This is a genomic window from Streptomyces sp. NPDC055103, from assembly GCF_053607625.1.
The window spans coordinates 312,539-367,365 of sequence record NZ_JBSGTX010000001.1 but is presented as its reverse complement, the minus strand read 5'-3'; the positions used below and the strand labels follow the sequence as shown (position 1 = coordinate 367,365).

Here is a 54,827-nt window from a genome sequence, read left to right as displayed (position 1 = left end):
TCCAGGACCGCTGCATGTGGCCGCGGGCTTCGAGGGCGGCCTTCTTGCCCGCGAACTCCTCGAAGTCCTCGCGGGCGTGCCGCCTGGCCCTGTCCCGCTCCTCCAGGTACGCGTCGTAACCGCCGCCGTACAGGGTGATCTGCTGCTGGGCGAGATCGAGTTCGAGGACCTTGGTGACGGTCCGCGTGAGGAACTCGCGGTCGTGGCTGATGACGACCGTCCCGGCGCGCAGCCCCTTCACGAAGGACTCCAGGCGCTCCAGACCGTCGAGGTCCAGGTCGTTGGTGGGCTCGTCGAGGAGGAAGACGTCGTAGCGGGAGAGGAGGAGCGAGGCGAGCCCGGCGCGGGCGGCCTGGCCGCCGGAGAGCGAGGTCATCGGCTGGTCGAGGCCGACGGTGAGCCCGAGGGAGCCGGCGACCTCCTCGGCGCGCTCGTCGAGGTCGGCGCCGCCGAGGTTCAGCCAGCGGTCCAGCGTCTCGGCGTAGGCGTCGTCGGCGCCGGGCGTGCCGTCGACGAGCCCCTGGGTGGCCTCGTCCATGGCGGTCTGGGCGGCGGTGACGCCGGTGCGCCGGGCGAGGAACTCGCGCACGGTCTCCCCGGCGCGCCGCTCGGGCTCCTGCGGGAGGTGGCCGACGCTCGCGGTGGGCGGGGAGAGCCGCAGCTCGCCCTCCTCCGGGGCGTCGAGCCCGGCGAGCAGCCGGAGCAGCGTGGACTTCCCGGCGCCGTTGACGCCGACGAGGCCGATGACGTCACCGGGGGCGACGACGAGGTCGAGCCCGGCGAAGAGGGTGCGTTCGCCGTGGCCGGCGGCGAGGTCCTTGGCGACGAGGGTTGCAGTCATGAGGGTACGAATCCTAGGCGACGGCGGGGGCGCTCCGATCGGCGCGCCCTCACCGCGACGGCCTGGGCACGGCCGACCGGGCGTGCCCGGGTCAGGCGGCGGCGAGCCGTACGGCGTGGGGCCCTGCCGTCGCGTCGGCGAGGAGGCGGAGCAGGACGGCCCGGTAGGCGTCGCCGCGGAAGCGGTACGGACCGACGCCCGGGTAGCCGTCGCGCTCCAGGTCCACGGGGTCGCCGGGCGCGGGGTAGGTGGTCTGCGTCGGGTCGCCGGGCGCGGGGTCGCCGGTCTGCGCCGGGTCGGTGGTCTGCCAGGCGAAGTCGCGCCAGACGACGTCCTGGCCGTCGCGCTCGACGACGGCGGTGACGGCGCCGCAGCCGGGCTCGTCGCAGTCGGGGCAGGAGTAGACGATCCGGCGGCCGGCGGAGTCCGCGGAGTCGAGGAGCAGCAGGCGGACGTGCTCGGCGCGGATGGCGGGCGGGAGGTCCGAGGCCAGGGGCGGGACGGCGTCGACACCCTCGGCCTCGTCGAGCCGGTGGAGCAGGGGCCTGCCGTCGACCACGAGATCGGGGGTGTCGCGGTGAGGGCCGGTGAGGTCGAGGGGCGTGTACGCGGACGGCATACAGGAAGTATTTCCCCGGGCCCGGTCCCGTTCCATGGCTGCGGAGTCCCGGAAATGTCCCGGTCCGGGTACGGTCCCCGCCATGGACAGCGACGTGATCGTGGTGGGTGGCGGAGTCGTCGGGCTGACGACGGCGGTGACCCTGGCGGAGCGCGGACTGCGCGTACGGGTCTGGTCACGGGACGACGTGACGGCGACGACCTCGGCCGTGGCGGGTGCCCTGTGGTGGCCGTACCGGATCGAGCCGGCGGCGGAGGTCGGGGCCTGGGCGCTCGCCTCCCTCCGGGTGTACGGGGAGCTGGCCGCCGATCCGGAGCGGACGGGGGTGCGGTGGGTGGCCGGGGTCCACGCGGATGTGGTCCTGGCCGGGCTCGGCCCATGGGCGAAGGAGGTGCCGGGCATGCGGCAGCTGTCTCCTGAGGAGGTGCCGGGGCGGTACGGCACGGGTCTCGCCGCGCGGCTGCCGCTGATCGACATGCCGGTCCATCTGGCGTGGCTGCGGGGCCGGTTCGAGGCGGCGGGCGGAGTCTTCGAGCGGCGCGCGGTCACCGGCTTCGGAGAGGCGGCGGCGCGGGCGCGGGTGGTCGTCGACTGCTCGGGGCTCGGCGCGCGGGAGCTCGCACCGGATGCCGGACTGCGGCCGGTTCGGGGGCAGTTGGTGCTGGTGGAGAACCCGGGTGTCGAGGAGTGGTTCACGGCGGCGGACGACGGGGCGGGCGAGACGACGTACTTCTTCCCGCAGCCGGGGCGGCTGGTGCTCGGCGGGACGGCCGAGGAGGGCTCGGAGCGGCTCGACGCCGATCCGGCGACGGCGGCGGCGATCGTCGCGCGGTGCGCGCGGGTGCGGCCGGAGATCGCGGGGGCGCGGGTCCTCGGGCACCGGGTGGGGCTGCGGCCCGCGCGGGTGGGCGGCGTACGGATCGAGGCGGTGCCGCTGCCGGGCGGCGGGCGGCTGGTGCACCACTACGGGCACGGGGGCGCGGGGGTGACGGTGGCCTGGGGGTGCGCGGAACGGGCGGCCGAGCTGGTGTGTGCCTGACGCGCGACGGACCCCACGACTGACCGACGACGGACGGGGGCGGCGGAGACGGCCGGCCGGGGACCGACCGCGGGGCGGGCGCGGCCCCTTTTCGGCCGCTCCCGCCCCGCTCCTCGTTGCTCCTGCTACCGCTGCTTCCAGAGCGGCGGACGGTTGTTGTTCTCGGCGTCGTGGCACTGCTGGGCGCGGCTCTCCAGGGCGTCGGCACGGGCGGCGGCCTTGCGGGCCTCCGTCGTGGCACCGAGGCGCCGGAGCTTGGCGGCCCGGTCGCGCTCCTTGTGGGCGTCGGCCCGCAGCTTGTCGATGTTGCAGCTGATCGTGGCGGCGGCCGCGGGTTCGGCGGTGGCCGTCTGGCCGAGCAGCACGCCCCCGGCGAGCAGCGTCGTGGTGAACACGGCCGTCAGGGTGCGGCGCAGGGGCATCGCGTGGCGCATGGTGGTTCTCCAACTTCCCGGCGATCACCGCCGGTATGAGGCATGGTCAGTACCGGTCGGTAACTTTACCTCTGCGAAAGCCGGCTTCCCGCCATCGCGCGCCCGTGGCCCGGGACCGTCAACATTCCTTCACAGGACTCCCACTGACGAGGTGATAGGTCGCCCGCTCGTCCAGGAGGAGCGGGACGAGCGCACGCTGCGACTGGCGCAGCGGCACGAACGCGCCGGCTCCGTCCGGCCGGACGGTGACGCCGTGGAGGTCGAGCTCGTCGCCCACCTCGGCGTACTGCGTGGCGTCGAGGCGGTAGCCGCAGGGCGGGTCGGCGAGGATCTCGCCGGGCTCCGGCGGGTCGTTGTCGGCGCCGCCGAGGAAGACCGGGCCGCGGTCCGCGAATCCCCGGTGCCGGGCGGCCGCGGTGGCCGCCGTGAGCGGCCCGCGCCGCTCGTCGACATAGGCGAACGCCCCTTCCAGAGCGGCCCGTTGGGTGGCGAATCGGCGCCGGTGGTTGCGCGCCGGGTCGTCCTTCTCGACCTCGTCGAGCGCGTCGACGCGGGTCTCGACGAGCAGGCCCGCCGAGTGTTTGATGCCCGCGGTGTTGCGCAGGATCCGCTCCTGGCCGTCCCCCGCGACCTGCTTGACCGGCTTGCCGGTGAGGGGGTCGGTCCAGATGCCGTAGATGCCGGTGCTGTAGCCGGCGAGCCCGGCGGCGGGCCGGACGTAGGACTCCGAGAGCGCCCGGGACTCGTCGTGGACGTGCGGGTCCGCGTCGAGGCTGCGGGGCCAGAGGGCGAGCAGGTCCTTGTCGTAGTAGCGGGGAGTGGCCCCGTACTCATGGAGGTCGTAGACGAGTTCGGGGTGCCGGTCGCGGATGACGGCGGCCACGGCCCGTGCCTCGGCGGTGCGCAGGGCGAGGTGGTCGCGGTTGACGTCGATGCCGTCGCCGTTGCCCCGGGTGTCGGCCTCCCGTCCGTCGGGGTTGGCGGTGGGGACGACGAGGAGGGTGGTCCGGGCGAGGAGGCGCAGGGTGTCCCGGTCCTGGGCGTGGGCGAGGTCGCGGAGCGTGCTCAGGCAGGCCTCGCGACCCGCCGGCTCGTCGCCGTGCTGGCTGCAGACGAGCAGCACGGTGGTGCTGCCCGTTCCGAGGGTGGCGAGCCGCAGTGGTCTGCCCTGCGACGTGGTGCCGATCGTGCGCAGCGCCACCCGCTCGCTCCCCCGGTCGACGGCCGCGAGGAACTCCCGCTCCTCGGCCTCCGTCGTCCACCGGGCCCCGTGGCTCGTCTCGAACCCGGTGCGCGGGAGGGGGTGCGGCGGCGCGCTGTCCGCCGCTTCGGCCCGCACGGTGACGAGCGGCAGGGCGAGGACGGCGGCGCCCACCGCGAAGGCGAGCCCCCGGCGCGAACTCCGGTGCGCGGTACGAGGTCTCATCGGGCGGCTCCGGGCGAGGGAAGGCGCGGTCCGGTGACGGCGGCCGGCGGTACGGGGCCGGTCAGGGACGGCCTGGCGGCGGGTGAGGGCAGGGCCGGCGCCGCCCCCGTCGTCGCCGCGGCGAACGCGTCGGGGCCGCCGACCAGGGGCAGCCTCGCCGACGTACGGCTGAGGTCGAGGGTCAGGGTCGGCGTGGTCGACGGAGGGTCGATCAGGTCCTTGTCGGTGCCGCCGACGATCAGGGCGAGGCGGTGGCCCGCCGGGACGACGTGGTCGGTGGCGGCGAGGTTCAGGGTGAGGGTGTACGCCCTGCCGGGGGTCAGCGGCCGCTCCCGGCCGGGGTCCGCCCAGGTGCCGAGGTCGGCCCAGCCGCGGCTGACGACCGTGTACCCGACGTCCGTCGTGCGGGCCCGGGTCTCCTTGAAGCAGGCGCTGTCGCCGAGGGTGCTCGCGCCCCAGCAGGTGCGGTCGGTGAGGGTGGTGATGCCCTCCCCCGCCGCCCCGTAGTCGCGGATCGTGTCGGGGCCGAGGTCGACGAGGACGGCGGAGAGGTGCGCCGTGGAGGTGGTCGGGGTGGCGGTGACCGTCACCTTCGACGAGCCGGAGATCCGCAGCTCCCGGGAGAGCGGGCGGGTGACGAAACCGGCCTTCTCGGGGGTCGCTGAGTCGACGCGGGCGGCCCAGTCGAGCTCGCCGAGCCCGGGGTCGTCGGTGAAGGTCGCGGTGGAGCCGGCGGCGGCGGGGGTCCGGCCGAGGGAGCCGGCACCGGAGCCGGTGGCCGGGGCGGGGCGCAGGGTGGTGGCCTCGGTGCCGCGCGGCGGCCAGTGCCGGTCGGTGGTCCAGCGGTCCGGGGCGCGCTCGATGTCGGCGACCGGTTCGCGGTCGATGCCGTTGTCGTATCCGAGCAGGTAGTGGTCGAACCAGCGGTGCAGGGTGCGGACCCAGTCGGCGCGCCGGAAGTCGAAGGGGTCGACGTGGCCGGTCTGGGAGAGCCAGATCTTCCGCTCGACGCCGTGGGCGGCGAGCGCGTCCCACCACTGGCCGAACTGGTTGGCGCGGACGTTCAGGTCCTGCTGTCCGTGGACGACGAAGACGCTGGCCTTCACCTTCGAGGCGTCCGGCACGTGGTTCCGCTCGCTCCAGGCGGGGGTCCAGTCGCCGCTGTACGGGGTGGCGGCGGTGATCCGGTCCTGGACGGCGCCGCAGCGGGCCTTCGCGTCGGGGCTGTTCACGTAGTCGGAGAGCCAGCTCGGGTTGGCGTCGTAGAGCGGGGCGCCCTGGGAGTGGAAGTAGTCGTACCAGGAGGAGATGGCACCGATCGGAACGATCGTTTTCAGCCCTTCCACCCCGGTGGCGGCCACGCCGTTGGCGACGGTGCCGTCCCAGCTCTTGCCGATCATGCCGACGTTGCCGGTGGTCCAGCCGGTGGCCCCGGCGCGGGTCGTGCCGGTGCGGGTGGTGTAGCCGCGGGCGCGGCCGTTCAGCCAGTCGACGACGGCCTTGGCGGACCGGACGTCGGAGCGTCCGCCGACGTCGTCGCAGCCGTCGGAGCGGTTGGTGCCGGCGAGGTCGACGGCGACGAAGGCGTACCCGCGCGGGACGAAGTAGTTGTCGTAGAAGAGCGGGAACTGGACGGGGTTCCCGTCGGCGTCGTACGTCTTCTTCTGGCCCTCGTTGCCGCGTCCGCAACAGGCGTAGTAGGGGCTGGCGTCCATGATGACCGGGATCTTCCGGCCCGCCGCGGCGGGCTCGCGGGGCCGGACGATGTCGACGGCGACCCGGTCGTCGCGTCCGTCGCCGTCGCCGTCGAGCCCGGTGTCGACCCAGACGGACTCGCGGAGGGCGTCGGCGTAGGAGTGGACGGGGCGGGACTCGCGTACGGAACTCGTAGAAGGCGCGACAGGCACGGCAGGCGCGGCGGCCACCGAGGGCTCCGGCTGCGCGCCCGCCGGGGTGACCAGGGTCGCGACGAGGGCTGCCGTGGCCGCGGCCACGAGCGTTCCGTACGGCAGTCGGGCTCCGCGGGTTCTCCGCTTTCGCTTCGGCATGGGCGGGAACGTACCCCGGTCAACTCCCGCGCAAAAGAGTGCCGGAGGGAATCAGGGGTGATTCAGGGGCGTCCGGTGGCGGAGGGGTTCATGTCGGCCGAATGGCGATCGTGTGACAGGGGATCCTCTGGACGTGACGGTACGTCGGGGCACTGAATAGTGTCCGAACTAAGGACCGACGACCACCCGCGCGTCTTACGTTTCTTATGACTTGGGGAGCACCTGTGCACCGCAGAATCATCGTTCCGAGCGCCCTCGCGGCCTCCCTGCTGCTGGCGATCCCGGCATCGGCTGCCGACTTCGCTCCCGGGGCCCCGGGCATCGGCGACTCCTACTACCCCGCCAGCGGCAACGGCGGCTACGACGTCTCCCACTACGACCTGCGGCTGAAGTACCAGCCCGCGACCGATCTGCTCGAAGGTACGGCGACGATCCTCGCCACGACGAAGCAGAACCTGTCGCGGTTCAACCTGGACCTCGGTCTGAAGGTCAGCGAGGTCCGGGTCAACGGTCGCGTCGCGAAGTTCACGACCTCGGGCGACCACGAGCTGGAGGTGACCCCGGCCGTCCCCCTGGAGAAGGACAAGGCGATCTCGGTCGTCGTCCGCTACGCGGGCAAGCCCTCCGAGTTCAAGGTCGACGGCTGGTCGGCCTGGGCCCGCACCCCGGACGGCGCCGTCGCCGCTCAGGAGCCGGATTCGGCCGTCTGGTGGTTCCCGTCCAACGACCACCCGCTGGACAAGGCCACCTTCGACGTCTCCGTCTCCGTGCCGGACGGTACTCAGGCCATCAGTAACGGTGTGCTCCAGTCGCAGTCCTCGCGGCTCGGCTGGACCCGCTTCAACTGGCGCTCGAACAAGCCGCAGGCGACCTATCTGGCCACGCTCGCCGTCGGCAAGTTCGACATCACGACGGACAGGACGGCGAACGGGCTGCCGGTCCTCAACGCGTACAGCAAGGACCTCGGCGACAACGCGGGCGCGGCGCGCGCCTCGATCGAGCGCACGACGGAGGTCGCGGAGTGGCTGGAGGGGGTCTTCGGGCCGTACCCGTTCAACTCCCTGGGCGGCTACGTGCCGAACGTGACCAGCGGCTTCGCCCTGGAGACGCAGACCCGGCCGTTCTACAGCCCGCGGCAGTTCGCGAACGGGGCGAACGTGTCGGTGGTCGTCCACGAGCTGGCGCACCAGTGGTACGGCGACAGCGTGTCCGTGCGGGACTGGAAGGACATCTGGGTCAACGAGGGCTTCGCCCGCTACAGCCAGTGGCTGTGGTCGGAGAAGGAGGGCGAGGGCACGGCCCAGGAGCTGGCGGACTACGTGTACGCCACGCGCACGGCCGAGGACCCGTTCTGGACGGTCAAGCCGGGTGACCCGGGCGCGGAGAACCAGTTCCACATCGCCGTGTACGACCGGGGCGCGCTGGCGCTCCAGGCCCTGCGCAACGAGATCGGCGACGAGGACTTCTTCGCGATCCTGAAGGGCTGGCCGCAGGAGTTCGCCTACGGCAACGCGCGGGTCGGTGACTTCGTGCGGTACGCGGAGCGGGTCTCCGGCAAGCCGCTGGCCGGTCTCTTCGACACCTGGCTGTACCAGCCGTCGAAGCCGGCCGAGTCGACGGCGGCCGCGGCCGGTCTGTCCGCCCCCGCCGCGGCGGCGCCGGCGACCGGTCCGGCCGCGCGGTCCGCGGCACGGTCCGCGGCGCCCGAGCCCGTGCAGCCGAAGTCGTGGAAGAAGATCGCGGCGACGAACACGGTCCACGATCACGACGAGCGCTGACCTCGCGGTCGTCGCACGGTGAGCGGGCCGTCCGTCAGCGCTTCGCGCGGCGGGCGGCCCCGCGCGCCTTCCTGGCCAGGGGCAGATAGCGCAGCCGCTCGGGCAGGACGGGGACGACGGCCCGGACGACCCGGGCGAACCGGCGCAGCGCGCGCTCCTGCGCGTCCGTCCACTCCAGGCCGATGGCCTCGCGGGCGTCCGGGGGCATCAGGCCCACGGTGAGGAAGGCCCGCAGCCGCAGGAACGGGCGGCGGAGGACGGGCCAGAGCAGTCGGAGCGCGAGCCGGAGGGGCGCTGGGCCCCGGTCCGGGGCGGGTACGGGCAGGTCGGGGTCGAGCAGCTCCCGGACGACGACGGTCGCCTCCAGCTCGTCGGCCAGGACCTTCCGGTAGTACGGCCAGAACTCCTCGACCGTCTGCGGCATGTCCCGGTCGTGGATGCCGAGGACGCGGCCGACCCGGAGCCACTCGGCGTACAGCTGCCGTTCCTGGGCGTCGGTGAGGGGGCGGGCGAGGAGGCCGAGACCGTACCGGTAGACGGGGAAGCCGGTGGCGTGCACCCACGCGTAGTAGGCGGGGGTGAGGGCGTGGTACCTGCGGCCGTGGGCGTCGGTGCCCTGGATGTCGCGGTGCAGCCGGCGGAGGCGGCGGCCCTCCTCGGCCGCCTCCTCGCCTCCGTACACCCAGAGCTGGACCGAGCGCAGGGAGCGCTCGCCGCGGCCCCAGGGGTCGGTGCGGAAGACGGAGTGCTCGTCGACCCCGGCACCGATCGCGGGGTGGGCGACCTGCATGGCGAGGGCGGCGGGCAGCATCAGGAGCGCCCGGACGTCACCGGCGACGCTCCACAGCACGCCGCCGACGGGCGGGGGTACGGGCTCGCCGGCCGGGGTCCGGGCGGCGGCTTCCTGCGGGCGGCTCACGCGATCGCTCTCCTCACACGTCCGGCCGTACGCGGCCGGTCTCACACGTCCAGCGTGCACCCATGACGAAGGGGCCGTACCCCGGGCGTTGCGCGGCCCGGGGTACGGCCCCTTCAGGGATCCGGGGTCAGGAGCGGTCGGCTCCGACCGGCTCGCCGACGATACGGGCGGCGAGGGCGTGGGCCCAGGCGTCGACGTCCGCGGCGAGCTCGCGCTCGGCGGCGGCGCGCTCGGCGGCGATCTTCTCGGCACCGGCGGCGAGGATGACCTCGCGCTCGGCGTTGCCCTCGGCACGGGCGGCGGCGATGGCGGCCGAGCCCTCCTCGGTGGCCTGGGAGCGGATGCGCGCGGCCTCGTGGCGGGCCTCGGCGAGCTCCGCCTCGTACTGCTCGCGGATCTGCGTGGCCTCGGAGCGCAGGTCGTCGGCGCGCTCGGTGCCGCCGTCGATGGCGTCCTCACGCTCGTCGAGCGTGCGGCGGATCTTCGGGAGGATCCCCTTCGCCAGGATGAGGAAGGTGAGTGCAAACAACACCACGCCGAGGATGAGCTCGGCCCAGACGGGGTTGAGCGGACCGAGGTCCATCTTGAAGACTGTGGAGTTCGCGAGGGTCATGCGCGCATTCTACCTGGTCCAAATAAGGACAATTCCGACACCGGGATGAGAGTTGGCTCGGTTGTGCGAGTTCGGCAAGATTCCCGGCATCCAAAGGCTACCGGAAGGTAACCACGGCTGATTGTATGTGCGGCGCCAGGCCAACCCCCCACGCCTCCTTGGGAGTTCCCTTGTCCTTCGCCGTGCTCCGCCGTGCCCCCGGCGCCGCCCTCTCCCTCGCGCTCGCCGCCGCCACCCTGGCGGCGACCGCCCCCGGCGCGGGCGCCGCCTCCACCGCGACCGCCGAGGCCCCGCGCCTGAAGGTGCTCACGTACAACGCGTTCCTCTTCTCCAAGACGCTGTACCCGAACTGGGGCCAGGACCACCGGGCCAAGGCGATCCCCGCCGCCTCCTTCTTCCAGGGGCAGGACGTCGTCGTGATCCAGGAGGCCTTCGACAACTCCTCCTCCGACGCGCTCAAGGCGAACGCCGCCGCGCAGTACCCGCACCAGACGCCCGTCATGGGCCGCAGCAGGACCGGCTGGGACGCCACGAGCGGGGCCTACTCCGCGACCACGCCCGAGGACGGCGGGGTGACGATCTTCAGCAAGTGGCCGATCGTCCGCAAGGAGCAGTACGTCTACAAGGACGCCTGCGGCGCCGACTGGTACTCGAACAAGGGCTTCGTCTACACCGTCCTGGACGTGAACGGGAGCCGGGTCCACGTCGTCGGCACCCACGCGCAGTCCACCGACCCCGGCTGCTCGACGGGCGAGGCGGCGCAGATGCGCAGCCGCCAGTTCAAGGCGATGGACGCCTTCCTCGACGCCAAGAACATCCCGGCGAACGAGCAGGTCGTCGTGGCCGGCGACATGAACGTCGACTCGCGCACCTCCGAGTACGGCACGATGCTCGCCGACGCGGGCCTGGCGGGGGCCGACGCCCGCACCGGCCACCCGTACTCCTTCGACACCGAGCTGAACTCGATCGCCTCCGAGCGCTACCCGGACGACCCGCGCGAGGACCTCGACTACGTCCTCTACCGGGCCGGGAACGCCCGCCCCGCCGGCTGGACCAACCACGTGGTCCTGGAGCAGAGCGCCCCGTGGACGGTCTCCAGCTGGGGCACGCGGTACACGTACACCAACCTCTCCGACCACTACCCCGTCACCGGCTTCTGACCGGACCCGGCTGACGGACGGGGCTCAGTACCCCGACCCGCCGAAAAGGCTGTAGAGCCAGGCACCGAGCACGCCGGCCACACACAGCAGGACGAACCACGAGCCCGCGCCCGTGTGCCGCTCCTTGCGGGGGCGGCGGCCGGGGCCGGCGGCGCGAGCCGCCCGCCCCGGCTTCTCGCGCTTCCCCTCGGGCCATCCCGCGCGGGACGGCCCCTCGTCCGGTGCCATGTCCGCGCCGGCGGCGACATCGGCGAGCAGCCGTCGGCAGATCGTCGCCAGTTCGGCCGTCCCTGCCGTCAGGTCGACGACCACCTCGCTCCGGGCCGGCGCCGTGGTCCCCCCGTCGAGGAGCCGCCCGGCGCGCAGCAGCGCCCGGTCCTTGCCCCCGGTCGGAGCGAGACTGATCCAGCGGCGGACGTGCTCGCCCCGGATCACCACCCCGCCGCCCCGCTCCCGGTAGACGGTGTGCTCCCGCCACAGGATTCCGGCCAATTCGTCGGCCGTCTCCCTGAGTTGCGCGTACATCTCACTCCCCTGTTGCCGTGCCCCCCGATGCGAACAGCGGCCGACTCTAGCCCCCGCCACCGACAGCGCTCGCTCTACCCCGCCTCCGCGTCCCTTACGCGCCGAAGTCGTCCACGGTGACCGCAATCCTCCGGTCCACCACACGGTCGGCGGTCTTCTACACAGCTGGTGAGACAGCAATACTGTCCAAGTGAGTGACGAGGAGCATGAGCGGAGCGAGCCGCGCTATACGGTCGACGAGCTGGCCGCGCGGGCCGGGGTCACGGTGCGGACCGTGCGGTTCTACGGGACGCGGGGGCTGCTGCCGCCCCCGGTCATCGGGGCGCGGCGGGTCGGACACTACGGGCCCGGGCATCTGGCGCGGCTCGCGCTCATCGAGGAGTTGCAGCGGCAGGGCATGACGCTGGCCGCCATCGAGCGGTATCTGGAGCAGTTGCCGGCCGATCTCAGCGAGCAGGACCTGGCCATCCACCGGGCCCTGGTGGCCTCCTGGGCGCCCGAGTCCGCCGAGGAGATCACCCCGCGCGAGCTGGAGCGGCGTGCCGGGCGGCCGCTCGGCGAGCGGGACGTGGAGCGGCTCGCCGCGATGGGGGTCCTGGAGCGGATCCCCGGGAGCGACGCCTTCCGGCTCGACGGAGCGCTGCTGCGGCTCGGGGTCGAGCTGCTCGACGTGCCGATCGAGCACGAGACCATCCTCGCCTCCCGGACCGTCCTCGTGGAGCACGCGCGCGCAGCCGCCCAGGAGCTCTCGCGGCTCTTCCGGGACGAGGTGTGGAACCCGTACCGGGAGAGCGCCGCGGACCCGGACCACCTGAACGCCATGCGGTCGCTCTCGGCCCATATGCAGCCGATGGTGGTCCAGGCCCTGGTCACGGCCTTCCAGCGCGAGCTCCGGGAGGAGCTGCGCGCCGCGTTCAGGAGTCGGTGAAGACCTCGCCCCGTTCGGCCTTCGCCACCAGGAGCGCCGGGGGTTCGAAGCGCTCGCCGTACGTCGCCGCCAGCTCGCGCGCGCGGGCCGTGAAGCCGGCGACACCGGCCCCTCCCCCGGCGCCGCCGTCGTAGCCGTTGATGTACTGGAGCACTCCGCCGGTCCAGGCCGGGAAGCCGATGCCCATGATGGAGCCGATGTTGGCGTCGGCGACCGAGGTCAGGACGCCCTCCTCCAGGAGCCGGACGGTGTCGAGCGCCTCGGAGAACAGCATCCGCTCCTGCATGTCGCGGAAGGGGATCTCGTATCCGGGCTTGGCGAAGTGCTCGCGCAGTCCGGGCCAGAGCTTGGCGCGCTTGCCGGACTCGTCGTACGTGTAGAAGCCGGCGCCGCCGCTGCGGCCCGGGCGGCCGAACTCGTCGACCATGCGGTCGATCACGGCCTCGCCCGGGTGGGTGACCCAGGTGCCGCCGGCCTCCTCGATCGCGCGCCGGGTCTCGTTGCGGATCTTGCGGGGCAGGGTCAGGGTCAGCTCGTCCATGAGGGAGAGGACCTTCGCCGGGTAGCCGGCCTGGGCGGCGGCCTGCTCGATCGACGCGGGCTCGATGCCCTCGCCGACCATGGCGACGCCCTCGTTGATGAAGTGGCCGATCACGCGGGAGGTGAAGAAGCCGCGGGAGTCGTTGACGACGATCGGCGTCTTGTTGATCTGCCGGACGAGGTCGAAGGCGCGGGCGAGGGCCTCGTCGCCGGTCCGCTCGCCCTTGATGATCTCGACGAGCGGCATCTTGTCGACGGGCGAGAAGAAGTGCAGACCGATGAAGTCGGTCTGCCGCTCGACGCCCTCGGCGAGGACGGAGATCGGCAGGGTCGAGGTGTTGGAGCAGAGCAGCGCGTCGGGGGCGATGACGCCCTGGATCTCCTGGAACACCTTGTGCTTGAGCGCCGTGTCCTCGAAGACCGCCTCGATCACGGCGTCACAGCCGGCCAGGGCCTGGACGTCGGAGGTCGCGGTGATACGGGCGAGGAGCGCGTCGGCCTTCTCCTGGGTGGTGCGGCCCCGGGCGACGGCCTTGGCGCAGAGCTTCTCGGAGTAGGCCTTGCCCTTGGCGGCGGACTCGGCGGAGACGTCCTTGAGGACGACCTCGATGCCGGCGCGGGCGCAGGAGTACGCGATGCCGGCGCCCATCATGCCGGCGCCGAGGACGGCGACCTTGCGGACCGGGCGGGGCGCGATGCCCTTGGGGCGGCTCGCGCCCGAGTTCACCGCCTGGAGGTCGAAGAAGAACGCCTGGATCATGTTCTTCGCGGTCTGCCCGATGACCAGCTCGGTGAAGTACCGGCTCTCGATGGTGAGCGCGGACTCGAAGTCGACCTGCGAGCCCTCGACCGCGGCGGCCATGATGGCGCGCGGCGCCGGGTAGGGCGCGCCGTTCAGCTGCTTGCGCAGATTGGCGGGGAAGGCCGGCAGGTTCGCGGCGAACTTCGGGTTCGACGGGGTGCCGCCGGGGATGCGGTGACCGGGGACGTCCCAGGGCTGGCGGGACTCGGGGTGCGCGTCGATGAAGGCGATGGCCTTGGCCATCATCTCCTCGGCGGTGGCGGCCACCTCGTGGACGAGGCCGTTGTCAAGGGCACGCTTCGGGGCGTACTGGGTGCCCTGGAGCAGCACCTTGAGCAGGGCGTCGGTGATGCCCATGAGGCGTACGGTACGGGTGACGCCGCCGCCGCCCGGCAGCAGCCCGAGGGTGACCTCGGGCAGGCCGATCTTGGAGCCGGGGGCGTCGAGGGCCACGCGGTGGTGGGAGGCGAGCGCGATCTCGTAGCCGCCGCCGAGGGCCGCGCCGTTGATCGCGGCGACGACGGGCTTGCCGAGGGTCTCGATGCGGCGCAGCGCGTTCTTCATCTCGAGGCCGGCCTCGAAGATGTCCCGGGCGTGCTCGGGGCCCGCCTGGATCAGGTCCTTGAGGTCGCCGCCGGCGAAGAAGGTCTTCTTCGCGGAGGTGTAGATGATGCCGCGGATGGAGTCCTTCTCGGCCTCCACCCGGTCGGCGATCGCGGTGATCGAGGCCCGGAAGGCCTGGTTCATCGTGTTGGCGGACTGGTTCGGGTCGTCGAGGACGAGGGTGACGATCCCGGTCGCGTCCTGCTCCCAGCGGATGGTGGTGCTCTCGCTCATGTCTCTGCTTCTCCGTGGATGAAGAGGGGTTCGGACGGGACCGTCAGACGCGCTCGACGATGGTGGCGATGCCCATGCCGCCGCCCACGCAGAGGGTGGCGAGGCCGTAGCGCTTGTCCTGGCGCTCCAGCTCGTCGACGAGGGTGCCGAGGATCATCGCGCCCGTGGCGCCGAGCGGGTGGCCGAGCGCGATGGCGCCGCCGTTGACGTTGACCTTGTCCAGGGAGACGCCCATGTCCTTGACGAAGCGGAGGACGACGGCCGCGAAGGCCTCGTTGATCTCGATGAGGTCGATGTCGTCGATGGTGAGACCGGCCTTGGCGAGGGCCTTGCGGGTGGCCGGGGCCGGTCCGGTGAGCATGATGGTCGGCTCGGACCCGGAGACGGCGGCCGCGACGATCCGGGCGCGCGGCCGCAGCCCGTACCGCTCGCCGACCTCCTTCGAGCCGATGGCGACGAGGGAGGCGCCGTCGACGATGCCGGAGGAGTTGCCCGCGTGGTGGACGTGGTCGATCTCCTCGACCCAGTGGTACTTCTGCAGGGCCACGGCGTCGAAGCCGCCCAGCTCGCCGATGTCGGCGAAGGAGGGCTTGAGGCGGCCCAGCGAGTCGGCGGTGGTGCCGGGACGCATGTGCTCGTCGTGGTCGAGGACGAGAAGGCCGCCCCGGTCCACGACGGGGACGACGGAGCGGGCGAAGCGCCCGTCCTTCCAGGCCTCGGCGGCCCGCTCCTGGGAGAGCTCGGCGTACTCGTCGACGTCACGGCGGGTGAAGCCCTCGAGGGTGGCGATGAGGTCGGCGCCGATGCCCTGCGGGACGAAGTTGGTCTCCAGGTTGGTCATCGGGTCGGCGAACCAGGCGCCGCCGTCGGAGGCCATGGGCACGCGCGACATGGACTCGACGCCACCGGCGAGGACGAGGTCCTCCCAGCCGGAGCGGACCTTCATCGCGGCCATGTTGACCGCTTCGAGGCCGGAGGCACAGAAGCGGTTCTCCTGGACGCCGGCGACGGTGTCGGGGAGTCCGGCGGCGATGGCGGCGATCCGGGCGATGTCGGAGCCCTGGTCGCCGACGGGGCCGACGACGCCGAGGACGATGTCGTCGATGGCGGCGGGGTCGAGTCCGGGGTGGCGGGCCTGGATCTCCCGGATGAGGCCGACGACCAGGTCGATGGGCTTGGTGCCGTGCAGGGAGCCGTTGGCCTTGCCGCGTCCGCGCGGGGTGCGGATCGCGTCGTACACGTACGCTTCGGTGCTCACGTAAAGCCTTTCGCGATGAGGGTGGGAGAAGACGGGCGGCGGGAGGTCGGCCGGGGTCGGGAGGTCAGCCGAGGAGGGAACGGCCGATGATCTCCTTCATGATCTCGGTGGTGCCGCCGTAGATGGTCTGGATCCGGCCGTCGGTGTAGGCGCGGGCGACCGGGAATTCGCTCATGTAGCCGTATCCGCCGTGCAGTTGCAGGCAGCGGTCGGCGACCCGCTTCTGGAGTTCGGTCGCCCACCACTTGGCCATGGAGGCGTGGACGGCGTCGAGTCCGCCCTCCGTGTGCTCGGTGATGCAGCGGTCGACGAAGGTCCGGGTGACGGCGCACTCGGTGGCCATCTCGGCGATCTCGAAGCGGATGTGCTGGAGCTTGGCGAGCGGGCGGCCGAAGGCCTCGCGCTCCTTGACGTACCGGGTGGTGATCTCCAGGAGGTGTTCGGCCCCGGCGATGCCCGCGACGGCGATGGCCAGGCGCTCCTGGGCGAGGTTGGTCATCAGGTGGAGGAAGGCGCCGTTGAGCTCGCCGAGGAGGTTCTCCTTGGGGACGCGGACGTCGGTGAAGAAGAGCTCGGCGGTGTCCTGCGACTTCTGGCCGATCTTGTCGAGGTTCCGGCCGCGCTCGAAGCCCTCCGCTCCGCGCTCGACGACGAGGAGGGAGAGGCCGTGCGCGCCGCCCTCGGGGGTGGTCCTGGCGACGACGATCACGAGGTCGGCGTGGATGCCGTTGGAGATGAAGGTCTTGGAGCCGTTGAGGATCCAGTGGTCGCCCCGGTCCTCGGCGGTGGTGCGGATGCCCTGGAGGTCGGAGCCGGCGCCGGGTTCGGTCATGGCGATGGCGGTGACGATGTCGCCCGAGCAGAAGCCGGGCAGCCAGCGCCGCTTCTGCTCGTCGGTGCCGAGCGAGGTGAGGTACGGGCCGATGATGTCGTTGTGCAGGCCGATGGCGAGTCCGGGGGCGCCGGCCCGGGTGAACTCCTCGGCGAGGACGGCTCCATAGCGGAAGTCGGGGTCGCCACCGCCGCCGTACTCCTCGTCGACCGCGAGCCCGAGGAGCCCCTGTCGGCCGGCGGCCCGCCAGACGTCACGGGCGACGATGCCGTCCTTCTCCCACTGCTCGTAGTGGGGCAGCACCTCCTTGGCGAGGAAGGTGCGGACGGTCGTACGGAAGGCCTCGTGGTCGGCGGTGTAGAGCTGGCGCTTCATGCTTCGGTCTCCTGGATCTCCGAGGTCTGCGAGGTCTGTGGGGTCGTCGAACTCTGCGAGGTCTGCGCGGTCTTCGAGGGCTGCGCGGTCTTCACAGGCTGCGAGGCCTTCAGGGCGGGGACGGCCCAGTCGTGGGCGACGGTGGCGGTGTCGGCACCGGGCAGGGCGGGGCCGGAGCGGACGGTGCCGGGGGTGACGGAGAAGCGGGGCGCCGGGGCGGGCTGGGTGAGCCCGGCGTACTCGGTGAAGGTGGCCCGGGCGGCGAGGTGGGGGTGGCTCGGGGCCTCGCGCAGGGAGAGGACGGGGGCGACGCAGGCGTCGGTGCCCTCGAAGACGGCCGTCCACTCCTCGCGCGTACGGCTCCGGAAGCGGTCGGCGACGGCCTCGCGCAGTTCGGGCCAGCGGGCGAGGTCGCCGCGCAGGGCGGCGGCCTCCTCGATGCCGAGGAGGCGGGCGAACTCCGCGTAGAACTGTCCTTCCAGGGCGCCGACCGCCATGTGTCCGCCGTCGGAGGTCTCGTAGACGCCGTAGAAGGGGCAGCCGCCGTCGAGGAGGTTGACGCCCCTGCGGTCCTGCCAGCCGCCGGCCGCGAGCATGCCGTGGATCATGGTGGTGAGGTGGGCGGTGCCGTCGACGATGGCGGCGTCGACGACCTGGCCCTCGCCGTGCGTCCGTGCGTGCTGGAGGGCGGCGAGGACACCGATGACGAGGTAGAGGGAGCCGCCCGCGTAGTCGCCGACGAGGTTGGCGGGGACGGTGGGCGGGCCGTCCGGGTCGGGGCCGATCATGCCGAGGGCGCCGGTGACGGCGATGTAGCCGATGTCGTGGCCGGCGGTCGTGGCGAGCGGTCCGTCCTGGCCCCAGCCGGTCATCCGGCCGTAGACGAGCCGGGGGTTGCGGGCGAGGCAGGCTTCGGGGCCGACGCCGAGGCGTTCGGCGACGCCGGGGCGGTAGCCCTCGATGAGGACGTCGGCGCGTGCGACGAGGTCGAGCACGGTGGCGGGGCCGTCCTCGGCCTTGAGGTCGACGAGGACGGAGCGCTTGTTGCGGTTGGTGAGGTCGCGGGCCGGGTCGATGCCGAGGCCGGGACCCGCGGGGCGGTCGACGCGGACGACGTCGGCGCCGAGGTCGGCCAGGAGCATGGCGGCGAAGGGGCCGGGGCCGATGCCGGCCAGTTCGACCACGCGCACTCCGGCGAGCGGGCCGGTCCGGGCGGTGTGGGTCGTCGTCATCGAGCCCCCAGGAGTGTGTGACACCAATGATGTAACACCGGAGATGCTAGGAACGTGTTCCACTCGGCACAAGCCCCCCGGCCGAGCAAGCGCTTGGAAATCACCTCGGGGCGGAGTTCCGCTATTCTCCGCCGACGACAACCGCGCGCGGCGGCGCGGTACGGCCGAAATGAGGGGCTGGATGGAGACAGGGGCGGGCACGGGGCGCGAGGCCGGAGCGGGAGCGGGGGGCGCTCCGGACGGCGCGCGAGCGGAGGCGGGCGCGCGGCGGCCGTACGACGTCGTGCTCTTCGGGGCCACCGGTTTCGTGGGCGGTCTCACCGCGGAGTACCTGGCCGAGCACGCCCCGGCGGAGTGCCGCTGGGCGCTCGCGGGCCGCAGCTCCGCCGGGCTCACGGCCCTGCGCGAGCGGCTCGCCGCCCGGTGGCCGCACTGCGCGGAGCTGCCGCTGCTCGTCGCCGACGCCGGCGACCCGGACTCGCTGCGTGCGCTCGCCGAGTCCGCGCGGGTCGTGGCGACGACCGTCGGCCCCTACGTCTGGTACGGGGAGGGGCTGGTCGCCGCCTGCGCGGAGGCCGGTACGGACTGTGTGGACCTCACCGGTGAGGCCGAGTTCGTGGACCTGATGTACGTACGGCACGACGCGCGCGCCCGCGAGACCGGGGCGCGGATCGTGCACGCCTGCGGCTTCGACTCCGTCCCGCACGACCTGGGTGCGTACTTCACCGTCCAGCAGCTCCCGGAGGACGTACCGCTCCGTGTCGACGGCTTCGTCCGGGTCGGCGCCACCTTCTCCGGCGGCACCTTCGCCTCGGCGCTGACCGCGCTCGGCCGGGGCCGGCAGGTCCTGGAGGCGGCCCGCGAACGGCGCCTGCACGCGCCGAGGCTGGTGGGGCGCCGGGCCCGGGCGCCGCTGGGCGGCCCCCGGTTCAGCCGGGAGACGGGCACCTGGGCCCTGCCGCTGCCGACCCTCGACCCGCAGGTCGTGGCCCGCTCGGCCGCCGCCCTCGACCGGTACGGTCCGGACTTCCGTTACCGCCACTACGCCTCCGTGAAGACGCTCCCGATGGCCGTCGGTGGCTCGGTGGCCGTCGGCGCGGGCGCCGTGGCGGCTCAACTTCCGTCGGTGCGACGCCGGCTGATGGAGCATTACCAGCCGGGGCAGGGCCCGTCCGCCGAGCGGCGCGCCCGTAGCTGGTTCTCGGTGCGGTTCGTCGGCGAGGGCGGCGGACGCCGGGTCTTCACCGAGGTCTCGGGCGGCGACCCGGGATACGACGAGACGGCCAAGATGCTCGCCGAGTCGGCGCTCTGCCTGGCCTTCGACCCGTTGCCGAAGACGGCGGGCCAGGTGACGACCGCGGTCGCGATGGGCGACGCCCTGATCGAGCGGCTCCGCGCGGCGGGCATCCGCTTCCGGGTGGCCCACCGGGGCTGATCGGGGCGGTGAATCGGTGCGGCGGATCGGTGCGGCGCACCGGGGCGGCGCACCGGTGCGGCGCATCGGTGCGCCGGATCGGGGCGGGCGCGGCCTCAGAACCGTACGAGGCGGAAGGGGTGGCCGGCCGGGTCGGCGTAGACGCGCCAGGCCGGGTCGCCGCCCCCGCCGTCGAGCGGGGTCGCGCCCAGCGCGAGGACGGCCTCGTCGGCCTCGGCCAGGCCCTCGACCCGTACGTCGAGGTGGAACTGCTGCTCGGGCGCGCCCCAGACGGGCGGCCGGTGGTCGGCCACGTCCTGGAAGGCGAGGAGCGGTCCGCCGGCTCCGCGCAGGACGGCGGATCCCTCGCCGACGGCCCAACGGGGGTCGGGGCTCTCGACCTCGCCACCGATCAACCGCTGGTAGAACAGGGCGAGTTCCCGCGCGTCGGGGCAGTCGAGCACGACACAGCGCAGCCGCCCGATCACGTCAGGATCCAGTCGGCGACGACGTACAGCATGGCGCAGACCCAGGCCAGGGCGACGAGCCCGGCGACGGCGAGGGTCAGGGTCAGGCCGCGACCCGCGGAACGCGGCGGAGCGGAAAGGGGTGTTGTCATGAACCCCACTCTGCCGGGCTGGGGCGTGGCGCGGTATCCGTACGCGTACTCAGGTATCCGCGCGTGCTTCCGTAAGTGCCCTGCGGCAGAGGGAGTCGGCGCGGCGGGTGGTCTCGGGGATGCGGTAGCGCGGGGAGAGGTGGAGCGTCTGGGCGCAGGCGCGGTCGAGGGAGACCCGGTGGCCGACGGAGACGAAGACGGGCTTCACCCCGGCCTGGGTCCGGACGGCCCGCCCCACCTCCTCGCCACCGGCGAGCAACGAGCTGAACTGGCCGCGTGCCGACCCGGGTTGCTCGTAAGTGAAGGTGAAGGGGTTCTTGGCGACGCCGACGGACGGCCGCCCGGTCAGGACTCCGAGGTGGCTCGCGAGGCCGAAGCGGCGGGGGTGGGCGAGGCCGTAGCCGTCGCAGACGAGCAGGCCGGGGTCGGCGGTCAGGGAGTCGAGCGCGGCAAGCACGGTCGGGATCTCGCGGAAGGCGAGGAGCCCGGGGACGTAGGGGAAGGAGACACGGCCGACCGCCGTGGCCTCCTCGACCACGTCGAGGGTGCGGGCGTCGAGCACGACGGCCGCGGCGGCGACGAGGTCGCGCTCGTCGTCGTAGGCCACGTCGAGCCCCGTGACATGGCCTTCGCCGACGGCCGGCCCCGGCTCGTCGAGCACGATCCGCCCGCGCAGTTCCCGCTGGACGGCCCGTGCGGTGTCCTCGTCGGCGGGCCAGCCCGCCGGAATACCGATGATCGTCATAGTGCGAGCCACCCTACGACCCCGGTTCCGAGGACGGGAACGCCTCGTCGGCGTCGACCGGGCGCCCGGTAGCCTGCCGATCATGTTCGTACTGGAATTGACCTACACCGCGCCCGTCGAGCGGGTGGACGCGCTGCTCGACGCGCACATCGAGTGGCTGGACGCGCAGTACGCCGCCGGGGTGTTCCTCGCCTCGGGGCGGAAGAACCCGCGCGACGGCGGGGTGATCCTGGCCTCCGGGGTCGGCCGCGCGGAGATCGAGGCGATCGCGGCGGCCGACCCGTTCAGCGTCGAGGGCGTGTGCGCGTACCGGATCACGGAGTTCTACGCGACCAAGACGGCCGAGGGACTCGCCGCGCACCGGGAGGAGTTGCCCTCCTAGGGCCTGTCTGACAGTCGGCGTCGGACAGGCGCTAGGAGGCGTCGCGGCCGAGGACGGCGATCCTGCCCTTCTCGCCGGAGGCCCAGCACGAGCCGTCGTCCGTGCAGTCCACCGTGTCGTACGAGCCGGTGTCGAGCGTGCGCCAGGTGCGGCCGGCGTCGGTCGTCAGGTCCGTGCCGGTCGGGCCGACGGCGAGCGCGGCCGTCCTGCTGTGCGGGAGCCAGGCGACGCCGGAGCGGTAGGCCGGCGGGGGCGCGTCCGAGGTCTGCCAGGTGCGGCCCCCGTCCGCGGTGACCGCGGCGGCCCGCGGGGACGGCTGGTCCGCGCGGTAGTCCCCGCCGACGGCGATGCCGTGCGTACGGTCGCGGAAGGCGAGGCCGAAGACGCCCCGGGCCGGGTCCCCGGCCGGGATCGGCGTGGCGGTCGCGGTCCAGGTCAGGCCCCGGTCGGCGGAGTGGAGCACGCGGGCCGTGGCGCCGCCGCCGGTCGCGAGCCACACGTCCCGGGGGCCGGAGGACACCAGGCACTGGCCGCTCGCGGCGAAACCGGCCTCACCCGGGAGCGCGTCCGGCATGCCGGCGGTCGGCAGCACCCGCCAGGACCGGCCGCCGTCGCTGGTGGAGAGGATGCGGTACTTCCCGTCGACCGGGTCGCTCATGGCGAGTCCGTGCCGCCGGTCGAAGAAGGTGACGCAGTCGTAGAAGGCGCGCGGATCGGTGTTCCGGAAGGTCTCGGTCCAGGTGGCGCCACCGTCCTCGGTGCGCAGCAGGCGCGAGGCCTCTCCCTCCCCGATGGCGAGGACGACGGCCCGGCGGGCGTCGAAGGCCTCCACGTCGCGGAACTGGAGTTCCCCCGCGCCGGGCGGCGAGACGTTTCGCCAGCTCCGTCCGCCGTCGGTGGTGCGCAGCACCGTGCCCTTGGAGCCCGCCGCCCAGGCGATCCTCCGGTCGACCGCCGCGAGTCCGCGGAAGCGGGCGTCGGTGCCGGTCGGTGTCAGCTGCCAGCCGGCCGCGGCCGCGGGGGTCTCCCCGGCCTCCCCGGCCCGCCCGGTCTCCGGTGCCTCCCCGGCGCGCGCCGGGGCCGCCAGGCTCAGCGCGAGCGCCGCCCCGATCAGCCCCACCGACATCATTCGTCTCGTCTTCCCCATGGACGTCATGGCGCCGGAAGCTAGTACTTCGGGGCGGTCGCCGTCCAGGGTGCGTCCCCGGGGTGCGTCTCCGGCTGCGTCACGGGTGCGTCCCCGGGTGCGTCACGCGTACGTCTTCGGCCGCGTCCCCGGCTGCGTCCCGGGTGCGCCGCGCGCCGGGCCTTCCTAGGGTGGGTCGCATGAGCGACCGTACGCCGACCGAGGAGAAGCCGAAGCTCAAGGAGTACGAGGGCGAGGGCATCACCGTCACTTTCGAGCCACGGCGCTGTCTGCACGCGGCCGAGTGCGTCCGCGGTCTGCCCGAGGTCTTCGATCTCGCCCGGCGCCCCTGGATCCTGCCCGACGCCGCCGAGCCCGGCACGGTCGCCGAGGTGATCCGCCGCTGCCCCTCGGGGGCGCTCCAGTACCACCACCACCCGGCGGAGGCCGCCGCTGCCGAGCCGCCGGACTCCCCCACCACCGTGCGCCGCACCCCCTCCGGCCAGCTCGTCCTGCGCGGGGAGCTGCTCGTGACCGGCCCGCACGGGGACCGGCGGGAGACCCGGGTGATGCTGTGCGGTTGCGGGGCCTCCGGGAACCAGCCGTACTGCGACCACTCGGGCCCCTGCGCGGAGCCGGACGACGACGAGGCGCCGCGCCGGTGACAGCGTGAATGACCGCGCGGTGACGCAGGTCACGTAGTACCGGAGTGCACGTTCCGGCCGCGCCGCTCGTCCTCTCTTGTGTGAAGTGCCCTGGTGTCGGGGAGACGCACAGGATCCGAAGCCCGCGCGAGAGGAGCCGGTGTTGTCCGCCGTCATCGAGCAGTCCGTCCAGGCCCGTCTGGTCGCATCCATGCCCCGGATGGAGACCGTCCCCGCCACCCTGCGGTACGACCGCAAGGACCCGTACGCCGTGAGCATGGCCTTCCCGCCCCCCGCGACCCTGGAGGGCGTCGAGGTCTCCTGGGCCTTCGCCCGCGACCTGCTCGTCCAGGGCGTCGAGCGCCCGGCGGGGGACGGCGACGTCCGCCTGCGCCCGTACGGCTACGACCGCACGGTGGTCGAGTTCCACGCCCCCGAGGGGGTCGCGATGGTGCATGTCAGGACCTCTGAGCTGCGCCTTTTCCTGGAACGCTCGGAGCACCTGGTGCCGGCGGGCCGCGAGCACCAGTACCTGAACTGGGACCAGGGCCTGGCGGAGCTGCTGCGCGAGCGCCCGTAAATAGTTTGCCGACGGCCGGACCGCGTCGTACCGTCGTTCTTGGCCCTGTCGTCACTTGATCGGAGAAGGACGTTGCTCGTCTGAGGTTGCGAGACACCGCGCCGCGCGTGCCCCCTGTGCCGCGTGTGCCGTTCTCGACCTCGGCGTACGAGCCGTTCTTTCGACAGCCCGCGCCCCGGTGTCTCTCGCGTCGCCCATTCACGCTCGCGCTCGCGCAACCGGGAGGCCTCCATGGCGCATCACCCCACTTTCCTCACCTGTACCTCACTCTCCTTCTCCTGGCCCGACGGCACGGAGGTCCTCGACGACTTCCGCCTCGTGGTCGGGCCCGGCCGTACCGGGCTCGTCGGGCTCAACGGCTCCGGCAAGTCGACCCTCCTCAAGCTCCTCGCGGGCGAACTGACCCCGGCGTCCGGGACGGTCCGGGTCACGGGCGAGCTCGGCTACCTGCCGCAGAACCTCGTCCTGGACACCTCGCGGCGGGTCGACGAGATCCTCGGCATCGCGGGGAAGCGCGCCGCGCTGCACGCGATCGAGTCGGGCGACCCCGCCGAGGAGCACTTCACCGCCCTCGCCGACGACTGGGACGTCGAGGAGCGGGCCCGGGCCACCCTCGACCAGCTGGGCCTCTCCGCCGTCGGTCTCGACCGGACCGTCGGCGAGGTCTCGGGCGGCGAGTCCGTCCTGCTGCGCCTCGCGGCACTGCTGCTCGCCCGGCCGGACATCCTGCTGCTCGACGAGCCGACGAACAATCTGGACCTGCACGCCCGCGCCCGTCTGTACGAGGCGGTGGAGAACTGGTCCGGGGTCCTGGTCGTGGTCAGCCACGACCGTGAACTCCTGGAGCGCGTCGACCAGATCGCCGATCTCCGGGACGGCGAGGTCACCTGGTACGGCGGCCCGTGGTCCGCGTACGAGACGGCGCTCGCGGCGGAACAGGAGGCGGCGGAACGGATGGTGCGGGTCGCCGAGGCGGACGTTCAGCGCCAGAAACGCGAACTCAGCGACGCTCAGGTGAAGTTGGCGCGAAGGAAGCGGTTCGCGCAGAAGAGCTACGAGAACAAGGTCGTCCCGAAGATCGTGGCGAACGGCCGCAGGGGCGATGCCCAGGTCGCGGCCGGGAAGCACCGCACCCTGCACACGGAGCGGCTCACCGAGGCCAGGGAGCGGCTCGACGCGGCGGTGGAGGCGGTACGGGACGACGACGAGATCCGCGTCGAACTGCCCCGCACCTCGGTGCCGCCGGGCCGGGAGGTGCTGTTCCTGCGTGACCTGGAGCTGCGGTACGGGGCCAGGGTCGACGGCGAGTTCACGCTGCGCGGTCCGGAGCGGATCGCGCTCGTCGGCCGGAACGGCGCGGGCAAGACGACTCTGCTCCGGACGATCGCGGGCGAGCTGGAGCCGCTGTCGGGCGAGACGGACGCGCGGGTACCGCTCCGCTTTCTGCCGCAGCGGCTCGACGTCCTCGACGACGGGCTGAGCGTGGTGGAGAACGTGGCCCGCTTCGCGCCCACAGCGACGGCGAACACGATCAGGGCGCGGCTGGCGAGGTTCCTGTTCCGGGGGGCGCGGGCGGATCAGCCCGTGGGCACCCTCTCGGGCGGGGAGCGGTTCCGGGCGACGCTCGCGGCGCTGCTCCTGGCGGAGCCGGCCCCGCAGTTGCTGATGCTGGACGAGCCGACGAACAACCTGGACATGGGGTCGGTCCGGAAGCTGACGGCCGCCCTCGACGCGTACGAGGGGGCGTTGATCGTGGCGAGCCACGACGTGACGTTCCTGGAGTCGCTCGGGATCACGCGCTGGCTGCTGCTCGACGGCGAGCTGCGGCCGACGACGGCGGAAGAGGTCAGGGGGGTGACCTCGACGCACTAGGCGGAGGTCGGGCGAGAGGTGACAACGGGGTGCTAACGGTGGAGTAAGGCCCAGGACTTGGTGCCGCCGCCCGGTGTCATCACCGGGGCGAGCCCCCAGTCGCCTCCGTGCGCGTCGACCGCCGCGGCGAGCAGCCACATGCTGCGGCTGCGGCGGTCGCGGCATTCCTCCGCGGCGGTGGGCGAGGTGTGGGCCGGGTGCTGGTCGTAGAGCACGATCCGCAGCGCCTCGTACTGCCAGCGGACGCGCAGGATCATCTCGCGGTCGGGCGTGAAGCGGTATGCGGCGGCGACGAGTTCGGAGGCCGCGAGCGCGGCGGTCTCACAGAGGTCGGAGAGGCCGTGCCGGGTGAGGAGCGTGCTGACGGACTCGCGGGCGAGTCCGGCGCAGTAGGCCCCTCCCGGGAGGAGCATCGAGTAGCTGAGGTTCTCCGTGGCGGGGGGTATGGGGCCGGCCGCGACGGCGGACGGGAGGCAACGCAGTGCGCCCTTCATCGGGTTGCTCACATTTCTTGCGCATTGGGGGTGTACGCACACACGGGCACAGTCGCCCCGCGTGAGACTTGCGCTACCGACCGTAGCGCACGAGTGGAGCACAGTGCTACTACTTGCGGGTAGACGTGCCATTCCGGCCGAAATGGCGATCCGCCAGGTCGCCGACCGTCACGCAACGAAAGGGGAGACCGAGCGTGCCACCCAGGAGCAGCCCGACCGCACGACAGCAGCGCCTCGGGAGCGAACTGCGCAAACTGCGCGAACAGTCGGGCATGTCGGCGCAGCAGGCCGCCGCCCTCCTGGGCGTCGACCGCACCCGTATCCCCAACATCGAGTCCGGCCGCTTCGGCATCAGCGCCGAGCGTGTCCGCACGCTCGCCTTCAACTACGGCTGCCCCGACACGGCGCTCGTCGACCTGCTCGCCGACATCGCCCAGGAGCGGGACCGGGGCTGGTGGGAGGAGCACCGCGGACTGCTGCCCCCCGCACTCATCGACATCGCCGAACTGGAGTTCCACGCCTCGGAGTTGCGGAGCGCGGTCACCACGCACATCCCGGGCCTCCTGCAGACCGAGGAGCACGCGCGGGCCGTCTTCGACACCGCCGTCCCCCTCCTGCCAGGACCCGATCTGGAGGCCCGACTCGCCCTGCGGCTGCGCCGCCAGGAGGTCCTGGACCGGGACCGGCCCGTGCCCTACGAGGCCGTGGTCCACGAGGCGGCGCTGCGCATGCAGTTCGGCGGGCCGAAGGTCGCGCGGGACCAGCTGGAGCACATCCTGGAGTGCTCCGAGCGGGACACCGTGACCGTCCGCGCGATCCCTTTCGCCGCGGGGGGTTTCCCGGGGGCGGGCCAGTCGTTCACCTATGTGTCCGCACCCGTGCCGCAGCTCGACACCGTCCAGCTCGACTCCTCCCACGGATCGATGCTCCTCGACACCGACATGAAGCTCCGCCGCTACCGGGGCCTCCTCGACCGGCTCCGCGGACTCGCGCTGTCCACGACCGAATCACGCGCGTTCATACGCACCATCGCCCAGGATCTGTGAAGGACCGCCCCACCATGAACGTCACCACCGACACCCCGCGCCCCGCCGCCCCCCTCGCCGCCGGCCCCCTCGCCAAGGCCGGCCCCCTCGCCGCCGCCGACATCGACTGGAACGAGGCCTTCTGCAGCGAGGGCGCGAACTGTTTCCGGTTCGGCCTGGACGACTCCGGCCGGGCCTACATCGGCTCGACCCTCACCCCCGGCGAGTACGTCAGCGACTCGGTGGAGGCTCTCCGCGCCCTCATCTCCGCGGTGAAGGCCGGTGCGGCGGACCACCTGCTCTGAGTAGCCGACCGGCGAGTCGACGGCGCGCGGCACGACGTGACCTGCACCTCCAGGACCCCGCCGGAGCAGCGCACATAACAGAACGTAACCGGACATCGCCAGGACGGGCTTGGCCGACGCCTTACGGAGCCTTAACCTACGGTCTCGTAACCTACGAATCCGTAGGTAATCCCGTATGCCCTTCTCTCCGTCCCCAGGAGTCCCCGTGACGCTCACCTCTCCCCACCTCGGCAGCTCGGCGGAGTGGACCGACGCGCGCCTGCTCTACGCGCTCGAAGAGGTCGTGGAGAAGGAGCTCAACCGGCACCTGAAGGTCACGAAGGACTGGATGCCGCACGAGTACGTGCCGTGGTCCGACGGCCGGAACTTCCCCGGCTTCTTCGAGGACGGCGAGGCCTGGGACCCGAAGCAGTCCAAGGTCACCGAGATCGGCAAGATCGCCCTCGTCGTCAACCTGCTCACCGAGGACAACCTCCCGAGCTACCACCACGAGATCGCCAGCCTCTTCGGCCGCGACGGCGCCTGGGGCACCTGGGTGCACCGCTGGACCGCCGAGGAGGGCCGCCACGGCATCGTGATGCGTGACTACCTCCTCGCCTCCCGGGCCGTCGACCCGGACAAGCTGGAGCAGTTCCGGATGTCTCACATGAGCGAGGGCTTCGAGTCCGACAACCGGCACTCGATGCTGCACTCCGTGGCGTACGTCGCCTTCCAGGAGCTCGCGACCCGCATCTCGCACCGGAACACCGGCCACCAGTCGGGCGACCCGGTCTGCGACCGGATGCTCTCGCGCATCGCCACCGACGAGAACCTGCACATGGTCTTCTACCGGAACCTGCTGGGCGCGGCCTTCGAGCTCGCCCCCGACCTGACCATGATGGCCGTGCGGGACGTGGTCGTGAACTTCCGCATGCCGGGACACGGCATGCCGGGCTTCGAGCGGGCGGCGGCGCAGATGGCGATCGGCGAGATCTACAACATGCGCATCCACCACGACGACGTCCTCCAGCCGGTCCTGCGCTTCCTCAAGGTCCTCCAGATCGAGGGGCTCGGGCCGGAGGGCCTCCAGGCCCAGGACGAGCTGGGTCTGTACATGAACGGTCTGGACAGCGAGGCCAGCAAGTTCGACGAGAAGCTCGCGGCCCGCAAGGCCCGCATGGCCGCCCGAGCGGCCGGCTGATCCACCCCTCGTACGCTCCGCCGGAGCGCGTGCGGCTCAGCCGCGGCCCTGCTGCCGCTTGAGCCGCACGCGCTCCTTCTCGGAGAGCCCGCCCCACACCCCGAACCGCTCGTCGTGGGCCAGCGCGTACTCCAGGCACGCCACCCGCCCCTCGCACGCCCCGCACAGCTGCTTGGCCTCGCGCGTCGACGAGCCGGGGGCCGGGAAGAAGAACTCGGGGCCCGCCTGGGCGCACAGGGCGTTCTCACGCCAGGAGAAGTCGGGAGCGGTCAGCACGTCGGTATCCGTCTGCATGACCCCCACGTTGCCTGCCTGCCGTAAACAGGCCATCAACGTTCGATCAATGGCGGATACCCAGCGCCGGGAGAACCGTCTCGGCCACCCGGTACGCCTCCTCCAGGAGCGGGTTCCCGGACAGGATGAACGTGTCCACGCCCAGCTCCTGGTACTCCTGGAGGAGCTCCACGACCTGGGCCGTGGAGCCGACGACCGCCGTTCCCGGGCCCGGCCGGAACAGGCCCGTACCCGGCCAGAGGTTCGGGTACGTCTCCAGCTCGCGCGCCCGCGCGGGGACCCGGCCGCCGTGCTGCCGGAACTGGCGCTGCCAGCCCACACCGTCCTCCCCCGCCCGCTCGCCGAACTGCCGGGCGTAGGTCGCCTCGCTCGTGACGTCGAGCAGCCGGTCGGCCGCCGCCCAGGCCTCGTCCGAGGACGGTCTGGCACCCCTCGATCCAGGTGAGACCGACGAGCCGGGTGCGCTCGCCGCGTGAACGGGCCCACAGCGCGGGGACGTTGCCGCCCTCGCGGAAGAGGCCGGGGAGGGCGTGGGTGAAGTGGGCGGCCCGGTCGGCGCCGGGTTCGACGTCCTGGAGCGAGCGGACGGCGATCCCGTCCGGGGCGAGCTACCCGGCCAGCCAGCCACGGTCGGCGGCGACGCCGGTGGCGGTGGGGACCGGGCAGCGGGTGAACCAGAGCGTGTCGGGAACGTGGGCAGGGGTCATGGAGGTTTCCCGGGGTGGTGTGGGAGGGGTCCGGCCGTCGGCGTGGAGGCCGGCCTTCCCGTGGAGGGGGCGAGAGCGGCGACGCGACGGAAGGCGACACGGACCGTCGCGGCGCGAGGAAGGCGGGGCGGCGGGGCGGCCGGATGACAGACGGCGGGGCGCTACGCGTCGATCGGCAGCGTGCCGTGTGGCGTGCCGGATCGTGTCAGCGCGAGCGGGGATCGGCCAGTGCGGGCCTACGCCGGCCGGGAGGAGTCAGCGACAGGTGGCGGCGGCGACGCGCGCCAGGTCGATGTGGCGGCGCCGGGTGAGTGCGGGCGCCACGGGAGGAGAGGAGGCGGGCAGGGATCGTGCGGTACGTCGTGCGTTCATCGCCGGCCTGCCCCTCCGGCTCGGTGCCGCTGCGGTGTGTTGGCCGGAACCCTGCCGCGGAAGTTGCGCCCCTCACAACTCGACTCCCACGATGCGGGATTGCGTATGAACAGAGCGTTTCCGACCCGGCCTCCCAACTGATTCGGCTCCCGCCATGTGGGAGCGTGGGAGCCCGACCACCCACGGGGAGCGAACCCTATGACGACCGAGGCCGGCATCGCCCGACCCCCGGCGGGCGCCCAGGCGGTCCGCCGCGCACTGGACGTGCTGCACTGTTTCCACGACAACGGGCCCGATCTGAGCGCCTCCGACCTCGCACGCCGGCTCGGGCTCTCCACCTCCACGGCGCACCGGCTGGCGCGGACCCTGCTCGGCGCGGGCTTCCTGGAGCAGGACGCCCGGACCGCCCGCTACCGGCTCGGCCCGGCGATGACGGAGCTGGGCCGTCTCTCGTACCACCAGCGGGGGCTGCACCTGGCCACGCCCGAGCTCGCCGAACTGGCCGAACGGACGGGCGCCACAGCCGACTTGGCGCTGCGCAGCGGCCCGCACGTGGTGATCGTGGCGGGCGGCTCGGTGACGCCGAAGGTCGGCCTGCGCCGGCCGTTGCACTCCACGGCGCTCGGGAAGGTGCTGCTCGCCTGGCCGCGCGCGGGCGAGGGCGGCCCCCGGTCCCTGCCGCCGCTGCCGGCGTTCACCGAGCGGACCATTGTCGAACCTCCCTCGTTGGCCGTCGAGTTGGCGCGCGTACGGGAGGCTGGGTACGCCCTCAACGACGGCGAGTCGGCCCACGGGGTGCGGACCGTGGCCGTACCGGTTCTCGAGCGGTCGGGGCACGCGCGGTTCGCGCTCGCGGTCCGCGCGACGCCGGAGCTGATCACCGACGCGCGGCTCGACTGGCACCTGGCGCAGGCGCGGGCGTGCGCCAGGGCCCTGGAGGTCCTGCTGCTCGCCCCGACGGAGCGCCGCGACCCGGGAGAAGGGGAACGGCAGCACCCCGGAGAGCGGACCTGAGGAGGTCTTCGGCCGTCACCGCGGACCTGAGGAGGCACTCGCCCGCCGCCGCGCGGCTTCGCCCCGCGACCGTACGGAGATTTCCGCACGGTCGTGCGTTCAGTACGATGGGGGCATGAGCGGCAGCACCGGAAGCACCACGGGTACCGGCACCAAGACGGACGGTCGCGTCGAGCGCGGCAACCAGACGCGCCGCCTCGTACTCGGCCGCACCATGGACATCGCGTCCGTCGAGGGGCTCGAAGGCCTGTCCCTCGGCCGGATCGCGACCGAGCTGGAGCTGAGCAAGAGCGGTGTCTTCGCGCTCTTCGGCTCCAAGGAGGAGCTCCAGCTCGCCACCGTCCGCGCCGCCGTCGCGGTCTTCGCCGAGCAGGTCGTCACCCCCCTCAAGGACATGCCGCCGGGGGCGCCGCGCGTGCGCGCGCTGTGCCGGAACTGGCTCACGTACTCCTCGGCCCGGGTCTTCTCGGGCGGCTGCTTCTTCTACGCGGTGTCGGCGGAGTTCGACGCCCGTACGGGTCCGGTCCACGACGCCGTGGCCAGGGCCCGCCTCGACTGGACCGTGTACATGGAGCGGACCCTGTCGGAGGCCCGCGCCGTGGGGGACCTCACCGAGGACGTGGACGTGGAGCAGCTGGCCTTCGAGGTGATCGCCCTCATGGAGGCGGCCAACGCGCAGTCCGTGCTGATCGGCGACACGCGCGCGTACGGGCGCGCCGAGCGGGGCGTCACGGCCCGGCTGCACGCCTCGGCCACGGACCGGGGCCGCACGGCACTCGCCGATACGGCCTGATCAGCGGGACGTTCCCGCCCCGGCCCCGGGTCTGATCCCCCTCACCCCAAGGGTCCTTCCTCTCACGTCCCGACGGCCGGCCACCGCCCTGGCCCGGGGGAGCAACGGAGCCGGTCAACTCGGCGACGGCGACACCCCGGGTTCGAGCCCCGTCCCCGGGCGGGCCTGCGGGAACGTCGCCTGTACGGTGCCGCTCCAGACGGTCGTCCAGGTCGCCGCCGGAGACGGGCACAGCATCGCCGTGCTGGACGACGGTTCCGTCGTCGGCTGGGGCGCCAACGATTCCGGTCAGCTCGAGGACGGCACGAGCATGAGCAGAAAGGTTCCGGTACGCGTCTGCGCACCCGGCGGATGCTCGGGGTTCCTGACCGGGGTCTCGGCCGTCACCGCCGGAATCTCCGGCAGCCACAGCGTCGCCCTGCCGTCGGCCGACCTGGCCACGTCGATCGCGGCGAGCCCCGAGCCGGTGGCCGTCGGCGGGACGCTCACCTACACGGTGCGCGTCCACAACTACGGCCCGACCTCGGCGGAGAACGTGGTCCTCACGGACCAGCTGCCGTCCTCCGTCCGCTACCACTCCGCGAACCCGTCCACGGGTCACTGCGACACGCCGCCGACCGGGACGACGGACACCGTGAGCTGCTCGTTCGGCACGCTGCCCAGGGGCGGCGCCGCCACCGTCACGATCGCGGTGAAGGTCCGCTACGCCAGTGGCGGATCCGTCACGAACCTCGTCTCCGCGACCGGCGACACCCCCGGCCCCCGGCCGGGCAACAACACGGCCGTGATCACCACACCGGTGAGCTGACCGACCCGGCCCCCACGAACTCCACGACCTCGGCCACCACCCCCGGATCCGTCAGGATGCGGCGGTGGCCGAGGCCACGGGTGACGACGAGCCGGGCCCGGTCGCCGTGGGCGCGGGCCAGACGGCGCCCCTGGACGACCGGCACCATGTCGTCCGCCTCGTCGTGGAACAGCAGGAGGGGCAGGTCGAGTTCAGCGGGTGACCGGTCGGCGTCGAGCCGGTCCCAGAGCCCGGGCTCGCCGGGTGCGAGCCGTCGCTCGACGTACGCGCGCATGCGCCGGACCACCCGCTCGTCCACGCCGAGGCCGGCCCGGAAGCCGGCGAGCAGCATGGTGAAGGAGCCGACGCCGCCGAGCCCGACGAAGCGGCCGGCGCGGACGCCGTCACGGAGTGCCAGGTGGGTAGCGAGGACGCCGAAGGAATGGGCGACGACAGCCTCGAAGTCCCCGTGCTCGGCGTGCAACTCCCTTATGACAGACCGGTATTCGACGATGTTGCTCGCCCTGCCGGAGGACTCTCCGTGGCCCGGCGCGTCGAAGGCGACCGGGCTGTAGCCGCGTTCGAGCAACGCCTCGGCGAGGGCGGTGAGCCGCGAGGCGCGCGAGGACCAGCCATGGACGAGCAGGACCGGCCGGCGCCCGTCGCCCCAGGCGTACGTGACGACGTCCTTGCCCCGGACGCGGAGGTGTCCCGTACGGGCCGTCGCGAAGAGCGCCTGCTCCTCGGGCCTCGGCCGGGCGCGGCCGAGCGGGCGGACGAAGAGGTGGAAGGCCAGGCGCCCGGCCGGCCCTGGGGCGACACGGGCGGCGACGTTCAGGACGGTGCGTACGAGCGGAGCCTTCGGGTACATGCCGGATCTCCTCGGTCGGCCTGGGTATGCCAAAAATGCTAGCACGACCGTTCGTGTTGTTTTAGGATCGAGCCTGAAGAGGCGGGCCGGCCCCCACCCGGAACGGGCCGGCCCGCCCCGCCACTCCTCTCCGGACGACCCGCTTCACGCCTCTTCGGACGAGCTCTCCTCCTTCCCCTTCCCCTTCTCCGGCTCCGTCTCCGTCTCCTTCTTCGCGCGGCTCGGCTGGACCCGCTTCGGCTCGCCCGGCATCTTCGGGTACTCCGGCGGATACGGCAGGTCACCGAGCCCGTGCTCCGCCTCGTCCCGCCGGGCCAGTTCGAGCAGGGACTCCAGGCTGAACCGCTCGTCGTCCATGTCGGCGTGGACGTCGCCGAGTTCGGCGTAGCGGTCCCGCATCGTCCTGATGTCGAAGTCCTGCGGCACGGCGTCGTCGATCTCGTCCCACCGCAGCGGTGCCGAGACGGGGGCGTGCGGTCGCGGGCGTACGGAGTAGGCGGAGGCGATGGTCCGGTCCCGGGCGGTCTGGTTGTAGTCGACGAAGATCCGCTCCCCGCGCTCCTCCTTCCACCACTTCGTGGTCACGCGCTCCGGCATTCGTCGCTCCAGCTCCCGCCCGCAGGCGATGGCCGCTCTTCTGACCTGCGTGAAGGTCCAGTCGGGCACGATCGGCACGAAGACGTGGATCCCCCGGCCGCCCGAGGTCTTCGGCCACCCGCGCAGCCCGTGCCCGTCGAGGACGGAGCGCAGCTCGTGGGCGGCGCGGACGGCGTCGGCGTAGTCGGTGCCGGGCTGCGGGTCGAGGTCGATGCGGAGCTCGTCGGGGTGGTCGGTGTCCTCCCGGCGCACCGGCCAGGGATGGAAGGTGACGGCACCGAGGTTGGCGGCCCAGAGCACGGCGGCGGGCTCGGTGGGGCACATCTCGTCGGCCGACCGGCCACTGGGGAAGGTGATGTGGGCGGTCGGGATCCAGTCCGGCAGGTACTTCGGGGCGCGCTTCTGGAAGAAGGACTCTCCGGTCACCCCGTCGGGGTAGCGCTCGAGGGTGGTGGGCCGGTTCCGCAGTGCGCGGGTGATGCCGTCGCCGACGGTCAGGTAGTAGGTGACCATGTCGAGCTTGGTGTAGCCGGGCTCAGGGAAGTACACCTTGTCCGGGTTCGAGACCCGCACGGTCCGACCGCCGACTTCGAGTTCCGTCGCTGCTGCCTTGCCTGCCATGCCGGCCAGCCTAGGGTTCGCCGACAAGTCCCGCATACCGGACAATCGGCCCCATGGATCTGCCGGTGATGCCACCCGTGAAGCCGATGCTCGCCAAGTCCGTGAAGCGCATTCCGCCCGGGATGCAGTACGAGGCGAAGTGGGACGGCTTCCGCGCGATCGTCCACCGCGACGGACCGGAGCTCGTCATCGGCAGCCGTACCGGCAAGCCGCTCACCCGCTACTTCCCGGAGCTGGTCGAGGCGCTCGCGACCCGGCTGCCGGAGCGCTGCGTGGTCGACGGCGAGATCGTGATCGAGCACGACGGGCGGCTCGACTTCGACCGGCTCAGCGAGCGGATCCATCCGGCCGACTCCCGGGTCCGCATGCTCGCGGAGACCACTCCGGCGCGGTTCGTCGCCTTCGACCTGCTCGCCCTCGGGGACGAATCCCTGCTGGACGTCGCGATGAGCGAGCGGCGGGCGGCCCTGGAGCGGGTCCTCGACGGGGTCGACGCCCCGGTCCATCTGGCGCCCGCGACCCGGGACGCCGAGGTCGCCGCCCGCTGGTTCGAGCAGTACGAGGGCGCGGGGCTCGACGGGGTGATCGCCAAGCCGCTCGACCTGCCGTACCGGCCGGACGCCCGCCTCATGTACAAGATCAAGCACGAGCGGACGGCGGACGTGGTGGTGGCCGGCTACCGCCTCCACAAGAGCGGACCGGTGGTCGGCTCACTGCTGCTCGGCCTGTACGACAAGAAGGGCGTCCTCCAGCACGTCGGCGTGTGCGCGGCCTTCACCGCCGTCCGGCGCGCCGAGCTCGTCGAGGAGCTGGAGCCGCTGCGGATGGATCCGCCGGACGGGCATCCGTGGGCGGCGTGGACGGACGAGTCCGCGCACGAGGGGGCACGGCTGCCGGGTGCGCCGAGCCGCTGGTCGGGCAAGAAGGACCTGTCGTGGGTGGCGCTGCGGCCGGAGCGGGTGTGCGAGGTGGGGTACGACCACATGGAGGGCGACCGCTTCCGTCACACGGCCCAGTTCAAGCGCTGGCGTCCGGACCGGACGCCGGAGTCCTGCGGCTACGGACAGCTGGACGAGCCCGTCTCGTACGACCTGGCCGAGGTGTTCTCGTAGCCCGCGCGGGAATCGCGTCCGGGGACGCACCGGAGTCGCTTCCGGGCGCCCACCGTGGCGGCCGCTCCGCACGTACGCACGAAATCGCCGTGGACGGAAGCCACCGGAACCGCGAGTGAGATGCTTCACATCCGGCCGGTGATCAATCCACCCCAACCCACCCTCGCCGAGAACCTGTTCGACGAACTACCGTGTGGTAGCCGGAGCCCGTCCGCCCTGCCCGAGTCGCCGATCAAGCTCGTACCTGCGGGAACGCGCCTGCCCGCACACCGCGAGGACGGGCGGCCCGCTCACCCGCCGGCCGCGCCCCGCGCCCTCGGGCCGCCTCGTCGGCGCCGTACCGCGACACGCCCGGTCCGGAACCGGCACCGCGATCCGGTACGTATGGAGAGAGAGCCCTCCGCGCTCTTCCCGCACCCTCCCGGACCCGCAAGGATTGCCCCGTGATCGCCTCGCCGTCGCCCCTCGTCCCCGTCCCGATCCCCGACAGCGTGGCCGCCCTGATCGGCGCCTGCCTTCCGCTGCACGTCCTCCAGGCCGAGGTCGACGCGGACTGCGCGGCGCGCGAGGTGTACCGGTTCCGGGGGCCGCTCTGCGCGGAGGACCGGGCAGACCGCGAGCACGCCCTCGCGGCGCTGGCACGAGCCAACAAGATCCTGGCCAAGCACCACCCCCAACTGCCCGTCACCCCCTGAGGTCTCCGGGTCCTCCGCCTCCCCCGAGGGCCCCGACGGGGCGCACCCGGTCGACCGACCCGGGGTACACCTGTTCAGCCGTCCCCCGCATGCACGAGGCCGGTGGCGATGTGACGCTGCGAAGGTGACCACGACCAGCGACGCAGTGCCCGCGCCCACGGCCGCCACCGAGCCACCCGTGCTCGACAAGCGCCGCCGCAACATCGTGTTCGGCACGATCATGCTGGGCGTCCTCCTCGCCGCCCTCGACCAGACGATCGTCGGCACCGCCCTGCCCACGATCGTCTCGGATCTCGGCGGCGCCGCCCACATGTCGTGGGTGGTCACCGCCTATCTGCTCGCCGAGACGGTCGCGACCGTGCTCGTCGGCAAGTTCGGCGACCTCTTCGGACGCAAGGTGATCTTCCAGATCTCGGCGGTCATCTTCATCACCGGCTCGTTCCTCTGCGGACTCGCCACGAACATGACGCTCCTGATCGTCTGGCGCGGTCTCCAGGGCATCGGCGCCGGCGGCCTCATGGTCACCTCGATGGCGCTCATCGCCGATGTGATCCCGCTGCGCGAACGCGGCAAGTACCAGGGCGCGATCGGCGCCGTGTTCGGCGTCTCCACGGTCATCGGCCCGCTCCTCGGCGGCCTGTTCACCGACCATCTGAGCTGGCGCTGGGCGTTCTACGTCAACGTCCCCATCGCGATCCTGGTCGTGATCGCCGCCGCCCGCACGATCCCCTCCGTACGCTCCGCGAGCCGCCCCGTCATCGACTACGCCGGTATCGCGTTCGTCGCCGCCGGCTCCAGCGCCCTGATCCTGGCGACCAGTTGGGGCGGCAACGAGTACGCCTGGACCTCCGGCGTCATCATCGGGCTCTTCGTCGGCGGCTTCCTCTCCCTCGCCCTGTTCTGCTGGGTGGAGACCCGGGCGGCCGAACCCATGCTGCCGATGCGGCTGTTCTCCAATCCTGTCTTCACCGTCTGCTCCGTGCTGAGCTTCGTCGTCGGCTTCGCCATGCTCGGCGCGATGACCTTCCTCCCGACCTATCTCCAGTACGTCGACGGGGACTCCGCGACCGTCTCCGGCATCCGCACCCTGCCCATGGTCGTCGGCCTGCTCATCGCCTCGATCTTCAGCGGCAACGTCGTCAGCAAGACCGGCCAGTACCGGATCTTCCCGATCGTCGGCTGCCTGGTGATGGGCGTCGGCCTCTATCTGCTCTCGCTCATGGGGCCGGACACCAACACGTGGCTCGAGTCGCTCTACATGTTCGTGCTCGGCGCCGGCATCGGCCTGTGCATGCAGGTCCTGACCATCGCCGTGCAGAACACCGTCGACTACGCCGACCTCGGTACCGCGACCTCGGGCGTCACCTTCTTCCGCACGCTCGGCAGCGCCTTCGGCACGGCCGTCTTCGGCACGATCTACGTCAACTCCCTCAAGCCCAACCTCACGGCGGGCGTCGCCGAGGCCGCGGCCGTCGCCGGGAGTCTCGGTGTCGACCCGGCCGGCCTGGCGGAGGCCGCGCAGAGTCCCGCCGGGGTGCACGGCCTGCCCGACGAGGTCGCCCAGCCGATCGTGCACGCCTACGCGGACACCCTCCACACCGTCTTCCTCTGGACGGTGCCGGTCGCCGCGATCGGATTCGTCGTCGCCCTCTTCCTCAAGCAGGTGACGCTGCGCGACTCGGCGCGCGCCGCCGCACCCGACATGGGCGAGGGCTTCGCCTCCCCCACCTCCTCCGGCGACTCGGCGAAGCTGCTCGAACTGTCCGTCGGCCGGCTCCTGCGCCGTATCGACCTCGACACCGCCCGGCGGATCGTGGCCGTGTCAGACACCCGGCTCGACACGGCGGGGGCCTGGGCGGTGATGCAGGTGGAGCTCTACACCCGTACGGTCGGACACGCCAGCCTCGGCCTGATCGCGGCCGGGCGGCGGGTGCCGCCTGAGGTGATCCTGCCGGTCTTCGACCGGATGGTCGACGAGGGCTTCCTCACCCGGGAAGGCAACCTGCTCTCGCACACCCCGGCGGGCGAGCGCGAGGCGGGCATCATCACCCGGGCCTGGGGCGACTGGCTCTCCGACCGGATCGAGCAGGAGCGCGGCCGCCCGAGCGGTCCCGAACTGCGGGTGGCGACGGACGCCATCGCCAAGCGGGTCGTCGCCGAGGACCTGGCGAGCGGACTCCCGGGACGCTCCGAGGAGGACCGGGTCGTCTCCGTTACACGGTGACCTCGCCGCCTCGACTATTCGCTGGCTCGGCCACTCGGCCACTCGGCTACTCGTCGGGTCGGCTACTCGTCGGGTCGGCTATCCGATGGCTCGGCCGTTGGTCGACTCGACTACTCGATGAAGTCGCCGTCCACGTACACCCAGGCGCCCTCGTGGCGGGCGAAGCGGCTGCGCTCGCGCAACGCGCCGGGCTCGCCGCCGTGGACGTAGCCCGCCGTGAACGTGACGGTGCCGTGCTGGTGGAAGGCGGTGCCGTCGCCGGTGCCCTGGATCTCCAGGCCGGTCCAGCGCAGCGACGGGTCGAAGTCGACCTCGTCGGGGCGGGTCTCCGGCGCCCAGGTACGCAGCAGGTAGGCCTCGTCGCGGACGACGAAGGCGCTGTACCGGGAGCGCATGAGCAGCTCCGCCGTCGGCGCCGTGCCCGCCGTACCGCTGTGGAAACGGCCGCAGCACGCGCCGTACGCGGCGTCGAGCCCGCAGGGGCAGGGCGAGTCCGCGGTGACGGCCGGCACGGCGGCGGACGGGGACGTACGGGGGCGGGTCTTGCGTCGGGACATGCCGCCATTGTCGCTCAGGAGCGCGGCACCCTCGCGGCCGGCACGGGCGATGCCCCGGCGCCCGGCGCGCCTCGGGCGGGGTGCCCGGCATGTGGACGTCCCGGTGGACGCCCGCCCGTCGTCCCGCTGCCCGGCGGGCGGGTCCGAGTAGCGTACGGGCATGAAACTGACGATTCTCGGAGGCGGCGGATTCCGGGTGCCGCTGGTGTACGGCGCTCTCCTCGGCGACCACGCGGAGGGGCGGGTCACCCACGTCACGCTGTACGACCTCGACGAGGGTCGCCTCTCGGCCGTCGCCAGGGTGCTCGCGGAGCAGGGCGCCGGCGTGCCGGACGCGCCCGTGGTGACGGCGACGACGGATCTCGACGAGGCACTGCGCGGGGCCGACTTCGTGTTCTCCGCGATCCGGGTCGGCGGCCTGGAGGGCAGGGCGGCGGACGAACGGATCGCCCTCGCGGAGGGGGTGCTCGGCCAGGAGACCGTCGGTGCGGGCGGCATCGCGTACGGCCTGCGGACCGTGCCCGTCGCGGAGCGCATCGCCCGGCGGGTCGCCGAACTCGCCCCCGACGCCTGGGTCATCAACTTCACCAACCCCGCCGGGCTCGTGACGGAGGCCATGTCGCGGATCCTCGGCGACCGGGTCGTCGGCATCTGCGACTCCCCCGTGGGCCTGGGCCGCCGCGTCGCCCGCGTCCTCGGCGCGAACCCCGACGAGGCGTGGATCGACTACGTGGGCCTCAACCACCTGGGCTGGTTGCGAGGTCTGCGGATCGGCGGCCGGGACGAACTCCCCCGGCTGCTCGCCGACGAGGAGGCGCTCGGCTCCTTCGAGGAGGGCAGGCTCTTCGGCCCGGAGTGGCTGCGTTCCCTCGGCGCCGTCCCCAACGAGTATCTGCACTACTACTACTTCAACCGGGAGGCGGTGCACGCCTACCGGACCGCGGAGCGCACCCGCGGTGCCTATCTGCGCGACCAACAGGCGGGATTCTACAGGGAGATGGGCAAGCCCGACACGCCCGCCCTGGACACCTGGCACCGGACGCTCGCCGACCGCGAGGCCACGTACATGGCTGCCAACCGCGAGGCCGCCGGCATCGGGGAGCGCGACGAGGAGGACCTGGAGTCGGGCGGCTACGAGAAGGTGGCGCTCGCCCTGATGCGGGCGATCGCGCGCGACGAGCGGACCACGCTGATCCTCAACGTCCGCAACGGCTCCACGCTCGCCGCGCTCGACGCGGACGCCGTGATCGAGGTGCCCTGCTTCGTGGACGCGAACGGCGCCCACCCGGTGTCGGTGGCACCGCTGCCGTATCACGCCGTCGGTCTCGTGACCGCCGTGAAGGCGGTGGAGCGGGAGGTGCTCGCCGCGGTCGAGAGCGGCTCGCGGGCGACGGCGGTGAAGGCGTTCGCGCTGCATCCGCTGGTCGACTCGGTGTCGGTGGCCCGCCGCCTCGTGGAGAACTACACGGCGGAGCATGCGGGTCTGGCCTATCTGCGACGCTGAGCGGCACCGAACGGGAACGGACCTCGCCCGAGTCGCCGGCGCTGAACCGACGCGGACCGTTCACGTCGCCGTCGTGGAACAGTACGGCTGACGAACATCTTTACGGGATCGGGGGCGCGGCCTAGGCTCGCGCCCCATGACCTCACAGCGTCGCAAGGGAGCACGGAGAGGCCTGGCCCGCCTCGTCGCGGTCTGTCTGCTGGCCGTCGGGCTCGTGGGAGCGGGACCGGCGGCCGCCGAGACGCCGACGATCGCGGGCGGCCCGGTGGTCGTCCCCGTCCAGACGACCGGGCCCGCGGACCGGCGGTTCAACCTCGTGTTCATGGGCGACGGTTACACCGCCGCGGAGATGCCGTCCTTCCGGGCCGACCTGGAACGGCATCTGAACACGCTGTGGAGTATCGAGCCCTTCGCCTCGTACCGCTCGTACGTCAACGTATGGGCGATCGAGGCCCCTTCGGCCGAGTCCGGCGTGGACTGCGACCCGGGACTCGACGCCCCCCTCCGTGACACCGCGCTCGACATGGGCTTCTGGGGCGGCTGCAACCCCGGCAGCGTGCAGCGGCTGCTCACCGTCGACAGCGCGAAGGCCGGGGCCCTCGCCGATCTCGTCCCGGGCACGAGCCGCGCGAACCGGCAGATCGTCGCCCTCGCCCACAGCTCCACCTACGGCGGAGCGGGCGGGAGTTACGCCACCGCCTCCGGCGGCAACGCACTGTCCTCCCTCATCACCCCGCACGAGATAGGCCACTCGCTCGGCGGCCTCCAGGACGAGTACGACTACTACGGGCGCGGCGTCCCCGGCGGGACGTACTCCGGACCGGAGCCGAGCTCCGCGCACCACACCCTCCTGACGGAGGACCAGATGCGCGAGCGGCGGGCCAAGTGGTGGCGCTGGCTCGGCGAGGAGAGCGAGTCGGGCGGGATCATCGGCCGTCACGAGGGCGGCCTCTACAGCACGAAGGGCGTATGGCGTCCGAGCCGGCACTCCCTGATGAAGACCCTCGGCTACGCCTTCGACCAGGTGGAGCGCGAGGTGATGGTCCGGGCCATCTCGGCGAAGGTCGACCTGGTCCAGGAGCACACCCCGAACACGACGCCGATCGGCGCGGACCGGACCGTGTGGGTCGACACGCTGCACCCGGTCGGCGGTGAACTCGCCCTGACCTGGCGGCTGGACGGCCGCGCACTCACCACCCGCGACGCGCGCACGATCGACCTCCGCGAGCTGGACCTGTCCCCCGGCACCCACACGCTCACCGCGACGGTCACCGACCCGACCCCCTTCGTGCGCGACCCGGCGGTCCGATCCTCGGCGGCACTCACCCGCACGGTCGGCTGGACGGTCGACACCTCCCTCACCACGCCGAGGACGCCGGTGGAGCCCGCGTTCACCGGGCACACCTCCACCGGAGATCCGGTCGGCGCCCGGTCGGTCGTCCACGCGGACACCACGCACCCGACCGACCGCACCCCGGCCGTGCACTGGCGCCTGGACGGCCGGACCGTCGACCCGACCGGCCGCAACGACCGTGACCTGGACCTGGGTTCGCTCGACGTCACACCCGGCACGCACAAGCTGACGGCCCGTATCCCGGGCACGGACGAGGAGTTGAGCTGGACGGTGGACGCCCGCGCGGCCACCTCCTCGTACGAACTGTCCACCCCCCTGCGCACCGTGCGGCGGCCCGGGCTCCCCGTCGAGTACGTCTACGACGGGCCGTTCACGATGCGGCTGGCCGCGCGGGACGACCAAGGCGGCGCCGTGGTGAGCCAGTTCCGGGTCGACGGCGACGGGTGGTACACGTACTACGGCTGGCCGACGGACGCCGACGCGCCCTTCCGCTTCTCACCGAGCGGCACCGTCATCGACGATCTCGTGTACGGCAAGCTGGGCCGCAGCCGGGCGGTGCCGTGGGACGACGCCACCCCGGACTACGGCACGCACACCGTCGAGTACCGCACGATCGACGCGGCCGGGAACGTGAGCGGGGCACGGAGTTTCCGGGTGACGCTGGTCGAGCCGGGCGCCTCCTAGGCACGGATGAAGGCCCGCGGATCAGGTTCCGCGGGCCTTCCACCCAGCACTGTTCAGAGATCTCGTCAGGGCTTGCGGGCCACTGCGGCCCACCCCGGGATCGGGTCGTCACCCAGGACCGGGACGGGCTCGCCCAGCTCCGGATGCCACTCGGCGGTGAGCGAGACACCCGGCTCGACGAACTCCAGCCCCTCGAAGAACGCGGCCAGCTCGTCGCGCGAGCGGGGCCGCAGGGTCAGCCCGCGCGCCTTGTACATGGCGCTCGCCTTCGCCGCGCCCTCGGGGTCGAAGTCCCCGGTGACATGGGAGAGGACGAGATAGCTGCCCGGGGCCAGCTGGTCGACGAGCTTGGACACCAGCTCGTAGGCCCCGTCCTCGTCCCCGACGAAATGCAGCAGGGCGAGCATCGACAGCGCGATGGGCTTGTCGAAATCAAGGACCTTTCCGGCCCTTTCGAGGATGATCTCGGGGTCGCGGGCGTCCGCCTGGATGTACTCGGTGGCCCCTTCCGGGGTCGAGCGCAGCAGGGCGGCCGCGTGCGCGAGCACGATCGGGTCGTTGTCGCAGTAGACGATGCGGGACTCCGGCGCGGCCTCCTGCGCGATCTGGTGCAGGTTGGGCTCGGTCGGGATGCCCGTACCGACGTCCAGGTACTGGCGGACGCCGTGGGCGCTGAGCCAGCGGATGGCGCGGTGCATGAAGGCCCGGTTGACGCGGGCCATGTCCCGGCCCCGGGCGTCGACGGTGAGCAGCTGCTTCGCCATCGCCTCGTCGACCGGGTAGTTGTCCTTGCCGCCCAGGAACCAGTCGTACATGCGCGCCGGATGCGGCTTGCTGGTGTCGATCCGTACGGATGCGGGGTCCTGGGTCATCGGCTCTCCTGGTCGGGACGAACGGGTGGCACTGCAGCAAGAGTTACGCGATGGTACGGGCGAGACGGAAGGATCAGGTGAGCAGAAAATCAGCCTGACCGGATTTGGCCCCCTGGATGAAAGCGGCGATCTCCCCGTGGGTGTAGATGAGCGCGGGTCCTTCAGGGTCTGCGGACTGTCGCACGGCGACTCTGCCGTCGGCCAGCTTCATGGCCTCCACGCAGTTGCCCCCGTTCCCGCCGCTCCAGGGCTTGTGCCAACCATCGACACCGAGCTCAGCGGCGGGCATGCCGTTGTATATGCGATCCATTCACAGCTCCTTGCGGAGGTCCCGGAGGATCTCCTTCGTGCGTTGTGCAGTCGCGGCCTGAGCCGCCATGCGGTCCATGACCTCCAGGTGGGATGCCACCTCGGGGCGCGCGTCGAGGTAGACGGCACCGGTCAGGTACTCGCTGTAGACCATGTCCGGGAGTTCGGGCATGGCGAAGCGGAAGAGGACGAACGGTCCGTAGGTGCCGGGGTGGTGGCCGGACGCGAACTCCGCGATCTGCAGGGTGACGTTCGGCAGCTCGGCTGCTTCGAGCAGCCGGTCGAGCTGGTCGCGCATCACTTCGGGCCCGTCGCCGACCGGTCGGCGGAACACCGTCTCGTCCATGATCACCCAGAACTTCGGGGCGTCCTCCCGCGTCAGCAGGGACTGGCGCTCCATCCGTAGGGCTACATGCCGCTCGGCGTCCTCGTCCTTGCCGGCATCGCTGCCGCCGACCGCCCCGCTGCGCAGAATGGCTCGGGCGTAGGCCTCGGTCTGCAGGAGACCGGGGATGAACTGGGGTTCGTACGCCCGGATCAGGCTGGCCGCCCCCTCCAGGCTCACGTACATGGAGAACCAGCCGGGCAGCACGTCGTGGAACCGCTGCCACCAACCCGGGAGGTTGGCCTCCTCCGTGAGGGCGACGAAGCCCTCCGCCTCGGCGTCCGTGACCCCGTACTCCTTCAACAGGAGTTGTACGTACGGAACCTTCAGCGCGACCTCGGCCGTCTCCATGCGCCGGACGGTGGCCGGGGCCACCCGGAGGACCTTGGCGGCCTCTTCCCTCTTCAGGCCGGCCCGCTCGCGCAGATCCTGCAGGCGCCTTCCGAGAACGACCTGTCCCACCGTGGGGGCGGACCGCGGCTCGCTCACTCTCAGACCTCCCCGACGCACTGTTTCGACGAGTGTGCCACGAAGCCGGGCCAGAGAGAACACGGCACTCTGCAATTTTCAGAGTGCCACTTGCCAAGTGTCCAAGTCAGGAGGACAGTGTTCCGGTGAACCAGTACACGCTGCCGCCGTGCGCCACCGCGCCACGAGGGCAGCGCCGTACGGCAGTCCTGCCCACTGTTGTGAGGAACCGGTCGTGGCTTCTGGTAACGCGCAGCCTTCAGGTGTCATGAGTCCTCGAGTCATGGCCCAGCGCCCAGAACCCCGAACCGATACCGGCACCTCCTACGACGGCGTGCGCCGCTTCGCCTTCGAGCTCCCGGCCCTGACCTCCTCGGTGGCGCGGGCCCGCCGGCTCGCCGAGGAGCGGCTCATCCTCTGGGGCTGCGGCCCCGGCATACGTGAAACGGTCGCCCTGGTCGTCTCCGAACTCGTCACCAACGCCGTGGTCCACACCGCGAGCGGCCGGGTGATCTGCGAACTCCGCGAGGGCGAGGACACCTTGCGCATAGCGGTACGGGACGAGGGCGGCCCGGCGGGACCGCGGATGCGCGACTGCGGCGAGGAGGAACGCGGCCGCGGACTCCTCATAGTCGACGCGCTGTGCACCGCCTGGGGCGCCGACCGCACCGGGCACGGCACGGCGCAGATCGTCTGGGCGGAGCTCCCCCACGGCATGGGGGAACCGTGCTGAGGTCGATGGCCACCCTGCTGATCCCCCGGTCGGCCCGCAAGCCGCCGGAGAACACCACCGTCCCGCGCCAGCGCGGCGCCTCGGACCCCAGGGGACCGCACGGCAGGACCATCGGCTCCACGTCACCCGGCTCCGGCACCCTCCACTCCGCGGAACTCGGCGCGACCCGCCTGGCCGTCCCCGTCGGCCTGCACACGGGCCTCGGCTGCGACGCCGTCGGCGTCCCGGCACGCTTCGGCTTCAAGATCCTCTCCCGCCTCCCCGCCAAGGGCTGTGTGTACGCCGACTCCGACTGGTGGTGGTGGCTCGTCCCGGCCGGCTCCGACCTGGACCTGACCTGGCCGCTGCCCGCCTGCTACGCGCCGGGCGCCGAGGTCCCGGACCGCGGCCCGCGCCTCGTCCACCACCCCGACGGCACCTCTCCGTACACGCCGCCGATCCCCCTGTACCTGCTGGTCTGCCAGCTGACGGGCATCGCGCCCGCCTGGTCCGCGCCCCCGGCGCCCCCCGTGCGCAGTGCGCTCTGACGCTCGGGGCCCGTGACCGCATAGGCTCGGAACCATGTTCACCCCGCAGGGCCCCAGCCTCCGCGAGCTGACCGTCCAGGCCCTCTCCTCGGTCGAGCACGGTTACGACCTGCTCGCGAACAAGTTCGACGCGACGCCCTTCCGTACCTCCGACCGCCTGCTGACCGCGGTGGCCGACACGCTGGAGGAGCTCGGCCCGTTCGACTCGGGGCTCGACGTCTGCTGTGGCACGGGCGCCGGACTCGGCGTCCTCCGCTCCGTGTGCGCGGGCCGGATCACGGGCGTCGACTTCAGTACGGGCATGCTGACCCAGGCCCGCCGGACCCACCCCGCGGCCACCCTCGTCCGCGCGGACGCCCTGGCCCTGCCGTTCGCCCCGGTCTTCGACCTGGCCGTCAGCTTCGGCGCCTTCGGTCACTTCGTCCCGGACGCCCAGCGCACGCTCTTCGCCCAGGTCCACGCCTCACTCCGCCCCGGCGGCACCTTCGCCTTCCCCCTCCCGGCCCCGCCCCGGGTCGGCTCGCGCCTCTACTGGGCGCTGTGGGGCTTCGACGCCGCGATGCGCGTCCGGAACGCGCTGTGGCACCCACGGTTCGTCATGTACTACCGCACCTTCCGCCTCGCGGACGTCCGCACCCGCCTGGAGGACACGGGCTTCGACGTGTCGCTGACCCCCGTCGAGCCCCTCGGCCGCCTCGACGACGGCAGTCCCCGCTGCCGCCTGGTGGTGGCCCGGAAACTGTCAGTGGGGTGACCGGGCGACTCCGGTCAGGCGGCCGGCGGCCCGGTGAGGTGACCGGGCGACTCCGGTCAGGCGGCCGGCGGCCCGGTGAGGTGGCCCGGCGCCCCGGTCAGGGGAGCTTGCCGATCCAGAAGGCGGAGGGCCGGTCGAAGCCGACCCGCACCTCGACGTCGAGGACGGCGGCCTTCCCGGCCGGCAGATCGAACCCGTAGGCCGCCACGGCCCTCCGCCCGGGCAGCAGCGCCCCCGACAGCCCGGACATCACGTCGGACTCCGGGTCGAAGACCCGCTTCGCCTCCCGCCCGTCGCCGTCCCTGGCCGAGACCTGCACCGTCACCAGTTCGAGCCGCTCATCGGTCCCGTTGCGCACGGCGACCTCCACGATGACCGCAGTCGATCCCGCCTCGTGGCCGGCCGAGACCTCGGACGGCGTGAACCGGACCGGCGCGGAGACGCTGACCTCGACACCGTCCTCGTACCGCTGCGCCTCCCCGAAGGCGTGCACTCCGGAGGAGGCGTCGGGGACGGGCACGGTCGTGCCGGAACTTCGCCCGGAGGCCGTCGACGCCGTCGACCAGGGGAATGTCGCGCACAACGAGAAGCGCCGGTCGATTCGAGATCGACCGGCGCTTCTTCCTTGTGTCCGAGGGGGGACTTGAACCCCCACGCCCGATAAAGGGCACTAGCACCTCAAGCTAGCGCGTCTGCCATTCCGCCACCCGGACAAGGTGTCTGTCGTTTTGGGGTTTTCCCCGCGGCGACAGAGATAACTCTACCAGGGGTTTGAGGCGGCCTTCACCAGGGTTTCCCGTGGTCAGCGGGGTGGAGCGGCCCGAATGGGCGCGATCCAGTCCGAAATGTCCAATGGTGCATACCGGGTGTTCTCGGTGGTGCACGGAGAGTGGCGAACTGGCCTCGGGCCCCTTCGTGAGAGACCCGAGGGGTGGGTCAGAGGTCCTTCTCGCGCAGGGAGTGGAGGTGGGCGCTGGACCTGCGGGCGAAGTCGAGCGAGTCGACCGGGTTGTCGCGCTCGGCCTGCCAGTGGTGCGCGTGCCTGCCGTGGTGGGTGCGGTTCACCGCGGAGATGAAGCGCCGGTAGTCGATGTCCCCGTCCCCCACGTCGGTCATGCGGTAGCCGTAGGGGACGACCGAGTCGTCGCGGTCGCCGTCCTTGACATGGAACAGCGGGTAGCGGTGGGGCTGGGCGAGGACGTAGTCGAGAGGGTCGAAGGGGGCGGGAGTGCCGTCCGGACGCGTCGAGTAGCGGTGCTGCCCGACGTACGCCCAGAAGATGTCCATCTCCAGGTGCACCAGGTCGGGGTCGGTCTCGGCGAGGAGGACGTCGTAGAGCCGCACGTCGGGGCGGTCGGTGGCGAAGGAGAACTCCTCCGAGTGGTTGTGCTGGTAGAACTTCATGCCGCGCTTCCGCGCCTCGGCGCCGAACCGGTTGAACTCCTCGGCGCAGCGCTTCCACCCGTCGACGGTGGCGCCGTATCGCCAGGGGCCGGAAGCGGTGCCGATGTGGGGCAGGCCGAGGGCCGCGGCGTCGTCGAGGACCCGGTCGAGGTTCTGGGCGAAGGTGTAGGCGCCGGGGTCGTTCGCGTAGTAGCCGACGTGACCGCCGATGCCCCGCAGGCCGTGGTCGCGGGTGAGGCGCTTGAGTTCGGCGAGCGTGAGGGGGCCGCCGGCGCCCTGCGTGTAGCCGGCGTACTCGACCTCGTCGTAGCCGAATCTCTGGAGCTCGGCGAAGACGGCGGCGAATCCGAGGGCGGCGATCTTGTCGCGCAGCGAGTAGAGCTGGATGCCGAGGCGGCCGGGCGGCAGTACGGGGCGGCCGTGGCCCGCGCCGCGCGCTTCGGCGGTGGCTTCGGCGTCGGTGGATCCGGCAGGCGACGTTTCGGCCGCGGCGGCGGGGGCGGTCGCCGTGCCCAGGAGGGCGACGAGCTCGCCCGAGCGCGGGTGGTCGAGGCCGTGTTCCTTCTTTCCCTCGTCGTCGAGGAGGCGTTCGACGCCGGGGAGGTCCGTGAGCGCTTCCCTGACGGCCGACAGGTCCTCGGGACGGCGGACGTAGACGTGCGCGATCTGGTGGTCGGCGACCGCGAAGGCACGGGAGGTCATGGGGTCCAGGTACTCCATGCCGTCCTGGGTGTGGACCTCCAGGAGCCCTGCGCGGCGCAGGGCGCGGTTGATGTCGACGGGCCGGCTCACCCGGGTGATGCCGTACTCGGAGAGGGCGACGACCGTGCGTCCTTCGGCGCGGGCGTCGGCGAGGAGCGGGGCGAGCGCGGTGTCGAGGGCCACGGCTGCCCGGAAGGAGCGCGGGTCGTCCGGGCCGTAGCGCTGGAGGTCGTAGTCGAGGTGCGGGACGTAGCAGAGAGCGAGGTCGGGGCGGCGGGTGCGGAGGATGTGGCGGGTGGCGTCGATGATCCACCGACTGGAGACGAGGTCGGCGCCCGGACCCCAGAAGTGGAAGAGGGGGAAGGTGCCCAGTTCCTCGGTGAGTTCGTCGTGGAGCGCCGGGGGCCGGGTGTAGCAGTCGGGTTCCTTGCGGCCGTCGGCGTAGTAGACGGGGCGGGGGGGGTGACGGTGATGTCGGTGTCGGCGCCCATGGCGTACCACCAGCAGATGTTGGCGACGCTGTAGCCGGGGTGAGCGCGGCGGGCGGCGTCCCAGAGGCGGTCTCCGGAGACGAGGCCGTTGTGCTGGCGCCAGAGCAGGACGTCGCCGAGTTCGCGGAAGTACCAGCCGTTGCCGACGATGCCGTGCTCGGTGGGGAGGGTGCCGGTGAGGAAGGTGGTCTGGGCGGTGCAGGTGACGGCGGGCAGGACGGTGGAGAGCGGGGCCTGGGATCCGGTGCGGGCGAGGGCGTCGAGGTGGGGCATGTGGTGGAGGAGCCGCGGGGTGAGGCCGACGACGTCGAGGACGAGGAGAGGGGTGGGCGTGGCGGGCGCTGTGTCGCTCATGGTGGTTCCCTTCACCGCGGTTCCTTCACGGCAGTTCCTTGAGGCCGAGGTCGGTCAGCATGTCGCGGGCCAGGGTCAGTTCGGCGGCGATGCCGTCCGCGAGCCGGGCCCGGGTGCAGGGGCGGCGGTCGGGCGGAAGGGCATGCCAGGTATAGGTCTCGACCTCCAGGTGCCGGGTGAGCGGGTGTGGGCCGCCGACGAGGAGGGCGAGGGTCTCCTGGAGGACGGGGAACGTGGAGGCGAGCGGAGGGGCGGGCGGGGCGTGGAGGGGGACGTGGAAGTGAGCGCGCCAGGGTGTCGCATCGGGAAGTCCGGCGCCGGGACCGGATTGCGGGCCGGATTCGGGGCCGTGGCCGCCGTCGCGGGCGGCGAGGGCTTCGGGGAGGTCGTCGGTTCCCCGGAGTCCGGCGGCGGTCCTCGTGCGGGTCTGGTGGAGGAAGCGGGGTTCGGCGAAGGCTGCGAGCGCGGCCCTGACCTCGGGGAGGTGCGGGTGCTCGGGTACGGAGGCCAGCGCCGAGACGCGGAGGAGTTCCGCCCAGGCGCGCGGACTGCCGATGCCCCGGGTCATCGGTGTCCCCCGAGGGCCGGTTCTTCCCCGCCGGAGATGGTCGGTGCGTCGGCCAGGCCGCGGGCGAAGGCGAAGGCGACGAGGCGGGCGTACTGGGCGGCGAGGGAGGCGGGCGGGGTGCTCTCGGGGTCCTTGAAGTAGAAGGCGAGGTCGTCGAGGGGGCCGCCGAGGCCTCTCTCGTGGGCGCGGGCCGTGAGCCGGGCGAGGTCCAGGACCAGGGGCGCGGCGAGGGCGGAGTCGCAGCCCTGCCAGAGCGTCTGGAGGATCATGCGGGTGCCGAGGAAGCCGTCGAAGGCGATGTGGTCCCAGGCTGTCTTCCACTCCCCCAGGGGGGGGGACGTCGTCGATGTGGACCTGTCCCTCGACGCCGGTGCCGAGGGTGTCGGTGAGGACGCGTTCCTTGCCGGCGTTCTTGGCGGCGGCTGCCGCCGGGTCGGCGAGAGCGGCTCCGTCGCCGCCGCCGAGGAGGTTGCTGCCGGACCAGGCGCGTACGGTCAGGGCCCGCTGGAGGAACATCGGAGCCAGGACGGCTCGGAGGAGGGTCTGTCCGGTCTTGCCGTCGCGGCCGGCGTGGGGCAGTCCGCTCGCCGCGAGCGGTGCGGCGAGGGCGGGGTGCCGGAGTCCGGTGGACGGGGTGAAGTTGACGTACGGGCAGCCCGCGCGGAGCGCCGCGGCGGCGTAGAGGGTGCTGGGTGGGAGCCCGACGCCCCCCGACGCCGGCTCCGTGGATGCCACATTGACGACCACGACGCGGTCCAGGCCAATGTGTTCCCGGAAGTCCGTCAGGTCGGCGGTGAAGGCGGTGACCAGCTGTTCGTCGGTGCGGGTGTCGCCGGGGAGGGGGCCGCCGGGGCGGATCTCCCGGTCGGCGGCCTCGAGTTCGGTGGTGACGGCGCCCACGAGTCCGTACGGGAGGACTCCGGCGGTGGTGAGCTGTTCGGCCCGTTTGGGGAGGGGACAGTCGGTGGTGTCGTGTCCGCCGAAGACGAGGGTGGTGAGCTGTTCGGCCCGTTTGGGGAGGGGGCAGTCGGTGGTGTCGTGTCCGCCGAAGACGAGGTCGGCGAGCGGGGGGAGGCCGGCGTCGGTGAGGTGGGGTGTCTCGGTGGCCATGCCGGTGGGTGGGTGGAGTCCGGCGACGAGGGCGGCGCAGCCGGCGACGGTGGTGGTGGCGACGGATCCTCGCGCGCCGATGAGCCAGATTCCCGTGCGGTGTCCGATGGTCATGTCGACGGCCTCCCTGCTCGTCCTGCGGGGTGGGGTGGGGTGGTGACGCTGGGGGGACGGTGGGCGGGGTACGGCGGGCCCCGCCCACCGTCGTTCCGGGGCGGTCAGGGAGTCGTCAGGAGGTGAGCTCCCTGATCTGGATGTTGCGGAAGGCGGCCCGGTCTCCCTCGCCGTGGTTCTGGATGCCGATGTGGCCGGTGGTGAGGGAGCGGGTGGGGTCGGTGTTGGTGAAGTCGTTGATCTTGACGCTGTTGAGGAAGACCTGGAGGCGTTCGCCCTGGACGCGGAGTTCGTAGGTGTTCCACTGGCCGGGTGGGCGGAGGACCTGGTCGCGGGTGGTGATGTCGGCCGACTTGAAGCCGTAGACGGCTCCGGTGGTGCGGTCGGCGGTGTCGGTGGCGTCGATCTGGATCTCGTAGCCGTTGTTCACGGCCGACCAGGGGTCGTCGGAGGCGGGGAAGCCGACGAAGATGCCGGAGTTGTCGTCGCCGGTGAGTTTCCAGTCGAGGGTGAGGGAGTACGACCGGAATTCCTTGGCCTGGTACCAGAGGAGGCCCATGCCGCCGGTGGTGCGGAGTTCGCCGTCGGTGACGTCGAAGGCGCCGGGTCCGGCCTGCTTCCAGCCTTCGGTGGTCTGGCCGTTGAAGAGGTCGCGGTAGCCGGTCTGGGGTCGGCAGTCGGCCTTGACCTGGCCGGTGGCGTATTGGAGTGCGCCCAACAGGTGCTGTCGGAAGGCGGGTTCGGCGTACGACTCCTTGGTGTGGCCGCCGCCGGTGGAGATGTAGTTCTCGAAGGCGGTCTGCTGGTCGGCGTCGAGGACGTCTCCGGTGGTGGAGAGGAAGACGACGGCATCGTAGCGGGCGAGGTTGTTGGTGGTGAACTGGCGTGGTTCTTCAGTGGTGTCGATGACGATGTTGCTTCCGGCGCCGATTTCCTTGAGGGCGGTGATGCCGGTGGGGATGGAGTCGTGGCGGAAGCCGGCGGTCCTGGAGAAGACGAGGACGCGTTTGGCGGTGCGGTCGACGGGGGGTCGGAGAGGGTGAAGTCGTCGAGGTCGTAGAGGGCGCCGGTGCCGCCCTTGAAGACGAGGTGGAGCTGGGTGGTCTTGCGGGGTACGGCGCGCAGGGGGATGTCGATGTCCTGGAAGGTCTCCCAGCCACCGGTGACGGGGACGGGGGCGGAGCCGAGGAGGGTGCCGGTGGGTGAGCCGGTGCGGACTTCGAGGAAGCCGCCGGTGCCGCCGGAGGAGACGCGGGCGGTGAGTCGGGTGGCGATACGCCATGTACACATCAGGTACGTCTGGGACCGTAGCGGGGTTCGTCCGGGGCGCAAAGCCCTTGTGCATGAGGAGGCCCGAACTTTCTCCCGCGGGTGGACAAAGCCGTGCGCGGGCAGCACGGTCCGGCCCGACGGCGGTGTCACCGCCGGGCGTGGACCTGCGCGTCCGCCTCAGTCGCCGCTCCCGAAGGCCGCGTCGAAAGAGGCGGCCGGCGGGTCGAAGTCGTACCGCTTGAGGTGGGCGAGCGCCTCGGGGGCGCCGGTCAACCGGTCCATTCCGGCGTCCTCCCACTCCACGGAGACGGGGCCCGCGTAGCCGATCGAGCGGAGCATCCTGAAGACGTCCTCCCAGGGCACGTCGCCGTGTCCGGCGGAGACGAAGTCCCAGCCGCGGCGCGGGTCGCCCCAGGGCAGGTGGGAGCCGAGCCGTCCGTTGCGGCCGTCGAGGCGCTTGCGGGCCTCCTTGCAGTCCACGTGGTAGATCCGGTCGCGGAAGTCCCACAGGAAGCCGACGGGGTCGAGGTCCTGCCAGACGAAGTGGCTCGGGTCGAAGTTGAGCCCGAAGGCGGGACGGCGGTCGACGGCCTCCAGGGCCCGCTGGGTGGTCCAGTAGTCGTAGGCGATCTCGCTGGGGTGCACCTCGTGGGCGAAGCGGACGCCTTCGGTGTCGTAGACGTCGAGGATCGGGTTCCAGCGCTCCGCGAAGTCCTCGAAGCCGCGTTCGATCATGCGCTCGGGCACCGGGGGGAACATCGCCACGAGGTGCCAGATGGAGGAGCCGGTGAAGCCGATGACGGTGTCGACGCCGAGGGCCGCCGCGGCCCGCGCGGTGTCCGCGAGCTCGCGCGCCGCCCGCCGCCGTACGCCTTCGGCCTCGCCGTCGCCCCAGATGCGGGCGGGCACGATCGCCTGATGGCGCTCGTCGATGGGATGGTCGCAGACGGCCTGTCCCACCAGGTGGTTGGAGATCGCCCAGCACTTCAGCCCGTACGTGTCGAGCAGTTCACGTCTCCCCTTGACGTAGGCAGGGTCGGCAAGGGCCTTGGCGACGTCGAAGTGATCGCCCCAGCAGGCGAGTTCGAGGCCGTCGTAGCCGAAGTCGCGAGCGAGCCGGCAGACCTCCTCCAGGGGCAGGTCGGCCCATTGGCCGGTGAAGAGGGTGAAGGGTCGGGGCACGGTCGGGCACCTCCTAGCTCGGTACGGGGGTGGGCAGGGGTGTCGGTACGGAATCGGGTACGGGTACGGAATCGGGTACGGGGGTGTAGACGGCGTTGTTCCGGGCGCTGTCCTCGACGGCGGCCAGGACCCGCTGGACCTGGAGGCCGTCGGCGAAGGAGGGCGCGGGGGCGGTGCCGCTCGCGATGGCGAGGACGAGGTCGCGGGCCTGGTGGGCGAAGGTGTGCTCGTAGCCGAGTCCGTGGCCGGGTGGCCACCAGCCCTCCAGGTACGGGTGGTCCGGTTCGGTCACGAGGATGCGGCGGAAGCCTGCGGTGACGGCGGGCTCGGTGTGGTCGTGGAAGGAGAGTTCGTTGAGCCGTTCGAGGTCGAAGGCGAGTGATCCCTTCTCGCCGTTGAGCTCCAGGCGCAGCGCGTTCTTACGGCCGGAGGCCATCCGGGTGGCCTCGAAGGAGGCGAGCGCCCCGGAGGCGAGGCGGCCGGTGAACAGGGCCGCGTCGTCGACCGTGACCTGCCCTGAGGCCTCCGAGCCCGCTCCCCCGCCGAGGCCGCCCGCGGCGGTGCCCGCGAGCAGGGGGCGTGTACGGACGAAGGTCTCGGTGAGGGCCGACACCCCGACGAGCGGCTCCCCCGCCAGGTACTGGGCGAGGTCGACGGCGTGGGCGCCGAGGTCCCCGAGCGCGCCCGAGCCCGCGTGTTCGCGCTCCAGGCGCCAGGTCAGCGGGAAGCTCCGGTCGACGAGCCAGTCCTGGAGGTAGGTGACGCGGACGTGTCGCAGTTCGCCGAGGCGGCCGTCCGCGACGA

The 54,827-nt window shown here is 72.3% G+C and carries 53 protein-coding genes, 1 tRNA gene and 5 pseudogenes (2 of these 59 running past the window's edge); 23 read left to right on the top strand and 36 right to left on the bottom strand.

The features are described 5' to 3' along the window. Both ACWFR1_RS01795 and ACWFR1_RS01790 read right to left on the bottom strand, forming a co-directional pair. On the bottom strand, positions 1-841 hold the 5' portion of the coding sequence (locus tag ACWFR1_RS01795; protein WP_453545348.1) for an ABC-F family ATP-binding cassette domain-containing protein. The gene continues 797 nt to the left of window position 1, outside the view; the window shows 841 of its 1,638 coding nt (coding positions 1-841); it begins with the start codon at positions 839-841; its stop codon lies beyond the left edge, outside the window. Between the two features lie 91 nt (positions 842-932). Beyond that, entirely contained in the window at positions 933-1,460 is a 528-nt protein-coding gene (locus ACWFR1_RS01790; RefSeq protein ID WP_453545346.1) for a hypothetical protein, read from the bottom strand. An 82-nt stretch (positions 1,461-1,542) separates the two neighbouring features. Here ACWFR1_RS01790 and ACWFR1_RS01785 point away from each other — a divergent pair, with 82 nt between their 5' ends. After that, positions 1,543-2,499, top strand: a complete 957-nt coding sequence (locus ACWFR1_RS01785) for an FAD-dependent oxidoreductase (RefSeq protein ID WP_453545344.1) — start codon at positions 1,543-1,545, stop codon at positions 2,497-2,499. A 125-nt stretch (positions 2,500-2,624) separates the two neighbouring features. Here ACWFR1_RS01785 and ACWFR1_RS01780 read toward each other — a convergent pair whose 3' ends face one another. The 3 genes from ACWFR1_RS01780 to ACWFR1_RS01770 all read right to left on the bottom strand — a co-directional run bounded on the left by ACWFR1_RS01780 (position 2,625) and on the right by ACWFR1_RS01770 (position 6,407). Next, on the bottom strand, positions 2,625-2,933 hold the full coding sequence (locus ACWFR1_RS01780) for a hypothetical protein (protein ID WP_453545342.1): 309 nt from the start codon (positions 2,931-2,933) through the stop codon (positions 2,625-2,627). Positions 2,934-3,051: 118 nt separating this feature from the next. Further along, the gene (locus ACWFR1_RS01775; protein ID WP_453545340.1) at positions 3,052-4,359 is read right to left on the bottom strand and encodes a M14 family zinc carboxypeptidase; all 1,308 of its coding nucleotides are present in this window, start codon (positions 4,357-4,359) and stop codon (positions 3,052-3,054) included. Further along, entirely contained in the window at positions 4,356-6,407 is a 2,052-nt protein-coding gene (locus tag ACWFR1_RS01770; RefSeq protein WP_453545338.1) for a Xaa-Pro dipeptidyl-peptidase, read from the bottom strand. The genes ACWFR1_RS01775 and ACWFR1_RS01770 overlap by 4 nt, the downstream gene beginning before the upstream one ends. Positions 6,408-6,631: 224 nt before the next feature. Here ACWFR1_RS01770 and ACWFR1_RS01765 point away from each other — a divergent pair, with 224 nt between their 5' ends. After that, entirely contained in the window at positions 6,632-8,185 is a 1,554-nt protein-coding gene (locus tag ACWFR1_RS01765; protein ID WP_453545336.1) for a M1 family metallopeptidase, read from the top strand. A gap of 34 nt (positions 8,186-8,219) precedes the next feature. Here the strand turns inward: ACWFR1_RS01765 and ACWFR1_RS01760 are convergent, their stop codons facing one another. Together ACWFR1_RS01760 and ACWFR1_RS01755 are read right to left on the bottom strand one after the other, a co-directional pair. Next, positions 8,220-9,104: an oxygenase MpaB family protein gene (locus tag ACWFR1_RS01760; RefSeq protein ID WP_453545334.1), complete on the bottom strand. Its 885-nt coding sequence runs from the start codon at positions 9,102-9,104 to the stop codon at positions 8,220-8,222. Between the two features lie 127 nt (positions 9,105-9,231). Then, positions 9,232-9,717, bottom strand: a complete 486-nt coding sequence (locus ACWFR1_RS01755; protein ID WP_453545332.1) for a F0F1 ATP synthase subunit B family protein — start codon at positions 9,715-9,717, stop codon at positions 9,232-9,234. Positions 9,718-9,842: 125 nt separating this feature from the next. Between ACWFR1_RS01755 and sph the strand changes: the two genes are divergently transcribed. Continuing rightward, positions 9,843-10,877 carry a sphingomyelin phosphodiesterase gene (gene sph, locus ACWFR1_RS01750; RefSeq protein WP_453545330.1) on the top strand — a complete coding sequence of 345 codons (1,035 nt, stop codon included), beginning with the start codon at positions 9,843-9,845 and terminating at the stop codon, positions 10,875-10,877. Positions 10,878-10,901: 24 nt separating this feature from the next. On the opposite strand, the gene ACWFR1_RS01745 is transcribed toward sph, so the two are convergent. Then, on the bottom strand, positions 10,902-11,402 hold the full coding sequence (locus ACWFR1_RS01745) for a hypothetical protein (RefSeq protein WP_453545328.1): 501 nt from the start codon (positions 11,400-11,402) through the stop codon (positions 10,902-10,904). 190 nt (positions 11,403-11,592) lie between these two features. Between ACWFR1_RS01745 and ACWFR1_RS01740 the strand changes: the two genes are divergently transcribed. Continuing rightward, entirely contained in the window at positions 11,593-12,330 is a 738-nt protein-coding gene (locus tag ACWFR1_RS01740) for a MerR family transcriptional regulator (RefSeq protein ID WP_453545326.1), read from the top strand. Here ACWFR1_RS01740 and ACWFR1_RS01735 read toward each other — a convergent pair. From ACWFR1_RS01735 to ACWFR1_RS01720, 4 genes are all read right to left on the bottom strand, one after another. Beyond that, positions 12,317-14,509, bottom strand: coding sequence for a 3-hydroxyacyl-CoA dehydrogenase NAD-binding domain-containing protein (locus tag ACWFR1_RS01735; RefSeq protein ID WP_453545324.1), 2,193 nt, complete (start codon positions 14,507-14,509; stop codon positions 12,317-12,319). The two genes, ACWFR1_RS01740 and ACWFR1_RS01735, sit on opposite strands and share 14 nt — an antisense overlap. 43 nt (positions 14,510-14,552) lie before the next feature. Then, positions 14,553-15,767 (bottom strand): acetyl-CoA C-acetyltransferase, encoded by a 1,215-nt coding sequence (locus tag ACWFR1_RS01730; protein ID WP_453545322.1) that lies wholly within the window; start codon positions 15,765-15,767, stop codon positions 14,553-14,555. A 64-nt stretch (positions 15,768-15,831) separates the two neighbouring features. Continuing rightward, positions 15,832-16,974, bottom strand: a complete 1,143-nt coding sequence (locus ACWFR1_RS01725) for an acyl-CoA dehydrogenase family protein (protein WP_453545320.1) — start codon at positions 16,972-16,974, stop codon at positions 15,832-15,834. Next, positions 16,971-18,206, bottom strand: a complete 1,236-nt coding sequence (locus ACWFR1_RS01720) for a CaiB/BaiF CoA transferase family protein (RefSeq protein ID WP_453545318.1) — start codon at positions 18,204-18,206, stop codon at positions 16,971-16,973. The genes ACWFR1_RS01725 and ACWFR1_RS01720 overlap by 4 nt, the downstream gene beginning before the upstream one ends. A 181-nt stretch (positions 18,207-18,387) precedes the next feature. On the opposite strand from ACWFR1_RS01720, the gene ACWFR1_RS01715 reads away from it, so the two are divergent. Then, positions 18,388-19,641 carry a saccharopine dehydrogenase family protein gene (locus ACWFR1_RS01715; protein WP_453545316.1) on the top strand — a complete coding sequence of 418 codons (1,254 nt, stop codon included), beginning with the start codon at positions 18,388-18,390 and terminating at the stop codon, positions 19,639-19,641. Between the two features lie 95 nt (positions 19,642-19,736). Here the strand turns inward: ACWFR1_RS01715 and ACWFR1_RS01710 are convergent, their stop codons facing one another. Genes ACWFR1_RS01710 through ACWFR1_RS01700 form a run of 3 tightly spaced genes read right to left on the bottom strand, consistent with a single transcriptional unit; the run spans position 19,737 to position 20,984 of the window. After that, positions 19,737-20,108 (bottom strand): VOC family protein, encoded by a 372-nt coding sequence (locus ACWFR1_RS01710; protein ID WP_453545314.1) that lies wholly within the window; start codon positions 20,106-20,108, stop codon positions 19,737-19,739. Then, positions 20,105-20,239 carry a morphogenic membrane protein MmpA gene (mmpA, locus tag ACWFR1_RS01705; protein WP_453545312.1) on the bottom strand — a complete coding sequence of 45 codons (135 nt, stop codon included), beginning with the start codon at positions 20,237-20,239 and terminating at the stop codon, positions 20,105-20,107. Before mmpA ends, ACWFR1_RS01710 begins: the two co-directional genes overlap by 4 nt. 49 nt (positions 20,240-20,288) lie before the next feature. Next, entirely contained in the window at positions 20,289-20,984 is a 696-nt protein-coding gene (locus tag ACWFR1_RS01700; RefSeq protein WP_453545310.1) for an endonuclease V, read from the bottom strand. Positions 20,985-21,066: 82 nt separating this feature from the next. Here ACWFR1_RS01700 and ACWFR1_RS01695 point away from each other — a divergent pair, with 82 nt between their 5' ends. Beyond that, positions 21,067-21,366 (top strand): YciI family protein, encoded by a 300-nt coding sequence (locus ACWFR1_RS01695; protein WP_453545308.1) that lies wholly within the window; start codon positions 21,067-21,069, stop codon positions 21,364-21,366. A 31-nt stretch (positions 21,367-21,397) separates the two neighbouring features. Here ACWFR1_RS01695 and ACWFR1_RS01690 read toward each other — a convergent pair whose 3' ends face one another. Then, on the bottom strand, positions 21,398-22,522 hold the full coding sequence (locus tag ACWFR1_RS01690) for a WD40/YVTN/BNR-like repeat-containing protein (protein ID WP_453545306.1): 1,125 nt from the start codon (positions 22,520-22,522) through the stop codon (positions 21,398-21,400). A gap of 170 nt (positions 22,523-22,692) precedes the next feature. On the opposite strand from ACWFR1_RS01690, the gene ACWFR1_RS01685 reads away from it, so the two are divergent. The 3 genes from ACWFR1_RS01685 (at position 22,693) to ACWFR1_RS01675 (ending at position 25,588) form a co-directional block, all read left to right on the top strand. Continuing rightward, a complete protein-coding gene (locus ACWFR1_RS01685; protein WP_453545304.1) occupies positions 22,693-23,157 on the top strand; it encodes a (4Fe-4S)-binding protein in 465 nt (154 codons plus the stop codon). A gap of 142 nt (positions 23,158-23,299) precedes the next feature. Next, entirely contained in the window at positions 23,300-23,716 is a 417-nt protein-coding gene (locus ACWFR1_RS01680; RefSeq protein ID WP_453545302.1) for an SsgA family sporulation/cell division regulator, read from the top strand. A 231-nt stretch (positions 23,717-23,947) separates the two neighbouring features. Further along, on the top strand, positions 23,948-25,588 hold the full coding sequence (locus tag ACWFR1_RS01675) for an ABC-F family ATP-binding cassette domain-containing protein (protein ID WP_453545300.1): 1,641 nt from the start codon (positions 23,948-23,950) through the stop codon (positions 25,586-25,588). Between the two features lie 32 nt (positions 25,589-25,620). Here ACWFR1_RS01675 and ACWFR1_RS01670 read toward each other — a convergent pair whose 3' ends face one another. Continuing rightward, positions 25,621-26,082: an ATP-binding protein gene (locus ACWFR1_RS01670; RefSeq protein ID WP_453545298.1), complete on the bottom strand. Its 462-nt coding sequence runs from the start codon at positions 26,080-26,082 to the stop codon at positions 25,621-25,623. Between the two features lie 194 nt (positions 26,083-26,276). On the opposite strand from ACWFR1_RS01670, the gene ACWFR1_RS01665 reads away from it, so the two are divergent. The 3 genes from ACWFR1_RS01665 (at position 26,277) to ACWFR1_RS01655 (ending at position 28,592) form a co-directional block, all read left to right on the top strand. Then, positions 26,277-27,128 (top strand): helix-turn-helix domain-containing protein, encoded by an 852-nt coding sequence (locus tag ACWFR1_RS01665; protein ID WP_453545296.1) that lies wholly within the window; start codon positions 26,277-26,279, stop codon positions 27,126-27,128. A 14-nt stretch (positions 27,129-27,142) separates the two neighbouring features. Continuing rightward, positions 27,143-27,412 (top strand): hypothetical protein, encoded by a 270-nt coding sequence (locus ACWFR1_RS01660; protein ID WP_453545294.1) that lies wholly within the window; start codon positions 27,143-27,145, stop codon positions 27,410-27,412. Between the two features lie 205 nt (positions 27,413-27,617). Then, positions 27,618-28,592, top strand: a complete 975-nt coding sequence (locus ACWFR1_RS01655; RefSeq protein ID WP_125742070.1) for an acyl-ACP desaturase — start codon at positions 27,618-27,620, stop codon at positions 28,590-28,592. 36 nt (positions 28,593-28,628) lie between these two features. Here the strand turns inward: ACWFR1_RS01655 and ACWFR1_RS01650 are convergent, their stop codons facing one another. The 4 genes and pseudogenes from ACWFR1_RS01650 to ACWFR1_RS01635 all read right to left on the bottom strand — a co-directional run bounded on the left by ACWFR1_RS01650 (position 28,629) and on the right by ACWFR1_RS01635 (position 29,965). Further along, the gene (locus ACWFR1_RS01650) at positions 28,629-28,886 is read right to left on the bottom strand and encodes a WhiB family transcriptional regulator (protein WP_453545291.1); all 258 of its coding nucleotides are present in this window, start codon (positions 28,884-28,886) and stop codon (positions 28,629-28,631) included. A gap of 46 nt (positions 28,887-28,932) precedes the next feature. Further along, positions 28,933-29,304: pseudogene (locus ACWFR1_RS01645) on the bottom strand (alkanesulfonate monooxygenase); the annotation flags it as partial. Continuing rightward, positions 29,252-29,593 (bottom strand): annotated as a pseudogene (locus tag ACWFR1_RS01640) (ABC transporter substrate-binding protein); the annotation flags it as partial. The pseudogenes ACWFR1_RS01645 and ACWFR1_RS01640, both read right to left, overlap by 53 nt. Before the next feature lie 255 nt (positions 29,594-29,848). Continuing rightward, the gene (locus ACWFR1_RS01635) at positions 29,849-29,965 is read right to left on the bottom strand and encodes a putative leader peptide (protein WP_453545289.1); all 117 of its coding nucleotides are present in this window, start codon (positions 29,963-29,965) and stop codon (positions 29,849-29,851) included. 198 nt (positions 29,966-30,163) lie between these two features. On the opposite strand from ACWFR1_RS01635, the gene ACWFR1_RS01630 reads away from it, so the two are divergent. The 3 genes from ACWFR1_RS01630 to ACWFR1_RS01620 all read left to right on the top strand — a co-directional run bounded on the left by ACWFR1_RS01630 (position 30,164) and on the right by ACWFR1_RS01620 (position 32,580). Further along, complete coding sequence (locus ACWFR1_RS01630) at positions 30,164-30,979, top strand: IclR family transcriptional regulator (protein WP_453545287.1); 816 nt, start codon at positions 30,164-30,166, stop codon at positions 30,977-30,979. Positions 30,980-31,094: 115 nt separating this feature from the next. Further along, entirely contained in the window at positions 31,095-31,772 is a 678-nt protein-coding gene (locus tag ACWFR1_RS01625; protein WP_453545285.1) for a TetR/AcrR family transcriptional regulator, read from the top strand. Next, the gene (locus ACWFR1_RS01620; protein ID WP_453545410.1) at positions 31,762-32,580 is read left to right on the top strand and encodes a DUF7927 domain-containing protein; all 819 of its coding nucleotides are present in this window, start codon (positions 31,762-31,764) and stop codon (positions 32,578-32,580) included. Before ACWFR1_RS01625 ends, ACWFR1_RS01620 begins: the two co-directional genes overlap by 11 nt. Here the strand turns inward: ACWFR1_RS01620 and ACWFR1_RS01615 are convergent. After that, on the bottom strand, positions 32,561-33,430 hold the full coding sequence (locus ACWFR1_RS01615) for an alpha/beta hydrolase (protein ID WP_453545283.1): 870 nt from the start codon (positions 33,428-33,430) through the stop codon (positions 32,561-32,563). The two genes, ACWFR1_RS01620 and ACWFR1_RS01615, sit on opposite strands and share 20 nt — an antisense overlap. A gap of 144 nt (positions 33,431-33,574) precedes the next feature. After that, positions 33,575-34,648 carry a non-homologous end-joining DNA ligase gene (gene ligD, locus ACWFR1_RS01610; RefSeq protein WP_453545281.1) on the bottom strand — a complete coding sequence of 358 codons (1,074 nt, stop codon included), beginning with the start codon at positions 34,646-34,648 and terminating at the stop codon, positions 33,575-33,577. Positions 34,649-34,701: 53 nt separating this feature from the next. Between ligD and ACWFR1_RS01605 the strand changes: the two genes are divergently transcribed. The 3 genes from ACWFR1_RS01605 (at position 34,702) to ACWFR1_RS01595 (ending at position 38,679) form a co-directional block, all read left to right on the top strand. Continuing rightward, positions 34,702-35,760 (top strand): ATP-dependent DNA ligase, encoded by a 1,059-nt coding sequence (locus ACWFR1_RS01605; protein WP_453545279.1) that lies wholly within the window; start codon positions 34,702-34,704, stop codon positions 35,758-35,760. A gap of 443 nt (positions 35,761-36,203) precedes the next feature. Next, positions 36,204-36,455: a hypothetical protein gene (locus tag ACWFR1_RS01600; protein WP_024761539.1), complete on the top strand. Its 252-nt coding sequence runs from the start codon at positions 36,204-36,206 to the stop codon at positions 36,453-36,455. A gap of 124 nt (positions 36,456-36,579) precedes the next feature. Next, positions 36,580-38,679 (top strand): MDR family MFS transporter, encoded by a 2,100-nt coding sequence (locus tag ACWFR1_RS01595; RefSeq protein WP_453545277.1) that lies wholly within the window; start codon positions 36,580-36,582, stop codon positions 38,677-38,679. A 110-nt stretch (positions 38,680-38,789) separates the two neighbouring features. Here the strand turns inward: ACWFR1_RS01595 and ACWFR1_RS01590 are convergent, their stop codons facing one another. After that, positions 38,790-39,236 carry a YchJ family protein gene (locus ACWFR1_RS01590; RefSeq protein WP_453545275.1) on the bottom strand — a complete coding sequence of 149 codons (447 nt, stop codon included), beginning with the start codon at positions 39,234-39,236 and terminating at the stop codon, positions 38,790-38,792. A gap of 160 nt (positions 39,237-39,396) precedes the next feature. Here ACWFR1_RS01590 and ACWFR1_RS01585 point away from each other — a divergent pair, with 160 nt between their 5' ends. Next, positions 39,397-40,740 carry a 6-phospho-beta-glucosidase gene (locus ACWFR1_RS01585; RefSeq protein ID WP_453545273.1) on the top strand — a complete coding sequence of 448 codons (1,344 nt, stop codon included), beginning with the start codon at positions 39,397-39,399 and terminating at the stop codon, positions 40,738-40,740. Positions 40,741-40,876: 136 nt separating this feature from the next. Next, positions 40,877-42,778: a M64 family metallopeptidase gene (locus tag ACWFR1_RS01580; RefSeq protein ID WP_453545271.1), complete on the top strand. Its 1,902-nt coding sequence runs from the start codon at positions 40,877-40,879 to the stop codon at positions 42,776-42,778. Positions 42,779-42,843: 65 nt separating this feature from the next. Here the strand turns inward: ACWFR1_RS01580 and ACWFR1_RS01575 are convergent, their stop codons facing one another. The 3 genes from ACWFR1_RS01575 to ACWFR1_RS01565 form a co-directional block, all read right to left on the bottom strand. Further along, complete coding sequence (locus ACWFR1_RS01575) at positions 42,844-43,650, bottom strand: SAM-dependent methyltransferase (RefSeq protein WP_453545269.1); 807 nt, start codon at positions 43,648-43,650, stop codon at positions 42,844-42,846. Between the two features lie 73 nt (positions 43,651-43,723). Continuing rightward, positions 43,724-43,960, bottom strand: a complete 237-nt coding sequence (locus tag ACWFR1_RS01570; RefSeq protein WP_024761545.1) for a DUF397 domain-containing protein — start codon at positions 43,958-43,960, stop codon at positions 43,724-43,726. Further along, complete coding sequence (locus ACWFR1_RS01565) at positions 43,961-44,833, bottom strand: helix-turn-helix domain-containing protein (RefSeq protein WP_453545267.1); 873 nt, start codon at positions 44,831-44,833, stop codon at positions 43,961-43,963. A gap of 262 nt (positions 44,834-45,095) precedes the next feature. Here ACWFR1_RS01565 and ACWFR1_RS01560 point away from each other — a divergent pair, with 262 nt between their 5' ends. The 3 genes from ACWFR1_RS01560 to ACWFR1_RS01550 are packed head-to-tail and all read left to right on the top strand — an operon-like array spanning position 45,096 to position 46,826. After that, entirely contained in the window at positions 45,096-45,545 is a 450-nt protein-coding gene (locus ACWFR1_RS01560; RefSeq protein WP_453545265.1) for an ATP-binding protein, read from the top strand. 5 nt (positions 45,546-45,550) lie between these two features. Beyond that, on the top strand, positions 45,551-46,072 hold the full coding sequence (locus ACWFR1_RS01555; protein ID WP_453545409.1) for a hypothetical protein: 522 nt from the start codon (positions 45,551-45,553) through the stop codon (positions 46,070-46,072). 34 nt (positions 46,073-46,106) lie between these two features. Continuing rightward, entirely contained in the window at positions 46,107-46,826 is a 720-nt protein-coding gene (locus tag ACWFR1_RS01550; RefSeq protein WP_453545263.1) for a methyltransferase domain-containing protein, read from the top strand. 97 nt (positions 46,827-46,923) lie between these two features. Here ACWFR1_RS01550 and ACWFR1_RS01545 read toward each other — a convergent pair whose 3' ends face one another. The 9 genes and pseudogenes from ACWFR1_RS01545 to ACWFR1_RS01505 all read right to left on the bottom strand — a co-directional run. Further along, positions 46,924-47,346: a DUF4352 domain-containing protein gene (locus ACWFR1_RS01545; protein ID WP_453545261.1), complete on the bottom strand. Its 423-nt coding sequence runs from the start codon at positions 47,344-47,346 to the stop codon at positions 46,924-46,926. 108 nt (positions 47,347-47,454) lie between these two features. After that, positions 47,455-47,539, bottom strand: a tRNA-Leu gene (locus ACWFR1_RS01540). A gap of 223 nt (positions 47,540-47,762) precedes the next feature. Then, positions 47,763-48,746: a sugar phosphate isomerase/epimerase family protein gene (locus ACWFR1_RS01535; protein ID WP_453545407.1), complete on the bottom strand. Its 984-nt coding sequence runs from the start codon at positions 48,744-48,746 to the stop codon at positions 47,763-47,765. Continuing rightward, positions 48,747-49,777: pseudogene (locus ACWFR1_RS01530) on the bottom strand (alkaline phosphatase family protein); the annotation flags it as partial. A 25-nt stretch (positions 49,778-49,802) separates the two neighbouring features. Beyond that, positions 49,803-50,345, bottom strand: a complete 543-nt coding sequence (locus ACWFR1_RS01525; protein ID WP_453545259.1) for a hypothetical protein — start codon at positions 50,343-50,345, stop codon at positions 49,803-49,805. Next, positions 50,342-51,569: pseudogene (locus ACWFR1_RS01520) on the bottom strand (inositol-3-phosphate synthase). The gene ACWFR1_RS01525 and the pseudogene ACWFR1_RS01520 overlap by 4 nt, the downstream one beginning before the upstream one ends. 115 nt (positions 51,570-51,684) lie before the next feature. Beyond that, positions 51,685-52,841 (bottom strand): annotated as a pseudogene (locus ACWFR1_RS01515) (family 16 glycoside hydrolase); the annotation flags it as partial. 177 nt (positions 52,842-53,018) lie between these two features. Continuing rightward, a complete protein-coding gene (locus ACWFR1_RS01510) occupies positions 53,019-54,023 on the bottom strand; it encodes a sugar phosphate isomerase/epimerase family protein (RefSeq protein WP_453545257.1) in 1,005 nt (334 codons plus the stop codon). 13 nt (positions 54,024-54,036) lie between these two features. Next, a protein-coding gene (locus ACWFR1_RS01505; protein WP_453545255.1) for a Gfo/Idh/MocA family protein crosses the window boundary here: on the bottom strand, positions 54,037-54,827 show its 3' portion. It continues 466 nt past the right edge of the window; 791 of the gene's 1,257 nt are visible here — the last part of the coding sequence; its start codon lies beyond the right edge, outside the window; the stop codon is at positions 54,037-54,039.

Coding starts and splice junctions, on each gene's coding strand:
- ACWFR1_RS01695 (WP_453545308.1), top strand. CDS start 21,067: ATGTTCGTACTGGAATTGACCTACACCGCGCCCGTCGAGCGGGTGGAC.
- ACWFR1_RS01555 (WP_453545409.1), top strand. CDS start 45,551: ATGGCCACCCTGCTGATCCCCCGGTCGGCCCGCAAGCCGCCGGAGAAC.
- mmpA (WP_453545312.1), bottom strand. CDS start 20,239: ATGACAACACCCCTTTCCGCTCCGCCGCGTTCCGCGGGTCGCGGCCTG.
- ACWFR1_RS01725 (WP_453545320.1), bottom strand. CDS start 16,974: ATGAAGCGCCAGCTCTACACCGCCGACCACGAGGCCTTCCGTACGACC.
- ACWFR1_RS01550 (WP_453545263.1), top strand. CDS start 46,107: ATGTTCACCCCGCAGGGCCCCAGCCTCCGCGAGCTGACCGTCCAGGCC.
- ACWFR1_RS01775 (WP_453545340.1), bottom strand. CDS start 4,359: ATGAGACCTCGTACCGCGCACCGGAGTTCGCGCCGGGGGCTCGCCTTC.
- ACWFR1_RS01785 (WP_453545344.1), top strand. CDS start 1,543: ATGGACAGCGACGTGATCGTGGTGGGTGGCGGAGTCGTCGGGCTGACG.
- ACWFR1_RS01745 (WP_453545328.1), bottom strand. CDS start 11,402: ATGTACGCGCAACTCAGGGAGACGGCCGACGAATTGGCCGGAATCCTG.
- ACWFR1_RS01525 (WP_453545259.1), bottom strand. CDS start 50,345: ATGACCCGGGGCATCGGCAGTCCGCGCGCCTGGGCGGAACTCCTCCGC.
- ACWFR1_RS01630 (WP_453545287.1), top strand. CDS start 30,164: ATGACGACCGAGGCCGGCATCGCCCGACCCCCGGCGGGCGCCCAGGCG.
- ACWFR1_RS01780 (WP_453545342.1), bottom strand. CDS start 2,933: ATGCGCCACGCGATGCCCCTGCGCCGCACCCTGACGGCCGTGTTCACC.
- ACWFR1_RS01650 (WP_453545291.1), bottom strand. CDS start 28,886: ATGCAGACGGATACCGACGTGCTGACCGCTCCCGACTTCTCCTGGCGT.
- ACWFR1_RS01615 (WP_453545283.1), bottom strand. CDS start 33,430: ATGTACCCGAAGGCTCCGCTCGTACGCACCGTCCTGAACGTCGCCGCC.
- ACWFR1_RS01590 (WP_453545275.1), bottom strand. CDS start 39,236: ATGTCCCGACGCAAGACCCGCCCCCGTACGTCCCCGTCCGCCGCCGTG.
- ACWFR1_RS01575 (WP_453545269.1), bottom strand. CDS start 43,650: ATGACCCAGGACCCCGCATCCGTACGGATCGACACCAGCAAGCCGCAT.
- ACWFR1_RS01670 (WP_453545298.1), bottom strand. CDS start 26,082: ATGAAGGGCGCACTGCGTTGCCTCCCGTCCGCCGTCGCGGCCGGCCCC.
- ACWFR1_RS01770 (WP_453545338.1), bottom strand. CDS start 6,407: ATGCCGAAGCGAAAGCGGAGAACCCGCGGAGCCCGACTGCCGTACGGA.
- ACWFR1_RS01755 (WP_453545332.1), bottom strand. CDS start 9,717: ATGACCCTCGCGAACTCCACAGTCTTCAAGATGGACCTCGGTCCGCTC.
- sph (WP_453545330.1), top strand. CDS start 9,843: ATGTGCGGCGCCAGGCCAACCCCCCACGCCTCCTTGGGAGTTCCCTTG.
- ACWFR1_RS01580 (WP_453545271.1), top strand. CDS start 40,877: ATGACCTCACAGCGTCGCAAGGGAGCACGGAGAGGCCTGGCCCGCCTC.
- ACWFR1_RS01635 (WP_453545289.1), bottom strand. CDS start 29,965: ATGAACGCACGACGTACCGCACGATCCCTGCCCGCCTCCTCTCCTCCC.
- ACWFR1_RS01570 (WP_024761545.1), bottom strand. CDS start 43,960: ATGGATCGCATATACAACGGCATGCCCGCCGCTGAGCTCGGTGTCGAT.
- ACWFR1_RS01660 (WP_453545294.1), top strand. CDS start 27,143: ATGAACGTCACCACCGACACCCCGCGCCCCGCCGCCCCCCTCGCCGCC.
- ACWFR1_RS01735 (WP_453545324.1), bottom strand. CDS start 14,509: ATGAGCGAGAGCACCACCATCCGCTGGGAGCAGGACGCGACCGGGATC.
- ACWFR1_RS01720 (WP_453545318.1), bottom strand. CDS start 18,206: ATGACGACGACCCACACCGCCCGGACCGGCCCGCTCGCCGGAGTGCGC.
- ACWFR1_RS01690 (WP_453545306.1), bottom strand. CDS start 22,522: ATGACGTCCATGGGGAAGACGAGACGAATGATGTCGGTGGGGCTGATC.
- ACWFR1_RS01605 (WP_453545279.1), top strand. CDS start 34,702: ATGGATCTGCCGGTGATGCCACCCGTGAAGCCGATGCTCGCCAAGTCC.
- ACWFR1_RS01790 (WP_453545346.1), bottom strand. CDS start 1,460: ATGCCGTCCGCGTACACGCCCCTCGACCTCACCGGCCCTCACCGCGAC.
- ligD (WP_453545281.1), bottom strand. CDS start 34,648: ATGGCAGGCAAGGCAGCAGCGACGGAACTCGAAGTCGGCGGTCGGACC.
- ACWFR1_RS01625 (WP_453545285.1), top strand. CDS start 31,095: ATGAGCGGCAGCACCGGAAGCACCACGGGTACCGGCACCAAGACGGAC.
- ACWFR1_RS01685 (WP_453545304.1), top strand. CDS start 22,693: ATGAGCGACCGTACGCCGACCGAGGAGAAGCCGAAGCTCAAGGAGTAC.
- ACWFR1_RS01675 (WP_453545300.1), top strand. CDS start 23,948: ATGGCGCATCACCCCACTTTCCTCACCTGTACCTCACTCTCCTTCTCC.
- ACWFR1_RS01715 (WP_453545316.1), top strand. CDS start 18,388: ATGGAGACAGGGGCGGGCACGGGGCGCGAGGCCGGAGCGGGAGCGGGG.
- ACWFR1_RS01700 (WP_453545310.1), bottom strand. CDS start 20,984: ATGACGATCATCGGTATTCCGGCGGGCTGGCCCGCCGACGAGGACACC.
- ACWFR1_RS01585 (WP_453545273.1), top strand. CDS start 39,397: ATGAAACTGACGATTCTCGGAGGCGGCGGATTCCGGGTGCCGCTGGTG.
- ACWFR1_RS01560 (WP_453545265.1), top strand. CDS start 45,096: ATGGCCCAGCGCCCAGAACCCCGAACCGATACCGGCACCTCCTACGAC.